We start from the raw sequence: 57671 nt of genomic DNA on the forward strand, positions 1-57671 counted from the left end.
TCAGTGTAAAATGTACTTGGGTCATGTAACGTCCTCCTGGGTATGTTTTTGTGGTTAAAAACATTGTACCGTAAAAGGGCTGTTACATGGCCTTTTATCTTTTACACAATTATATGGACTTTATCGAAGAATTTTTTTCAAAAAATTAAAACATATTCCTTAAAAACTAATTATTTCCTACATATTAAAATATAATACTTCCATTTCCAATAAAAATACATTTATAATAGGAAAGATAAACAGCTGAAAAGGGAGATTTCAAATGAAGAAAAAAACGTTCAAAAAACTAGTGTTTCTAGGGGGCACAGCTGCTCTTTTATTAAGCGGTACAAGTTATTACCTACATATCCATTCTCCAGAACATACAATGAACACTGCACAAAAAAGTTCAACACAAAAAACAAAAAAGACAAAAGAGAAAGCAGAAGTTTTACTAGATGTTCCATTAGAGAGCCAGTTTGATTCTCCTTCTTTAGAAAATGGCTGTGAAGTCACTTCGCTTTCTATGCTTTTATCTTTTTATGGTTATGAAACAACTAAAAACCAGTTAGCTGAGCAATTGGATTACATCCCTGTTTTCAATGCAGATGGGACTCATGGCGATCCTAATGAAGGATTTGTTGGTGATATCAGTGGCGGAGACTGGGCTATGGGCGTCTATGTTCCCCCAGTTGCCTCCCTTGCTCAGCAAATCGTCCAAACGGATTATCACACTTTTCCAAAAACCGATGCTCAACTCGATGATATCAAAAAAGCACTATCTAAAGGAAATCCTGTCTGGACTTCTGTGACTATCAATTTTGAAGTCCCAGATGAAACTGATTTTATGACTTGGACCACAAATAATGGAGAAGTAAGAGTCACTCCTCTTGTTCATGCTTGTGTAGTCACTGGATATGACAAAGAAAATATTTATGTCAACGATCCCTATGGTGTAAAAAATCGAGCAGTACCGATCAACGATTTTTCGGCGATTTTCACTGCAATGGGTGGACAGATGCTAACTTTGGAGAAAAGCTAGTAATTCAAACAAAAATCCCTTATACTCAAGATACCAAACCTTTGAAGGGAGCGTAGATAATGGAAAAATTCACACATAAAAAAATGGATCCAAATGAAATTCCGATTATTTTTGTCCGTGACTGCAAGGGAAATGTTCAAGGTAAAGTCTCTATTAATGAGTGGAACGAGCGTCGCAGACCTGCTACCCTCAATGAACTGGAAATCAAATTGTATCGTCAATCTCTTGTTTATTACGCAGATCAAGAGTACGAGAAAGCCACCGATTTATTGAAATTTCTGATTGCTCGAACAGAGTATACTCGCTTTGAATATATTGAACGTTTAGCAAACATTTATCATATTATGAATGAACCTGTCAAAGAATATCAGTTACTGGACACCGTCTTGTCAGTAGCAGAACTGATTGCCCTTCCTGCTGGATTAGAAAAGAAACTAGTACGCCGCCTTTTACGAGTAAAGCAACAACTATCCGATCAAGAAAAATAACTTGCGTTTTTTTAGGAAAGTGCTATGATTATTTTGTTGAATAAATGGGATGTAGCCAAACTGGTAAGGCACTTGACTCTGAATCAAGCAATTGTAGGTTCGAACCCTGCCATCCCAATTTGATGTGCTTGCTGAAAAAATGAACCCCCTGTAAAAGAACAATCTTTTTGCAGGGGGATTATTGTATTATTTTTACTACTTCTATTTAGTTTACATAATTAAATTATGAATAATAAAATCGGGCGTATTCTTAATACAAAAACTGATTTACCCAATAATTGCTAATGCTTTCTCCGGAACTTTTTCTCTAGGAACTTCCTCATACGTTTCTATGTGTGCTCCTTTATTGCTAATTTTCAAATAATGATTTTCTTTTAACACAGAAAGACCATTAAATTCAACCGTTCGTTCTTTCCCATTGGCATCAGCAGCTTTCTGCACATACCTTGCTGTACCATATTCATTTACTTCCTCTGGTTTTTGTGTCTTTACATAGACCTCTCCTTTTTCAACTAATGGATTTAGCTGATCAAGTATACCAGGGATTTCTCCATAACTTCCTTCAGTATAATATTTCAGTCCAAATAGCAAAATACCACTAATCGCCGCCAGTCCAATCAAATATTTAATCACTTTCATCTTTCTACCTCCTTGTTATATATTCAGTATATGGGTCAGTTAAAGAAATTCCATCCGTCCCAAGTTGGAGATTTTTCTCCTACTTTAGAAGCGAGAATCGAGTGTTTTTTTAGTAAAAATGATCGTTATTTGATATTATTGACGTGTGGATAAATCAGTTTTTCTCGTTTTGTCCATGTAAAAAATCATGTTGATAGCAAAGGATGTGTTCAAAATGAATCAAGAAGAATTATTTCAAAAAGTCAAGGAAATGATTAAGAACGGCAATTTCGATGGCGCAAAACGATTTATCGAAGAACATAAAGAACAATTAGGACCTTATAAAGAGAAAGCCCAAAATCTTTTAAAAGATGTAAATATCGACAGTGTCAAAAACAAATTTAAAAATCTATTCAAATAAGTAAAACTTTCACTTTTGTAAAATCAAAGGAGGATAATGCTGCTGCATCGTCCTCCTTTGGTTCTTTTCTGAATACTTCATACTAAAATAAACGTGTCGGATCGTAATGATAAGTCACATTGCCGTTCAGTGAGGCTTTTCCCACCACATATTTACGATTCTCCAACTTCAGCCACGCTTCTCGAAAAGCCATTAATTCTTCTCTTTTTACATCGATCTTTTCGATTTTTCCATCGATCAAATCTTGAATAAGTTGTTCATATGGATTCATTTTTTTCCTCCATCTGCTGTCAATCAATAAGTTGTAAAAATAGGTTCATATGCTTTTTTGGTATCTAGATCTTCTCTGACTTTGACTGTCGTATAAATAATTTTTTCTACTGGGATACTATAATAACTTCCTTCACCATTATTGAATCGGTGAACGTCTTTCTTTGCTAAAATACCATTTATTTTATTCGTCAGTACACGTTGTTCGACACTGTTACTTACAACATAGTAAATCACCCGAATATTATTGATTAAATGCAAATCGATTTCTAACACTACATGATCCATGAAAATCCCACTCCTTCTTTCACTTTGATTATAGCAAGTTTCTCCTCTAATTTCAAAATCGATACAGATTTTACCGGATAAATCCACAAAACTGCTTGCGCCATTTCGCACAAAGTGTTATTTTGTATCATGGACTTTATTTATTGGAGGCAATAGTATGATCGCGATCGGTCAATTTGTTTTTTATATTCCTTTTTTTATTATGATAAGCATTCTTTTCTATTACATAAAATGGACAAAAAAGAAGTTTTCAGTTTTACTGGCCTCTTTACCTGCTGTATATTTTACTTATCAAATTTTTTCTTTTAGGCATTGGGAAACAACGTCTGTATTAATAACACACATCATCGAATTGACGCTTTCAGTAATTTTTCTTATTATTTGGATCTATTTTTTATATAAGAATCAGAATTGAATCCCTCGCATGTTTAAAAAGAAAACGATTAAAGATGCAGCAAATTTCTGCCGATCTTTAATCGTTTTTTCTATTCTGTTATACCAAAAAAATGTTTGAATCGGTGAAGGATCGTTCCTTGTTTTAATTCTATAAATTCTTGTGCGATCGGGTACTTTTCTTCCAAATTTTCTTTGTTCTTTTCGATCAGGCTTTTCGCTTCTTCATATTTTTTATCTGCACATAGTGCTTTTACTTCCTGTAATACTTTTCCTGCTTCCATTTGCCTCACCCTCTTGCCATTTTATTGCTTTAAGTTTTATTTAAGTTATACGCATTATTCTAGTTTCATCCCAAATAACCTTTTTTCATTTTTACTCCTCGAACTAATCAGTTTTCTAAAGGCTGATTGGTTCGTCTTTTTTATTTTTCCTCCATTTCATTCTGCTCTTCTGTTAATTTATCTAATGCTTTGATTGATGCTGCGGCTCTTGCATAATCATAGCTGTATAATTCCATAAATTTATCAGGCAGAACAAACCACGCTGGATGATAACCGTTAGCTGTGACAGGGAATCCTTTATCTTTTTGGTTATCTCCATCCCATCTCAGAGCAACACCTTTTTTTCCTTTCCACTTTACTAAAGCGATCGAGTATCCCTTTTTTGTTTGTGTGCCGTCTTCAATAATTGCTAAAATTTCTATTTTTTCTTTTGGCGCACGGACTTCTTGAGGACGAACCATTTTCTATTCCTCCCTTATCTCATTACTTCACGACCAACACACTGCAAGGGGCATGTGATACGACATAAGAAGCGGTCGATCCAACTAATGCTTGTTGTATAGCACCTTTTCCTGTCGCTCCCATAACGATCAAATCAATATTTTCTTGTCCAGGGATGACATTGGCAATCAAATTTCTTGGATCTCCAGTTTCAACTATTGCGTGGATCTCAGCAATGCCGAACTCTTTGGCATCATTGATTTTTTTCAGCATGGCTACTTCTGTTCTTTGTTTTTCATCTGCATAGATTTTTGAAAAGGCATAGGCACTATGGGTCAGCTCAACTTTGTTGATGATTGACACGATAAATAAGTGGGCTTCATTGTCCTTTGCTAAGTCAAGGGCTTCAGCGAACGCTTTGATCGATTGTCTTGATCCGTCAACTGCTACCATGATGTTCTGGTATCTTTTACTCATTGGAACCGCCTCCTTTTTCTTTTATTGTAACATCTCAAGCAAAAATACAAAAAATATACGCAATATGTAAATAAAATGATGAACAAAAGCAATTTCTTTCGAGTTATTTATACATTTCTTTTCTCATCAGAACACCTGTTCTAATCCCATTATTACTGCATTATGTGAAATTCCTCATCATTTTTCACATCGAGCGAACATCATTCTGTTACAAAAAACGTGGATTTGTCATAAATTGTCATGCTTCTTTTACCTATGAAATATTTTCACGTGTTAAAGTATTCCTCGTTGAACACAACAAATAAAACTTTTTAACGAATAAAGGAGATTTTTCATGACATCACTTAAAACTTTACTTTTTGGAACAACTTTGGCTGCCGGCGCTGCATTCTTCATGGGAACGACTGCTCATGCGGACGAAGCTTATACCGTTCAATCAGGTGATACTCTATCAGCGATTTCTCAAAAATACGTTGGTGATAACTCCTTGATCAATGCCATTGCAGAATCAAATTCAATTTCTGATATTAACCTGATTTACTCAGGACAACAATTAACAATCCCAACAGAAGGCTCTGCACAAGCAGCCGTTCAAGAAGCACCAGTCCAAGCTGAACCTGTTCAAGCTGAACAACCTGTTGTACAAGAAACGGTTCAAACGGAAACACAAGCAGCGCCTGTTGCTGAAACACAAGCTGCTCCTGCTGTAACAGAAACTACTGCTACTCCAGCAAGCACAAGCTCTGCAAAAGAATGGATCGCACAAAAAGAATCAAGCGGTTCTTACACAGCAACGAACGGACGTTACATCGGCCGTTACCAACTAGATTCTTCTTACTTAAATGGTGACTACTCTGCTGCGAACCAAGAAAAAGTGGCAGAACAATATGTTGCTTCACGTTATGGTTCTTGGGAAGCGGCGAAAGCATTCTGGGAAGCAAACGGTTGGTACTAAGATTCATTATTTGAACGTTTAAACACATTCAAAACATAGTAAGAGGTCATGCGATTTATTCTTTCGCATGACCTCTTTTTGAGTTTAAGTTTAGTCTTTATTCCTTAACTATCGTTTGCCAGTATTTCTTGTATAAGAATCTATAAATCTACTATTTGAATCAATCTATTAGGTTTTAAACTGTCCCACCTTCACACAAATTTTTTTGATTTATTTGAATCTGGTTCCGTTGTTTAAAATTTTTCCTATATTCTTTTAGATAATATGTTATTTTCTTTCTCATCGCTCCAGGTGTACCTTCTCTTTATAAAAAAAGATATCAACAGAGAAACTCCGTCGATATCTTTTTTCCTTCTCAAAAAAACAAATTATGCGGCTAAGAAGACTCGAACTTCCACGAGGTCACCCTCACTAGCGCCTGAAGCTAGCGCGTCTGCCAATTCCGCCATAGCCGCATCACATCTTTTAGTTTAGGATTACATGTGTTTTTTGTCAAGAACATATTTTTGTTCTTTTTCATTTCTGTACGCCCTCCCTTATGCCATCTACACAAATAATTCATCCGAGCAACTCCATCATCTATTGAGGGTTGGTGAAAAAATCTGTTTTATCCATATGATCGATTTCAATGTTAAACGAACGACTCTGGGATTAGTAACTATTTTATTTTTTTTCTTCATTTCTTTTTTCCTCTTTTTCTCGATTCAGCTATCTTCTTTCATTTGGATATTGATTATTTCTTCTGTTGGTTACTATCCTTCTGGAATTCTAGACGCTGAAGTAATTCACGTTTTCTTTCTTCTAGAGATCATAAGTAACGAATAAACGAACTTCAAATAATTTTTTTATTGTAATTCATATTTGTATTGTTCGATGATTCTTAATACGATATGACACAATAAATAAAAATAGGCATGGCTATTTACAACAATAGTGCTATAGTAGAAAACAAATGAATAAGGTTACTTAAAGAGGTGAATACGATGAAACTGATCAAACTATGGGAAGCAGATTTAAAGAAAGCTTATCAGCTACAAACTAGCTTTGGACCAAATGAGAGTGGATTTATCAACAATGCTTATGGCTATACATTTGCTGAATTTTTAGATTATGTAAAAAAATGCGAAAAAACGTCTTTAGGAATCGATCTTCCTGAGAGTTACGTTCCCGCAACCGTCTTTATTTTAGAAAGTGATGAACATGAGTATGTAGGAATTTTTAATTTGCGCCATAAACTGAACGAAACATTAAGAAACGGCGCTGGCCATATTGGTTACGGCATCTCCCCTAATTATCGTAAAAAAGGATATGCCACACAAGGATTAGCATTAGTACTACAAGAGGCAAAAAAAATCGGCATTGATGAGGCACTTTTGTCTGTAAATAAAAAAAATCTTGGCAGTCTTAAAGCACAACAAAAAAATGGGGCTGCGATTTATCGTGAAGATGAGAAAGAATACTATACGAAAATCAAACTGATGTAAAAAAGAAGGATTCCAAAAGGAAAGGGATTTGAATGTCCTTTATCAATAGAACACATTTATTTAATTAACTTATAATATAGCAGACAAAATTTTATAAACAAAGAAACCTTTTATCTCTTTTCTTCTAGAAAGGATAAAAGGCTTTTTTGTTTTTCCTATTTGCTCCTCATAGCTAGTCAGCCAAGATTTCTATCGTATCCCCAACGCAATCCGTGCATAACGGCTCATCTTATCTGTCGTCCATGCTGGATACCAGACTAGTTTGACTTCTGCTTTCGTTACTTCTGGCACTTCTTTTAATGCGTCATGGATAGATTCTGTTAAAATATCTGCTAATGGACAGCCCATAGTTGTTAAAGTCATCTTAATGACTGTTTCTCCATTTTCAGGATTGAATTCTATATCATAAATCAAGCCTAAATTGACGATGTCGATTCCTAATTCAGGATCAATCACCATTTCCAAGGCAGCAAGAATACGTTCTTTGATTAGTTCTATTTCTTGTCCAGACCGTTCTTGGTTTGCTTCGCTCATCGTACGACACTCCTTAACACGATTTTTATTTATCATACTCTTTTTTTAGCTGCTTGTAAATGAGAATTTAGAAGGAAGATTCTCGTTTAAATTTATAAAAATGTTCTTATTAGATGTAATAGATTAAATTTATTCTAAAATAAACCTGATTCCTCATTTTTTTTGTGAACGATTTTTTATTTCTGGCAATACGCCAGTTGTTCGATACATTTTTTGTTCGTTTTCATTTGCAAACCGGCCAAATACTGAATGAGTTGGTAAAATATTGATAAATGCATCGTCGTCGATTTCATGAACGATCTGATCAAGATCATACATTTCGTAGCGGGTGATGACCATCATGATCATGTTCCCTTGCTTTTTTGAATAGCCACCGACAGACGGCAGTAATGTCATTCCACGTACCATCCGTTTTGCTAGTTCTTCTGTTACCTCTTCTGGCTTGACGGTAACGATCATTGCTGTTACTTTTTGATGACTCGTGTGGATGGCATCAATTACTTGAGTCATTGCATAAATGGAAATAATCGTATACAAGGCACTTTCCCAGTTAAAGAAGAAGCCTGCGATGACTACAATGATACCATTTAGAATCAGCATGTAATTTCCGACTGTTTTTCCAGTTGTTTGTGAAAGTACAAGAGAGATGATATCCATCCCACCAGTTGTAAAGCCCATTTTTAAAGATAATCCTACGCCAAGACCTAATAAAACACCGCCTACTAGGGCATTCATCAAAATATTATCAGTGATCTGTCCGACTGGAAGCAGCATCGTCATCACCGATACACATACAACATTCACAAAACTAAGGATCGTTGCTCGTTTTCCTACTTTGAGAAACCCTAATACAAACACAGGGATATTCAAAAGAAAAATAAATGTTCCTGTGTCTATCTTGATATGAAACCATTCATATAAAAGCGAGGAAATGATTTGAGCGATCCCATTCATCCCTGCAGAAAAGACATTGGCTGGAATCAAAAAATAATTTAAAGCGACCGCAGCGGTCAATCCGGTTATCAAAATAACCACTATTTTCTTTAATCTTTCATTTTTATGATACGCAGTCATAATTTTACTCACAAGCACCTCTCCCCTACTTTGGTATTCCAAATGTAAGAATAACAGTTTATCTATTAAAATAAAATACTTCGAACTCAAATGAGAAGAATTTTAGCAAACAGGTAAGAATCTGCCCTAATCCTATGATAAGATAGATGTATGGTAAATATTTATATGTATATCAGGAGGGTTCCTATGGCAAAAGATGCTAGCTTCGACATTGTATCAGAAGTCAATACAGAAGAAGTAAAAAATGCGATTCAGCAAACAACAAAAGAATTGTCCAATCGCTTTGACTTCAAGGATTCTACAGTAGAAATCAAATTAGAGAACAGCAATCTAGTTGTATTGAGCGATGATGATTTCAAAATCGAACAGATCAAAGATGTATTATTTGGTAAGCTGATCAAAAGAAATGTGCCAATCAAAAATATCCATTTTTCCGAATCAGAACACGCTCTAGGTGGCAAAGCTCGACAAACTGCCGATTTGGTCAACGGAATCGATCGTGAAAACGCGAAGAAAATCACTACAGCTATCAAAAATGAAAAACTGAAAGCAAAAGCACAAATCCAAGAAGATCAGATTAGAGTGACAGGTAAGAACCGTGATGATCTACAAGCTGTAATTGCTTTATTACGTAAACTTGACTTACCAATCGAGTTGCAATTCACTAACTATCGTTAATCAAAAAACGAGGCTGACGTCTGTCATTCCTCGTTTTTTTGATTTACTGCTTCTTTTGATAACCAAAAACGCTGTATTCCTTCTTCCAATTCCCCAACACTTCGTACTTCTCTTGCTGTTTGCCAATGTTGTGGGAATAAACGTCGATAAGAAAAACTAGAAAATCGTTGATCTGCCAATACAACAATTCCTTGATCCGCCATGCCACGAATCACTCGACCACCAGCTTGCAAGACTTTGTTCATTCCAGGAAGCTGATAAGCGTAAGCAAATCCAAGGTGTTCCTTCTCATCATAATATGATTTGATCAGTTCCTGCTCATGATTCATCTGCGGCAAACCTACACCTACGATCATACTGCCGATCAATCGGTCTCCTCTCAAATCGATTCCTTCTGAAAAAATCCCGCCAAGTACGCAAAATCCAATCAATGTTTCAGCGGGATTTGTTTGAAATTTTGTTAAAAATCGTTCGCGTTCTTCCTCATTCATGTCCGTTTCTTGGATTAGCACATTGCTGTCGGGATATTGCTGTCTGAATGCTTCCACCGCAAGATCTAAATATTGATAAGAAGGAAAGAAAACGAAATAACTCCCGACCTTTCCATCAGCAAAAGCATGAATCGTCTCTACTAATTTTGCCAGACTGTGTTCCCTTTTTCGATAAGTCGTCTCTAGGTAATTTGCGATGAAAACTTGCTGGTTTCCTTCTGGGAAAGGACTCGGCAGTTTGTAAGCCAGACTTTTTTGTCCCCCCAGTGTTTCCTGATAATAAGAGAGTGGTGAAAAACTAGCAGAAAAAAGAATACTGCTTTTTCCTTTATCCAACGACTGCTCAAGAAACAAGCTTGGATCAATACAAAACTCTTTTACTATCAGATCGCGATACGTTTTTTCGACTGTTGTTTCGTAGTGATCATCATAAAATTCACTGACCTTCAAAAAATGAAGCAAATCAAAATAATAAGGAAGCAATTGTTCTTGTGATGGGTGCTCAGGAAATTCTGCCAGCCATTCTTTAATTTTTTCGCTTAATTGATAACCTGCCTTTACTAAAGATTCAGCCGGTGCTTTTTGATGATGATAATCCCAATGATCTTCTTTTGCTATTTCTCGGATCGAATCAAATTCTTTTAATAGTTTGTTGAAACGGCGATGAAGTTTTTTGAATTCCTTTGGTATAGCTTCCTTACTTCGTTTCGTTTTTTCATAAGATAGTTCTGCCGAATACATCTCTCGGGAACGATTCACCAAATTATGTGCTTCGTCAATCAAAAACAGATAGTCCTCGTTTTTTTCATCTTCAAAAAAACGTCTTAAATAAACAGTTGGATCAAATAAATAATTGTAATCCCCAATGATTACGTCACACCAGATACTGACATCTAATGATAGTTCGAAAGGACAAAGTGTATGCTTTCTTGCATAAGTTTCGATGACTTCACGAGTGATCTGATTCTCATGATTCAAAAGATCCCATAAACCTTCATTAATCCGATTGTAATAACCATTGGCATATGGGCACTGATCTGGATTACAGGTCGTCTCATCTAAAAAGCAGATCTTGTCTTTCGCCGTCAAAGTGACACTTTTTACTTCAGCTCCTGTATCTTTTAATGCTGTCATAGCATCTTCAGCTACTTGTCTAGTTATTGTTTTAGCCGTTAGATAAAAGATCTTTTCTCCCTCTTCTTCCCCTACAGCTTTCAAAGCGGGGAATAACGTAGAGATTGTTTTTCCTGTTCCGGTAGGTGCTTCTACAAACAATTTCTGTTTCGTACGGATCGTTTTATAAGCAGCTACCGCTAGTTCACGCTGACCTTTCCTATACTCATCATGGGGGAATTTCAAAGCCATCAAAGAGGCATTGCGTACAGTGCGCCAGTTTTCTTGAAAAACAAGCCATTCTTTATAATCTTCAGTCAGCTTTTTAAAAAAAGTTTCTAACTGCTCTCTTGTCTGATGTTCAACCTTTCTCGTGATCACTTCTTCTGCCGTCTGAAAGTAAGTCAATTGCAGATTTATTTCTTGTAAATCATGTTCTTGACTATAGATATAGGCATACACCCTTGCTTGATGAAAGAAAAGTTCCACTTGTTCTGGTTCTAAATCTTCAAATCGTGGTTCGGAGGTTTTGATTTCATCTATATAATAAATACCGTCTCTTTTGAAAATACCGTCTGCACGGCCTTCAACGATCAGGTGATATTCATCTAATTGAACTGTTGTTTTTAAAAAGACTTCTTTTTCATAGTTTTCTCCCGCATCTTTTTGGAGCTTGCGGTGGATTCTCGCTCCTTCTAATGCAGTATGGTTACTTTTTTTACGATTGTCGATACTTCCACGTCGCAAAATAAATTCTACTAAGTGCCGCACAGATATTTTTGACTGTTTGATCATTTCCACCACCTCTTTCTCTCTAAGATTACCTGAAAAAACCTAGTTTAGCAAAAAGAGCTCTCTTTCCAAACATAAAAAAACACCCTGCTGATTAGGCAGGGATATAGGATATAGAATTTGGATTTTTGGATGAATCTAATGTAACAAGGACATATTAAAATGCTATGAAAACTTACTTTCCTTCTCTTTAGAATATCCAAATACTTTTCATATAGTCTGATAATTCAGATAAGTAAAGAGAAATAAGTACCTGTTTTTGTTTCCTAGCAATGAATGCGTTATACTAATGGATGAAAGAAGTTTTGGCTATCAAGGAGGAATGCACATGCATATCGAAAGATTAAAAACAGGAATGATTGAAGAAAACTGTTATTTGGTCTACAACGAAGAAGCACTTTTGATCATTGACCCTGGAGAAGATGCGGAACGAATCAAACAAGAAATCAAAAAAACAAACCAACAGCCGGTAGCGATTTTGCTTACCCATACCCACTACGATCATATCGGTGCAGTGGAACCTTTACGTGCGTATTATCAAATCCCAGTTTATGTCAGCCCACTAGAGCAAAAATGGCTAGGTGATCCGATTTTGAATCTTTCTGGACTCGGTAGACATGATGATATTGCTGATGTTATTGTCTCGCCTGCAGAATATGAATTTGAAATGAAAACTTATACTTTAGGAAACATGTCTTTTCGCGTCGTCCCTACCCCAGGGCACTCTATAGGAAGCGTCAGCTTTATTTTTGATGATTTTGTCGTTTCTGGCGACGCCCTGTTTAGAGGAAGTATCGGTAGAACCGATCTGTATACAGGGAATTTAGAACAATTACTTCATAGTATTTGGACCCAGCTGTTTGTATTACCTGATGAATTTGCAGTCTATCCAGGACATGGCGATGCAACGACGATTGAACAGGAAAAAAGGACAAATCCTTTTTTCAATCGTTAAAACGACTTAGGAGGAGAATAAAATGACAGAAACTACACTTTACATCGTACGACATGGAAAAACGATGTTCAATACAATTGAACGAGTGCAAGGCTGGTGTGATACACCCCTCACAAAGCAAGGACAAGAAGGCATTCATTATTTAGGTCTCGGGTTAAAAGATGTCGACTTTTCATTTGCTTATTCTAGTGACAGTGGTCGTGCGATCGAAACTGCCCGTATTATTTTAGGAGAACATTCTAAAGGAAAAGAAATTCCTTATTTTATTGAAAAAAGGATTAGAGAATGGTGTTTCGGGTCTCTTGAAGGTGGATATGACATGGAAATGTGGGGTGTGATCCCTCGTGTATTGAATTTTAAAACATATGATGAAATGTTTACCACAGAAGTTTCTTTTGAACAAATTGCTAATGCTGTATACAACTTAGATACCGCTGGGTGGGCGGAAACTTATGAAACATTGCGAGACCGTGTATGGACAGGATTTGAAGATATCGCCCATCACTGCGAAAAAAATGGTGGTGGAAATGTTTTAGTCGTATCTCATGGTTTGACGATCGCCTTTTTGCTTAATCTGATCGATCCTAAACAGCCTGTTCGTGCTGGGCTTTTAAATGGCAGCGTAACAAAGGTCACTTATGCAAACGGTCGATTTTCTATCCACGGCATCAATGATACGTCTTATATCGATAACGGGAAAACACATAGTCGCGACTCGTTTCTATAATGGGGATATTTTATTTTTTACCAGAGAATCATAAAAGGCAAAGTCTGAACGAGGGCTTTGTCTTCTTTTTTCTCTTCGTGTACTTATCTGCTTTATTTCTCAAGTTTTTCTTAATATTAAAAAACAGATTGGGTTTCTCAAAAAATAACGGTATACTATAAGATGTATCTTAATTGGGAAGGAAGGAATTTATGTTTTTTGCAAATATTATCAAAGCAGTGATTCTCGGTATTATTGAAGGAATAACGGAATGGCTGCCCATCAGTAGTACTGGTCATTTGATCCTAGCAGATGAATTCATCAAACTGGATGCCAGTTCACAATTTATGTCGATGTTCAATGTCGTTATCCAATTAGGGGCGATCTTGGCTGTCGTCGTTCTTTATTTTCACAAGTTAAACCCATTTTCTCCAAGTAAATCAACGGTAGAAAAAAAAGATACGTGGACACTTTGGTTTAAAGTGATCGTTGCTTGCATACCAGCCATCATCATTGGTTTGCCTTTGGATGATTGGTTAGAAGCAAATTTCCACAAGTTCTTACCAGTTGCCATTGTTTTGATCGTTTACGGTATTGCCTTTATTATTGTCGAAAAACGCAACAAAAACAAAACACCTCGTTGGACTTCTCTGAATGACTTTACGTACCAAGCAGCTCTTCTTGTTGGGTTATTCCAAGTCCTGGCACTTGTTCCCGGAACATCCCGTTCTGGCGCAACGATCCTAGGAGCTATCTTGATTGGTGCTTCGCGTTTTGTCGCTACAGAGTTTTCATTTTTCTTAGGGATTCCTGTCATGTTTGGCGCAAGCGGATTGAAGATCGTCAAATATTTAGCTGAAGGGAATTCATTCAAAATGGAAGAAACTGTTGTTCTTCTTGTAGGAACATTCGTATCTTTTGTGGTTTCCGTCTTAGCTATCAAATTCTTACTAAGCTATTTGAAGAAAAACGACTTTACCGCTTTTGGCTGGTATCGTATTATCCTTGGTATCATTTTGATTGGTTATTGGTTTATTGCAATGTAGAAAAAACCAGAACACTTCTCTTATTTGAGAAATGTTCTGGTTTTTTATTTTCTTTAATAACAATCATTATAAATAATAAAAACAACATCAAGCTTAATCACCAAATGATAACCATTATCGTTCTCATTTAGCTGTTATTATTATCAATTACATTTTTATTATGCTATCCTTGTTTTGACAAGGAGGTCTAATAACGATGACTAATCAGAAAAAAGCTTTTGCAGCAACAATCGGCTGCCTTTTATTTATGATCTTCGGTTTTATCTTCGACCGATTCTCTCTTACCATCACCCCACTTTTTTATATCAGTGCCATTATCATCGGTGGATACAAACAAACATCGGAAGGCTTGAAAGAATTGTGGAATGATCGGACACTGAATGTGGATTTATTGATGGCTTTAGCTGCTATTGGTGCCTGTTTGATCGGTAATTACTTTGAAGGAGCAATGTTGACATTCATCTTTTGTTTAAGCGGTGCATTAGAGGAATACACAACTAATAAAAGTCAAAAAGAAATTACTGCTTTGATGAATCTTCAACCACAAAAAGCCCAATTATTAAAAGAAAATGGACAAATGCAAGAAGTAGATGTTTCTCAACTAAAGGTGGATAACTTGGTATTTGTCGCTAAAGGAGCAGCTGTTCCGATAGATGGCTTTTTAGAAAGCACACAGGCAACGATCGATGAGTCTGCATTAAGCGGTGAATCTGTGCCTGTAGAAAAATATTTAGGCGATGAGATGTATGCAGGAACGCTGAATCAAGGAAATCCCATCACGATTCGAGTAACAAAAACGAGTTCCGAAACTGTCTTTGCTAAGATTATCCAATTAGTAGAAGAAGCGCAGAATACGCCAACTCAAACAGCTTCATTTATCGAACGAATCGAAAATAATTATGTAAAATTGATTTTGCTTGCTGTTCCTCTAATGATCCTTCTCCCCCACTTTTTCCTAGGTTGGAGTTGGGATGAAAGCTTTTATCGAGGAATGGTATTATTAGTTGTGGCTTCTCCTTGTGCGCTTGTCGCATCTGCTACACCAGCATCTCTAGCTGCTCTTTCAAATTCTGCAAAAAATGGGATTTTAATCAAAGGCGGTATCCATTTAGAAAAGCTTTCTGAATTAAAAGCGATTGCCTTTGATAAAACAGGAACGCTCACTAAAGGAAAACCAGTTGTAACTGACAGCTTTTTCTTTGATGAAAAGGATTTGGCACAACAACTTCTTGTTGCTATGGAACAAAAAACGACGCATCCACTTGCTCATGCGATTTTGCAATATTTCGATTGCACAATACCTGAAGAAATCCAATACTTACCAATAGAAGAAATTACTGGTTTTGGATTACAAACTACCTATTTAGGTGCGCAATGGAAAGTTGGCAAGCACGCATATGATCCTGAGACGATGATAATCAGCAAAGAGATTGCGGAAATGATCGAACGTTTGGAAAATCAAGGCAAAACCGTGATTTATCTTTCTAAAGATCAGCAGTTAATTGCTGTTTTAGGTCTGCTAGATATTCCAAAAGCAAATACCCAACAAGTAATTTCCTACTTTAAATCCCAAAACATCCATACAAGTATGATAACCGGCGACCATTCTGGCACAGCAAAGGCCATTGCTGAACAAGTAGGGATTGAACATTACTATGCAAGCTGTACTCCGGAAGAAAAAACACAACTAGTCAAAAAAGAGAATGAACTTTACCAAGTAAATGCGATGGTTGGTGATGGAGTCAATGATGCGCCTGCTTTAGCAGCCGCTTCTTTAGGTGTCGCTATGGGGCAAGGGACAGATGCCGCTATGGATATCGCAGACATCGTCTTAATGAAAAGCGACTTAAATAAATTTGTCTACAGTCATCGGCTATCTTTAAAAATGCGGCGGATCATCAAACAAAATATTATTTTTTCGATTCTTGTTATTCTCTTGTTGATTGCTTCTAACTTTCTGCAATTTTTAAATCTACCTCTTGGAGTTGTAGGACACGAAGGAAGCACAATATTGGTTATTCTGAATGGCTTGCGTTTACTAAGACCTTTACCTGATCTTTCTGATTCTTCAAAAAAATGTAAGTCTTGTCCACTATACAAAGCGCGGCTGTCTTCTGTCAAATAAGCAAAGTGTTTTTTTATGATTTTGTTTATTTTATGAAAAAACAGCTTATGAATAGGTCTTGAAGAATGAATTCCTACTTTTGCAACTTTCTAAAAACATGTTATGATTGTTTCGAAGAAAGTGAGGAATATATTTCATGGAAAGTTGGCTTTTTTTAGGAATTATTTTACTTGTAGCAATTTTAGCTAAGAATCAAAGTCTGATGATAGCGGCAGCTTTTGTTTTGATTATGAAGCTCATACCAGCCTCCCGTTCCTTTTTCCCTTGGCTACAAGGCAAAGGAATCAATATTGGGGTGACGATCATCACAGCGGCTATTCTAATCCCTATCGCAACAGGAGAAATCGGTCTACGTGATCTATTAGAAGCCTTTAAATCCCCTATTGGCTGGGTAGCTGTTTTTTGCGGTGGGCTAGTGGCTGTCTTATCTTCCAAGGGTGTAGGATTGATTGCTTCTGATCCACAAATCACTGTTGCACTTGTTTTCGGCACGATTTTAGGTGTTGTCTTCTTAAGAGGAATCGCCGCCGGACCGGTCATTGCTTCTGGTATCACTTACTGTATCTTACAAGTATTTGCTTTAGGAAAATAGAACAAATTTTGTCTATTTTAGGAGATTCTTAACACCCCCAATTTACTGATCCGTGATATACTGACAACGAGGTGATACAATGTTCGAAAAATTAAAGTATTTCATAGGAACAATCGGCTGGTTTCTTCTAGCGGTACTTTTGATTCTGGGCTTAGCTTATCTATTATTTCCTGATTTGATACAAAATGTGTTTGATACTGCTTTTTGATTGACCTATTAAAACGATATAGGGGATGCTCCTGCGATGCAGGGGCTTTTTTTAATCAATGTTTTGTAATAATTTAGGCCGTGCCAATGAGACTTCCTATAGAATTCGATGCTCTTTTTTCTTTTTGGCTCTTCTGCTCTTTTTTGTTATACTAGATTACAGTGGACAAAAGAAAGAATGATCGCATCCACTTCAACGAATATCAAAATGGAAGAATTAGTGCCTGTTTTCAGGTTACTTTGAAAAGAAAGGAAGACGCTTGTGGAAACTTTTGAAGGTCTTTTAATTGATACGTACGTTTTACAAGAACAGCCAATGATGCTGACTGGGATCAACTTGCAGCTTGAGGACCGTGTGATCAATGGCCTGCTTAAAGATCGCTATTTGGCAAAATATATCTTACGTTTGCCCCTAAATAAATATGTGCTGGAAGTAAGTGGCAAATGGAACCGTCGGAACCAGTTGGTCATAAAAAAAATGTTGATAAAAAATATCGATGAATACATTAAAATAATCGGTACACCAGAATAGCCTTTACTGATCAAAGGATACTGGTTATAAAATAACTGCAGTTTCTTAATAGAAAAACAAAGAACAACAGGGAATCGTATCCCTTTTCAAAAAAAACTTTGCAAACGGTTCTCTTTGTTATATAATAACTTAGTACCAAACATTCCCATTCAAACTTTGTTTAAATAGATAAATAAAAATCTAGTTTGGTTTGACGCTATTGCCTCCCACAATAGCGTCTTTTTGATTTTTTTCAGCTTGTACTATCCGTTTTTACTGAAAAAAAATCCTAATAAAAGACTGTTAAGGAAAAAAACTTGTCATGTTCATATTGCAAAGCACGCTGCCTTTAGGTATAATAATGAATGTTGAATTATGCGGTAACACGCGTAAGAACTTAAGTTATCGGAGGTGAAACTAATGCCAAACATTGAATCTGCAATCAAACGTGTTCGTACAAGCGAAAACGCTAATGTGAAAAATTCATCTCAAACAAGCGCTATGCGTACTGCAATCAAAAAATTTGAAGATGCTGTAGCTTCAGGTGCTGACAACGTAGATGCGTTATATAAAGAAGCTGTTAAAGCTATTGATATGGCTGAATCAAAAGGTCTAATCCACAAAAACAAAGCTAACCGCGACAAATCTCGTTTAAGCAAAAAGATCGCTAAATAAAAGAATCGGCTTCGGCCGATTTTTTTATTTGTCAAAAAAAGGACAAAAACAAACGACCTTCCCGCATGCTTTGCCCTCGTCTTTCTTCTTATCGATTTCTTAACAACTGCCCTGTGCGCAAAACGAATAGTTGAAAACTTAATTCTTTTTCGATTTGTCCCGTTTTGATTTGATAATCCATCTCAACTAATTGATCAAACAACTGTACCAGCAAATGTTCATCGAATTTTTTTACTTCCTGCATGGCAAGTTTTACACGATATGGATGGATTTTCAATGTTTCAGCAATATTTGCCTGCTGATAACCAATCTTTACAAGAAATTTTGTCTGTAAAAATAAACGTAATTGAGAAAGCAAAATCGCATTAATTTTGATTGTTTCTTCCCCTTGCATAACTAAATCTTCGTATAAACGCAAAGCTTGTTCCGTCTTCCCTTTTAAAATATATTGGGTCATGTCAAAAATATTATGTTCTAACGTTTTAGGAACTAATTCTTCTACTTCTCTTACCGTGATTTGCTGTTGATTTTGTCCATAAAGGACCAATTTCTGTAACTCTCTCATCATTTTGGATAAATCTAAGTCGGTCAACCTCAAGAATAAATCAATTGCACTTCGTTCCATTTTGATTGAGGAATTCTCTAAGGTATTCATCAGATATTGACGTACTTCTTTTTCATTCAACTGTTGGACATTGATGATGATTGCTGTTTTTTTCAATTGTTTCGTTACTTTTTTCCGTTCATCCAACTTTTCATATGGCGCAAAGAATACTAATACAGTCGATTCTAATGGTTCTTTCAAATAAGCCGTCAATAAATCAGTATTTTGTTCGATTCCATTGTTTACTTTTTCACCTGTTAAAAAATAAGGATTCTCTACGAATACTAACCGTTGATCTCCGAAAAACGGCAACGTCTCTGCTTCAGCTACTACCTCATCTAAACTTGCATTTTCCATGTCAAAACTTAAAAAATTTAAGTCATCTTCGCCCTCTAATTGGATTTTTTTGACAATTTCTGTCCGAACTTGATCTTGGAGAAACTTTTCTGTTCCTAAAATCAAGTAACAAGATGCAAGTTTTTCTTTACGTATTTTTTGTAACTCTGCTTGTATACTCAAATTACTCACCACTTTCAAAAATTATCCTACCATGAGCAGATGAGAATTACTAGTCTATCATTGTTTCCACTAGCCCATGAGGATGAAAAACTGGATGCCAGCGATAGGTGATCATTCCTTGTTGATCCGTTCGCCATGTTTTTATCTGATTTTCTTCTAGTGTCTCCAATACTTCGCTGTGCGGGTGACCATAACGATTATTTACGCCGCAGGATATAATCCCATGTTTTGCTTCAATATGGGAAAGAAAATCTGTGTTACTTGACGTACGGCTACCGTGATGACCTAATTTGACTACATCGGCTTTCAGATTAGGATAAATCAAAAGCAATTGTTTTTCCATTGCTTGATTCAAATCTCCTAAAAATAAAAAGCGCCTATTGTTATATTCCATCCATAGACCAATCGAATCTTCATTTCTTCCCTCTCCCTTTTCAAAAGGAGTCAATACATAAAGATCATAATAACCGCTGATCCTGTCCCCATGTTTGATTTCAATGATCTCAGTACCATTTTTTTGAGCTTCAGATAAATGCCTTTGTAATGGCTCATTTCGTCCAGCGCCCCAACCGATATAAATTTTTTTGATAGTAAAATGCTGAGATAACGTGGGTAATTCTCCCACATGATCCGTATCGTCATGTGTCAAGATGAGTTTATCGATTACACTTATCCCCTGACCTTTTAGATATGGAACGATATTTCTTTCAGCAGGAGGACGTATCATACCTTGCGCCCACTTTTCTCTTTCAAAGTGTAACTGACCTCCAGTATCGATCAAAATCGTTTCTTTTCGAAAAGGACTTTGCAAAAAGATACTGTCTCCTTGACCGACATCGATAAAAGCGATCGTTGAAGAAAAGCGTAAAAATGGCAAAGTCAAAAAAATAAAAGAAAAAAGACCAACATAAAACAAGTGTTTCACAGGTTGTTCTTTCAACCTATCCGTACAAATCAGTAATCCGAAAATATACATCCCAGATAGTACAAGGGGCAAACGTCCTATAATGAGAGACGACCCTGAAGAAAAATCGATTATTCGCTCAAATAAGATTAATCCCTCTTCTATCAGCAAAAGTAAAGTTTCCGGCAGCCAGCGATTGAAGAGTGTGAGAAATAACACACCAGGAAGAAAAAGAAACTTGAATACCGGTGCAATCAGTAATGTAAAAAGACTACCTAAAATAGGCCACTCATAAAAATGCCATACAATCAACGGCATCGTGATCATAGTAAACAGGACGTGAGAGGCCGTTTTTTTCAACCAATCTCCATCAAAAGAAATCAGGATAAACAAAAAACTCATGAAAAAACTAAGCTGTCCACCCGCATGAAAAAGAAATCGAGGATCAAATAGTAAAAGAAGCCAAAAGACAACTGCAAATAAGTCCATGGTGGAATAATGCTTATTCAGCAATTTGACTAGCAATCGCAATAAAAACAGCAAACTAGCACGCAAAACAGAAATAGAACTTCCTGCAATAGAAACATAACAGATAGTTAGTAGACTCAACGGAATAATACTGACGTGTAGTGGCCATCCGATACGTCGAAATAAATAATACAGCCACCCTAAATAAAATTGGATGTGTAGACCCGATAGACTGAACAGATGCAGCAAACCACTCTCCCTAAAAATTTCTTCTGATTCTCTGAATCCTGCATCTTTATAGCCCCATAATAAAGAATTAATATATACACTTGTTTTTTGCGGAAATTCAGATTGGACAAAGGAGATAAAAGATCCTCTTTTTCTCTGAAGCCAGTTTCGCCAGTGATTTTGCATGGTGATCTGTTCAATCTTTTGAATTTGGAACCGTCCAGAGATTCTATGGTTCCTGAAGTAAGCTTCTTGGTCAAAATTATAAAGATTCCGCTTTTTTGCTGGAAAAATGAACTCGCCTTCAGCAGTCAATTCTATTCCCTTTCCTCGGAAGTTAAGCCATGTTTTCAATTCTGCTTCTGTGTTTACTTGATAAGAAAGCTGGAGCTTTTGTTTATTCTCTGATAACCTTCCTTCCATTGTCAAAAAATTACCATTTGCACGAATCGTATCTGTAAATACAGTAATTTGCGCAGATGTTGTTTTTTCCTCTAAAAATGAATACTCTTGTAGCCTATAAGAAATGGATACCGTTATGCTACACAAAATACACAAGTACGCGATAAAACGTCCTTCTTTTAGCGAAAACCATAAAAAAATTCCGGCAAGAAGCAAACGATAACCCCAATTGTCAGTGTAATACAACAAACAGATAATCATCGACGTAATTGCCGGAAAAATCAACCGATTTCGAACATGCCTTTCTAAAACGCTAGACATGTTTTCCTGTTAATTCATTTTGAAGTTTTGAAAAATGCTGTGAGTCTAAAGCAACTTGGTGTACAGATACACCTAATTGTTCGATCAACGCTTGGGCATAAGGATCATTTCGATAGTCATGGAGATAATTGATCCCTTTCACACCAGCTTGCAACAAAGCCTTTGTACAGGCCAAACATGGAAAATGTGTGACATAGATTTCTGAACCTTCCGTCGGGATACCAAGTTTTGCACACTGTAGGAGTGCATTCATCTCTGCATGGATCGTTCGCAAGCAGTGTCCATCCACGACGTAACACCCTTCATCTATGCAGTGGACATCTCCACTGACTGCTCCATTATAGCCGCCAGCAATGATCCTTTTTTCTCGAACGAGTGTCGCTCCTACTTCTAAACGTGTACACGTACTACGTAAAGATAACAGTACTGCCTGAGCCATAAAGTACTGGTCCCAAGGAATGCGTTCATTATGTGACTTATCAGTAACTTTTTCTTTATTCGTATCGCATGCTTTTGAAGATTTTTCTAACATGTTTTATATTCCTCCGTTTTTTCAAGTTGATTAAAAAGTACTCATTGCTTAAACAAAATATTCTTTAAATATAACGAATCATCCTGTCTGACAAAAGATCCTACCCTTCACTGCCGAAATGAAGTCCGTCATCCATTAGCCCATTATAAAAATTCTTCGAATCCATTTGTTCAAGAAATTCCGTATAAAAATCGATACTTCACAATCATGGCGTTTTGCTACTTCTGTGAGAACAGAGATATATTCTTTGATCAACTTGTTATTCCGATATTTTTGTTTTGTCTCATCGACTGCTGGTGGCGTGATAAAGAAAGCATGATCAGAACTATAGTCTTTTTTCAGCTGAACTATCATCCACTGCAGATTTTTTGGTACGTTTCTTTAGAAAGTTGTTTATGCTCTGCTAGATCATTCGTCCCAATGAGAATAAATACTTTATCTGCTGTATAGCTAAGTACATCTTTGGCAAAGCGTTCTCGTAGAGCTTGACTGTTATTGCCGCTGACAGCCGTATTCATAATATGAATCCCAGATATTTTATTTTGGAGATAGACATTCAGCATTGGTTTTTTAATGTTTCTTTGCGAACAATCAAGCTATTTCCTATCCAAAAATACTACCTCCTCGTCCTGCCAAGCTCTTAGAATTGGATTATTCTTAGTATCCATTAGCGTCCATTTATTGCTCGTGCCAGTCGATTTTGAGTCATTCTATTTAATTGTAACGAAGTTTTTTAGTTTTTCAACTGTCTTTTCACCGATACCAGAAATCTCCTGCAGGTCTTCCACTTTCTGGAAGGATCCGTTTTCTTCTCTAAATCGAATGATTTCTTGCGCTTTGACTGATCCGATCCCAGGAATCTGCTGAAGTTCTGATGGAGTGGCTGTATTGATATTTATTTTGGGAGGCTCGGAATCTGCTGTAGGCTGTTTTCCTTCCGAGGATGCCAACTGATCAAGATGTTCTGGCAGCTCTTCACCTACAGCAGGGATATATAGGACTTGCTGATCTTCTATCTTCGCAGAAAAGTTGATTCGATCGCTATCCGCTTCTTCTAATAATCCACCTGCACGCTTTAGTACATCATAGACCCGTTCTTCTGAAGAAAAGGAATAGATACCAGGCTCCTTCACACTTCCTTTGATATCAGTGTACATGACCTTTGGACGAGCATCCTCTTCTACATCGTTTCCTTCAGCTGATGGATCTTCTCCACTGGAACTAAACGAAGAAAGTATTTCTTTTGCAGCAGTCTCTTCTGGTTCTCTATAAAATAGCAAATTTGATAATAAAAAACCACTTGCGATACAAAAGATAAGAACTATCATAGACATCCAAATGATCAATTTGGGTGAAGCTAGTATTTTCTTGCTGATTTTTTCTATCATTGTTCTTTTTCCAAAGAATGACCAGTAAAAATCATTCATTACTCCTTTCATTTAAAATTGAAGAAACAGTGAGCTCTGGCAAAATCGTCCCTTCAACATCTAATTACGTCAATTTTTTCTTTTGTTTTTATTTTTATCGTGAAGATTTTTGACGAAAAAGAGGGGGGTGTGACAGAACTCGTGTCACACCCCCTCTTTAATTATTTAGTTTCATTTCATTTTCTCTAGATAGTCAAGCGCTTCTTGTACTGTTTTTACTGGTACGATTTTCATTGAGGAATTCAATTTTTTAGCGGCAGCTTTTGCTTCTTCGTAGTTGGTTTTTATTTCAGGATATTCTTTCTTAACATCGTCTGAAATCGTATCATCTGGTGCAAAGAAAATCTCTACGCCAGCTTTATCCGCACTTGCCACTTTTTTATCGATTCCTCCGATTCGGCCAACTTCTCCTTCACTGTTGATCGTTCCAGTTCCTGCAATTTGCTTACCATGTCGCAAGTTTTTACCAGTGACTTGTTCATAGATTTCTAAAGTGAACATCAATCCCGCTGATGGCCCACCGATAGAGCCAGAATTAATACGAACATCTGTATCTGATTCGATCTCGGTATGGTCAGTAAGCGTGATACCTATTCCTGCCTTTTTATCTGTTGGTAACTCGATCAGATCACCAGAAGCTGTTTTTTCTTCACCATTATGCAAATAACTGATTTCGATTGTTTGTCCAACTTTTTGGCTTTTTACATAATCCATAAATGCTTCTGTACTTTGAAAGCTTTTCCCGTCTACTTTTGTTACTGTATCTCCAACTGAAAGCTTGCCAAAGAAATTCGATGTTTTCTCTACACTCATGACATATACGCCTTTGAATTCCATTTTATAAGGCTTGTCTGCAAGTTTTAACGCTTGTTCGATTGCTGCATTTTGGGAAGAATCCATATAATACTGTTGCATTTGATTATATTCTTCATCTGTCGCCCCACCAGTCAATTCTTCTTCACTGATCAATTCTTCAAAAGGGATCATTTTAGCTTTTAAAGCTAAGAAACCTGTAGCTTGCCTGATACCAACAGAGGTAAGAGAGAAAGACCCAGAACCTTTATCTTCCTTATCATTGACCGTAATTAGTTCTTTCAGATCGATCGTGGCTCCCGGTGATTCTACATAATACGGCAAGGGAACTACTACAAATCCAATGATCAACATTCCAAATATGATAATTAGTACTGTTTTCAACCATTGTTTAGCTTTCATTTGATTCACGCTTTCCAGCTAAAGCTTCGTTGATCACTGGCGGTAAGTAGCTGCTCACATCTCCGCCAAAGTGCAGTACTTCTTTTAAAATACTGGAACTCACGTGACTATATTCTGGTTTTGCTAATAAGAAGACAGTTTCCAATCCATCATATAGATGATGATTCATCTGAGCAATCTCTCGTTCATATTCAAAGTCTTTGATACTTCGTATGCCTCTGATCAACGCATCTGCACCAATCTCTTTTGCTGTTTCTACCGTCAATTGATTTTCTTGATGCATGACTTTTACATTAGGAAGATGAGAAACAGCTTTTGTGATCAATGTCATTCTTTCTTCTGGGGGAAACAAACTTTTCTTTGAAGTATTGATAAAAACACCAATTACTACCTCATCGAATAATTTAGCCGCACGTTCCACCGTATCTAAGTGACCTTTTGTAAAAGGATCAAAACTTCCTGGGAATAATGCACGTTTCATTGATTTCCCTCTTTTCTATAGATAGTTACGGCCGTTATGCCATAAATCTGTTTTCTTATTTGATGGAATCCAGCCACAGTTTCTGGCAATTCGACTGTTTTATCCGTTTCGCATACGATAACTGCGGTTTTAGAAAAAAGTCCCAGTTCTTCCATTTTATGGATTTGATCGATTATTTTTTGTTTTGCATATGGCGGATCAAGAAACAAGTAGTCGAATTGTTGTTTCTCCGCTGCTAGCCGTTCGATTGCTTTGTCCGCATCAAGTTTTATTGTGGTAAATTTCTCTGGTTCTTTCGTAATTTCGATGTTTTCTTTGATGATTTTTAGCGCTTGGTAATTTTTGTCTACGCATACCGCATGACTGCAGCCTCTAGATACTGCTTCGATAGCTAAACCACCGCTTCCTGCAAACAGATCCAATACTGTCTCTCCATCAAAATATGGTCCAATCATATTGAATATGGATTCTTTTACTTTATCTGTAGTTGGTCTGGTGTTCGCCCCTGCTAAACTTTTTAAACGGCGCCCGCCATAATTTCCTGATATTATCCGCATCTACTCACTCCTTAGAAATGGTACTGGTACTAGTATACCAAAAAAAAGACAAAAAAATACTTGGACAATGATCAAAAATCGATCGTTATCCAAGTTATTTTTTATTTAAAAACTGCTCATAAGAGATTTTTAAAGATGTTCAGCTAATCGGATTTCTGTATTTAGCTCTTCGATTTCGAAACCTTCGTCTTTTAATACTGTTTTGTTTCCTATTTTTTCGGCAAAATTCATTTCGATATCCGGTCGGTAAGAACGTTCTACGTTTCGAACAAAATGTAATTTACGGATTCGTTCTTCTGTTTCTTCAAATGTCTCTTCATTTAAGTAAAGCACGACATATTTCATTCTTCTTGAGACATAATGCAACAAGCCGAACTTTTTCAGATTCTTTAATTGTTTTAAGCTGTAGACCCATACGATCAGCCCGCGTCGTTTTGTTATTTCAAATTCACTATTGTCTAATTGCATGACAATTACCTCCGCATCCAAAGTGTTTTTTCGTTTCAAAAAACGGGCTACCTGCATCTACTTTGATTTCATTAGAAACTTCTTCGGCAAGTACTTGGACAATTTGATCCAACAGACTTTGCAGCTGTGTTTCACTATATCGGAAAGCTGCAACATGCTCATCCATATCAAGCTGTCTTTTTGCTTTTCGAACAGCTCGTTTTTTTTCACGATAATCAGGTGCATACTCACCATATGCCGCTACATTTTCAAATGCTTCTTTCTTAGACAAGAACGCTTCTTTCAACTGGCAAACTTTTGCAGATTCTTCCATTGACTGTTTATGTTCAAGATAAGAAGCCATCGTTTTACTCTTTTTTATCATTTCAGCGACTTGGAGGCATTGATCCTCCAGTTGAAACAGCTCTTCGTTAACGATCACTGCTATCACTACTTTCTCCGTTTTCTTCTTGCAATAAGACTAACATATTTTCTTTAGAAAAAGCAATGCCTACAGAATCCGTTCCCGGGTCCATGAAACGATCATGGTTGTAAGGATCGCTGTACCAATATAAAAACGAAAAAGTAGCGTCAATCGCCGGATGAATAAATAGCCCACTAGTATTTTCTAATTTTTGTTTACTGATTAACTTCTCCAATTCATCATTCGTCAGTGAGAATTTCACTGTCGTTTGAGCACTGCCTAGCGATTTTTGCCAATCAGCCATACGTTCCTCTGACAATATTTCCTCAGGCCTTGTCAAAAAATCATGTAGTAGCAGCTGACTGTGGTTTTGAAAGGCAAGTGTTTGATTGTATATGGGAAGTTCGTCTTCTCTTCTAAGCATATTTAATAAAGTCGTACTTTTTCGTTCTTTAACGCGATTGATTGATTCCCAATCAGCCGATTTATCTGCTTGATAATGTGGAAGGCCTTCACCAAACACTTGATATGGCAATAGTTTCAAAAGACTATCTTTATCTAAATACACAACTGAAAATAGGCCGTTTGTTGTTTGATCAAAAAATAAAATAGCAAAAGTGTCGTTATCAAAAGCAATTAGCGGACGGTAATTCATATCCTCTTCCATTAGTTCGATTCCAACTTCTGTATCATGGTACTCAAAAGTGAAATTAGTATAGATAGTAGTGATTTTCGTAAGATCTTGCATCGTCATCCCTAAATAAAACGGCGCGATATCAGCAGGCCCTGTTTGCAGTACTTTAACAGTTGTGACTCTGCTGTCTTGGATGTTCGCTTCAAATGTGAGATGACTAGCTTTATTTTCATAATATCTTGTTTCAAAACCAAATCCGCTAGTTAATCGATCATAGGCTTGGCCAAAATCCTTTTCCAGCTGATCGATCGGTTTTCCGATATAAGTAGAAAAACCAGTTGCTTTAAGCTCCTGGTATTTCCACGTTGTCATTTGGTTTGATATTTGTTGATCAGAGTTTTCCTTCACTTCAAGTTTTGGCGGAAACAAGACTGGTTCCATGTAGAATGCCACAATAACTAATAGCAGAATCAGCCAAAACAAACCCAGTCTTTTCATGTTTCCCCACCTTTCGCTTATTATTTCTCAGTCACTTCAATCAAAAGGTCACCAGACGAAATAGTGTCTCCTGAAGACACATATACATGTGCGACTTCTCCGTCAAAACGTGCTTCGATGGCCGTTTCCATTTTCATCGCTTCAGTAATCATCAACGTATCACCTTTTTTAACGTTATCGCCTTTTTTCACTAATACATCCAAAACAGAACCAGACATCGTTGCTCCAATTTGTTCTCGGTTTGTCGGTTCAGCTTTCAATCGGGTTTGGACCGTACTGATGATCGAATTATCTTTGATAGTGATTTCACGTCTTTGTCCATTCAAATTGAAGAACAGTACGCGATTCCCTTCGATATCGGGTTCTCCGATTTCATCTAAACGAATGATAAGCGTTTTTCCGCGTTCGATTTGTACATTGATTGTTTCACCCAAACGTATACCTTGGAAAAATGTTGGTGTGTCCAGTAATGTAACATCGCCAAATTGATTATATGCTTTTTGATAGTCCAAAAAGACTTGCGGATACATCAAATAGCTTAATACTTCGTCTTGTTTTGGTTCATAGCCGATTTTTTCTGCCAATTCTTTTTTTACTTCGTTGAAGTCGACTGATTCAGCCAAAAGACCTGGACGTTCATTCAATGCAGGTCTGCCTTTAAGAATAATCTTTTGCAATTTTTTAGGAAATCCGCCAACGGGTTGCCCTAGTTCTCCTTGGAAGAAAGTCACAACAGATTCAGGGAAACTTAGTGTTTCGCCTTTTTCATAAATATCTTCTTCTGTAAGATCATTTTGGACCATAAATAGTGCCATATCTCCAACTACTTTAGATGATGGAGTTACTTTAACGATATCGCCAAACATCAAGTTGACAGTATGATACATTTGTTTGATTTCATCCCAGCGATGACCTAATCCGACAGCTTTTGCCTGTTGCTGTAGATTCGAATACTGTCCTCCTGGCATTTCATGCATATATACTTCTGTTTCAGGAGCATTCAAGCCGTTTTCAAACGGTTTGTAATACATGCGCACATCTTCCCAATAATGGTTTAATTTCTGTGCATTTTCAATCGTGATTTCTGGCAGCCGTGGACCATTGACCAGTGCATAATACAAGCTGCTCATGCTAGGCTGACTAGTATTCCCACTCATTGCACTCATTGCCACATCAACGATGTCTACTCCTGCTTTTGAAGCAGCAGAATAAGTGATGATTCCATTCCCGCTGGTGTCATGAGTATGCAGATGGATTGGCAGATCTGTCGTTTCTTTCAATTCACTAATCAAACGATAAGCTGCCTGCGGTTTAAGCAGCCCAGCCATATCTTTGATTGCAATGATATGCGCACCCAGTTGTTCTAGTTCCTTTGCCATGTCTTTATAATACTGAACAGTGTATTTTGCCCGACTTGGATCGTTGATATCGCCAGTATAGCAAATAGCTGCCTCTGCGATTTTACCAGTATCCCGTACAGCTTGGATACTTTTTTCCATTTGTGGAGTCCAGTTCAAACTATCAAAGATTCGAAATACATCGATTCCTTGCGCTGCTGCTTCTTTGACAAATTCCACCAATACATTGTCAGGATAATTAGAATACCCAACGGCATTTGAACCTCTGAAAAGCATTTGCAGCAACGTATTAGGCATTAAAGAACGAATTTTTCTCAACCGTTGCCAAGGATCTTCATTCAAAAAGCGGTAAGCCACATCAAATGTTGCTCCCCCCCACATCTCACTTGAAAAGAGTTCAGGAAGACCTTCTCCAGTCAAACGTGCAATCTGCTTGAAATCCTTTGTCCGAACACGAGTTGCTAGCAGACTTTGATGGGCGTCTCTAAATGTCGTATCCGTCAACAACAAATTTTCCTGTCCTTTGATCCATTCGACCAAAGCATCGGCACCCTTCGCATCTAATACATTCTTAGCCGTTACGTAATCAGTTCTTGTGATTAGATCTTTAGGCATACGTGGTTCTTCATAAAATGGTTTTTCGCCACTTTCGATACCTGGAAAACCATTCACAGTAATTTCACCGATATATTTCATCGTTTTGTTTCCGCGGTCTCGTAGTCGAGGAAATTCAAATAATGTTGCTGTACTATCAATGAAGGTTGTTTTTGCATTTCCTGATTGGAATTCAGGATGTGTGATGACATTGAGCATAAATGGAATGTTTGTTTTCACTCCACGGATTCTAAATTCTTTCAAGCAACGTTCCATTTTCTGAATGGCTGTTTCAAAAGTAGCACCATGCGTACATACTTTTACTAGCAATGAATCAAAATACGGTGTCACTACATAGCCCGCGTAAGCATTTCCGACATCCAGACGTACGCCAAAACCACCAGGTGAACGATACGTATCGATTTTCCCTGTGTCTGGTAAAAAGTTATTCAACGGGTCTTCTGTAGTGATTCGGCATTGAATGGCTGAACCATTTAATTTAATTCCTTCTTGCTGAGGCAATCCGATTTCTTTATGCAGATCCAAACCTTGAGCAATCAACAGTTGCGTTGTTACGATATCAATATCTGTAATCATTTCTGTGATCGTATGTTCCACTTGGACGCGAGGGTTGACTTCGATAAAGTAAAAATCATCTCCTTCAACAAGAAATTCTACTGTACCTGCGTTGACATACCCGACATATTTCATCAATTGGACAGCTGCCTGGCAGATTTTTTGACGTTGCTGTTCATTCATAGAGACACAAGGCGCTACTTCTACTACTTTTTGGTGACGGCGCTGAACAGAACAATCTCTTTCAAAAAGATGGATGACGTTTCCATGCGTATCCCCGAGAATCTGTACTTCGATATGTTTAGGATTAGCGATGTATTTTTCAACATACACTTCATCACTACCAAAGGCTGCTTTTGCTTCGCTTTTCGCACGTTCGTAGCCCTCTCTTGCACTCTTTTCATCGTGAGCTACACGCATGCCGCGTCCGCCGCCGCCTAGAGCTGCCTTGATCATAATCGGATAACCGTATTGTTTCGCAAACTCCAAGGCATCGTCTATAGAAGCGATTGGTCCATCTGTGCCTGGAATCGAAGCAATCCCCGCTTCGATAGCTGCAGCTTTTGCTTTGATTTTATCTCCAAAAATATCTAAATGATGCAGTTTGGGTCCAACAAAAATGATGCCTTCTTCTTCGCACCGTTGCGCAAAATTCAAGTTTTCCGACAAAAGACCGTAACCCGGATGAATAGCGTCAGCTCCGCATTCTTTCGCGATAGAAATGATCCCTTCAATATCTAGATACGCATCAATCGGTTTTTTTCCTTGTCCTACTAAATATGCTTCATCCGCTTTGAAACGGTGTACGGAATATTCATCTTCTTCTGCATAGATTCCAACAGTTTTAATTCCTAATTCTGTACAAGCACGAAATACACGTACAGCGATTTCACCCCTGTTAGCAACTAAAACTTTTTTCATCGAACCACTCCTACATCTTTTTTTATTATAAACCTAAGCTCTTGCGTTTTTCATCCGCACTGATGTTGAGGACAAAGCCGACACAAATCGAAAGCATCAGCAAACTGGAGCCTCCTTGACTTAAAAATGGGAACGTGATCCCTGTCAAAGGAATAACACCAGTAATTCCTCCAAGATTGACAAATACTTGGATCAAAAACATTGCGCCGATCCCAATGCACAAAAGCGAATTGAACGGATCTTTTGAACGGATACCTACAAGGACAATGCGCACAATCATAAAGAATAGCAACGCTAATATCAAAATCCCCATAATCACTCCCAGTTCTTCCACTACGATTGCATAAATAAAATCGGTTTGTGCTTCTTGTAAAAATCCTTTTTTCTGGATACTGTTACCTAATCCCCTGCCAAATAGTCCTCCGTTGAACATGGCATAGTAGCCGTTGACTAGTTGATGCCCTTTATTTAATTCGTCTGAGAAAGGATTTTGGTAAATAGCAAATCGATTATAGATATACTGTAAACGTCCAGGTAAGATCTTTCCGTTTGTGATATTGATCAGCCAGATCGTAAAAGTACTTAGACAAAAGCCTCCTACTCCTACAATCAAAGTATACACATAATTGACTCCGCTGGCTAAAAGCAGAACCAAAATAATCAAAAAGATAACTGCCGCATTACCAAAATCGGGAAGAATAGCGACTAATGCAGTAAGTCCGATAACCATTGCAAGTGGACGTTTCACAGTCCCAAGAAAATCTTTTTGTACACTGTTTTGTCTTTTAGATAAAGTCAGAGACAGGTACCAGATAGAAATGATTTTTAGGTATTCGGCAGGTTGGATCGAGAATCCTGCAATTTGCAGCCAACCTTTCGCCCCATTGATCTCCTTACCAAAAAACACAACAATCAGCAGCAAAATCGTCAAAACTGCGATGGCTGCCATGATCAAACGCTGGTTTTTCAAAACATCTGTTTTCATTTTATAAAGTAGTGCGATAGCAATCAAGCTAAGCACCCAAAAAATACTCTGGTTAATGACTGATGCGGACGGATTTTGTCCGTTTTCTAATAATAGATACGACGTAGAACTATATACCATGATCAATCCCAATACACATAAAATTAAATAGGGAATCAAGATGCTATAGTCTAATAGATGCCTTTTTTTCACTTTCTTAGGCAAGTCTATTCCTCCTTGCCAACTTCTTTTTTATCATAATTTTCTTGGTAAACCTCACTATATAACTGATTCAATTCTCGTTCTAGCTCACTTAACATCAGCTGGCCCTCGTTCTTTCCGATTACTCCTATACGGACAGCAAAACCGACTTGCCGGGAAAAGCCGTACATCTGTGTATCTACCACTTCTTCGAAGGCTTTGCATTGTGAGATACAGAGACTGTTGTTTTGATTTCGGATTAATCGTTTGATCCGTTCTGCTTCATCATTTAATACTTGGATCGCAAGTTTTTTCGACAAAGAATCCATCTGTGCTTACCTCCCATTCTAATTCCTTAATTATAACATATTTGATTTTCATAAGGAGCAAAAAAAACAGATTTAACCAGTTGTTTTTATTCATTTTTACGTATTCGTTCTTTCTACTTATCCAGAACGTTAGAGTCCGCATTTTTTATCCGAGATAAAAAGGCTTCGCCATATTTATCAAGCTTGCTTTGGCCAACTCCTTTTATCTGAAGCATCTCCAATCTGCTTGATGGACGTATTCGGCTCATTTCTTTCAATGTGGAATCTGAAAATACGACATACGGGGGAATGCCTGCTTCTGATGCTAGATCCGTTCGCAGTTCCCGCAGCACCTCAAATAGTATATCGGTTTCTTCATCCGATAGCTGCTGGACTTTCTTGGGTTCCTTTCGATAAACAGATTCTTGTCCTTTCAATACTTGTATCCCTCTTTCTGTTACTTTCAAAACAGGATACTCACCATTGATGGTCAGAAGATAGCCATTCGATATCAGATATTCAATTAACTGCATCGTTTCTTTTTGCGATTGGTTTTTCATCAGTCCATAGGTAGATAAATGTCCAAAACCTAAAGCTTGCAGCTTTTGTTCTTTCGATCCTGCTAAGACTTTCATCAACATTTGTTTACCATAGTTCTCACCCATACGTTTTAAGCAAGAAAGAACCATCTGTGCTTCTGTCGTTACTTCTACTATTTCTCTGTCATCTAAACAGTTACCACAACGGTTGCACGGACTGCTTGTCTCGCCAAAATAGTTTAGGATGTATTGCTGAAGACAGGACTCAATATACACGTATTCTGTCATCGCTTTTAATTTTTCATATTCTTTTTGCTTTTGCTCTTCTTCTCTTTGGGACTGCTGGATAAAAAACTTTTGGACTTGGATATCTTGAGGAGAGAAAAGCAGGATGGCTTCACTGGAAAGACCATCTCTTCCCGCCCGACCAGCTTCCTGATAGTATGCTTCTAGAGAGCCAGGAATTTGATAATGGATAACAAAACGGACATTGCTTTTATTTATACCCATACCAAATGCATTTGTCGCTACAATCAGTTGCAAGCGATCGTATAAAAAGGCTTCTTGCATTTCTGTTCGCTCATTCTCATTTAGACCACCATGATATCTACCCACGGAAAAATCGAATTTTTTAAGCAAATGATAGAGACGGTCTACTTCTTTTCTCGTTGCTGCATAAATGATACCAGATTGATTTTTGTTGATCTTTAAATATTCGATTAGATATTGTTCTTTTTTTTGATCTTTAATTACTTGAAATCGTAGATTTTCTCGTTCAAAACCAGTCTGAATATGGTTGTTTTCTGGAATTTTTAAAAGTCTTTTTATGTCAGCAGCTACTTGCACAGTCGCTGTAGCTGTCAAAGCAACAATTACAGGACGATTTGGCAGTTGATCTAGCTGGTTCGCCATCTGTAAATAACTTGGGCGGAAATCATGCCCCCACTGAGAGATACAATGTGCCTCGTCAATAGCGATCATACGGACGTTCCATCGCTTCATTGCTTGGATAAAATCTGGCATGATAAAACGTTCAGGAGCGATATAAAGTAAACGGTACTGCTGTCTATCGATTTCTTGGAAGCGTCTAGCTGTTTCGTAACCATCTAACGAGCTATTGATAAAAGTGGCGGGTATACCTAATTGATTCGCCGCGTCCACCTGATCCTTCATCAAAGAGATTAAAGGGGACACAACCACAGTAAGCCCATCTAATAGTAAAGCTGGAAGCTGGTAACAGATTGATTTCCCACTTCCGGTAGGCATGATTCCTAATACATTTTCCTGATCAATGACTTTCTGGATAATTTCTTTTTGACCAGGTCTAAACTCATCATAGCCAAAGTATTGTTTTAATAAGTCGTTCATCTTCCCGCTCCTTTCTCTTGCCATTTTACTTCGATTTTCTTCGAAGGACAAGTTGATCTCCTTTCGTGAAACATTATCTTATTATGAAACAAAAACTCTCTAGAAATAAGTTTTTTAAAAGTCTTTTAAACGTCTTTTGGCGTATTTTCTGAATTTATGTCCATTGACAAAGATGACTTCTCCACAGAAAAGAGTTGGACAAAAAAAGAAACCAGCTATTTTTTATAACAAGCTGGTTTCTCTCTTCATCCTTTTACAGATTATTTTTTCTTTTTAGATGCTTTTTCACGAGCATTTTTCTCTAAAATTTGTTTTCTCAAGCGAATGCTTTCTGGTGTTACTTCGCAATATTCATCATCATTCAAGAATTCCAAAGATTCTTCCAACGTCAATTGTTTTGGTTTTTTGATGACAGATGTTTGGTCTTTAGTAGCAGACCGTACGTTTGTCATTTGTTTTGCTTTCGTGATGTTGACAGTCAAATCATTATCACGGCTGTTTTCCCCGATAATCATTCCTTCATATACTTCTGTACCTGGTTCTACGAAGACTGTACCGCGTTCTTCGATACTCATGATAGAATAAGTCGTTGCTTTTCCTGTATCGATCGAAACAAGCGCCCCTTGGTGACGTCCGCCAATTTGACCAGGAAGCATTGGCAGATATTGGTCAAAAGTATGGTTCATGATTCCGTAACCACGTGTCATTGAAAGGAATTCAGTTGAATAACCAATCAAACCGCGGGCAGGTGTTAAGAATGTCAAACGGATTTGTCCGTTTCCTGTATGGACCATATCTTGCATTTCACCTTTACGTAAGCTCAAGGACTCGATAACACTACCCATATATTCTTCTGGTGTATCGATTTGCACGCGTTCAAACGGTTCGCATTTTACACCGTCGATTTCTTTTTCAATAACTTCTGGACGAGATACTTGCAATTCGTATCCCTCACGGCGCATGTTTTCAATCAAGATAGACAAATGCAATTCTCCACGACCAGAAACTGTCCATGCATCTGGAGAGTTTGTTGGTTCAACTCGTAAAGATACATCTGTTTGAAGTTCTGCCATCAAACGTTCTTCAATCTTACGAGCGGTTACGAATTTACCTTCTCGACCGGCAAATGGTGAATTATTAACTAAGAAAGTCATTTGCAATGTTGGTTCGTCAATGTGAAGGATAGGTAACGCATCTTGATGATCCACAGGAGTAACTGTTTCACCGACAAAGATATCTTCCATACCTGAGACAGCAATCAAGTCTCCAGCTTTTGCTTCTTGAATCTCTAGACGTTTTAGTCCAAAGAAACCAAATAATTTCGTTACACGGAATTTCTTAACTGTTCCGTCTAATTTAATTAATGCTACTTGGTCTCCTACTTTGATTGTTCCTCTAAATACACGTCCGATTCCGATACGACCTACATAATCGTTGTAGTCAAGTAATGAAACTTGGAATTGTAATGGTTCGTCGCTGTTATCGACAGGAGCAGGGATTTTTTCAATAATTGTATCAAAAATAGGTGCCATGGTTGGTTCTTGATCTGCTGGATCATCTGACAAGCTTGACGTACCATTTAGCGCAGATGCATAAATCACAGGAAAGTCTAACTGATCATCATCTGCTCCTAATTCGATGAATAGTTCAAGAACTTCATCTACGACATGCTCAGGACGAGCAGAAGGTTTGTCAATCTTGTTTACGACAACGATTGGTGTGATATGTTGTTCCAGTGCTTTTTTCAATACAAAACGTGTTTGAGGCATTGTTCCTTCATACGCATCTACGACCAACACAACGCCGTCAACCATTTTCATGATCCGTTCTACTTCGCCACCGAAGTCCGCGTGTCCTGGAGTATCCATGATGTTTACGCGAATTCCTTTATAGTCTACAGCTGTGTTTTTGGCTAAAATCGTGATACCACGTTCTTTTTCTAGCGCATTTGAGTCCATCGCACGTTCTTGCAATTGCGTATGTGCGTCTAATGTATCTGATTGTTTTAATAGTTCATCAACTAATGTTGTTTTTCCGTGGTCAACGTGGGCAATAATTGCAACGTTACGGATATCGTTTCTATAATTCAATGTAACTAACTCCTTTTTTATTGGTTCTTTATGACAGGGCAAATTTTACTCGACTGCTAATTATAGCAGACTTTTTTCATGAAATATAGTAAAATGTTTTCATTTTTTCGAGAAAATTAATCTTTTGCCCGTTTTTATCATTTTTGTGAATGATTTCTACCTTTTTTTCAGCCTTCTTTTTTCAAAAGGTCTGCGATTTCTGCATATGCACAAGAAGTCCCTGCTAAATAGTATTCCCTTTTTTCAAATGTCAAAGGAGTACCAAAAAGACCGCTTGTTACCATACCAAACTCTTCCAATAAGACATTTCCCGCTGCATAATCCCAAGGGCTAAGGTTTGAAATATAAGCAATGTGGTTTCCTTTCAAGATTGCCACTAGTTCAAGACCAGCGCATCCGTACATACGTGTCCCCATGCTGCTTTCCGCAATTTCTCGGATTCCATATTTATTATGACCGAAAAGATAACTATTCACACCAAGTAAGCCTTCCGATAAGGATTTATTTGCTGGTCTAGGCAATGGCTCATCATTTTTATACACGCCTATTCCTTTTCCACCCCAAAAAAGTTCATTTCTCATCACGTCATAAATGAAACCAAGCTTTCCAACGCCGGATTCATAAACAGCGAGCATAATACAAAAATTTTCCCCTTCAATCACAAAATTCAAGGTGCCATCAATAGGATCGATGATAAAGACTCTTCCATCGAGATCCGATAATTGATTACACCCTTCTTCTTCTGCCAATATTTTTGCCTCTGGATCAAAGGAATGGATTTTTTCGATTAGAAAATTCTGGATGTTTCGATCGACATTTGTCACTAGATCCGTTCGATTTGATTTTTGCGAGATAGTTAATGTTTGTTGAGAAGATTTGATTTTCTCACCAGCTTCTTCAAGCCAGGACTTGATATGATCAATCATCTGTTCCATTTATCTCACCCGTTCATTCTCAAAGTTTTGTTTGGATTTTTTTTTGCTTGCTGCACTGTACGATATAAAGAATAACCGGAAGCTTTTTCAAATTCCCGTCCCAATCGCTTTTCCTCACCAATGGATTTGACAACAGTTTTAAACTGCTGATAAGTCTTCAAAAAAGCTTCATTGTTTATCCCTTTTTCATTCGCACGTTCCAGATCTTCCCACATCTTCATTACAATGACCATTTCGTCTGTTGTCCAATCTAAATCAAGTGGATACTGATATTCTTGCATCTTCAACTCTCCTATTTCATATTCCTCTTCAGTGTAGCATAGGAAGTGGTAATAAACCAAGAAGTTGTCATATTTTTAAGTTTACATAATAATATTATTGATAATTCTAAAAAACAAAACGCAACTGATTTTTCAGTTGCGTTTCGCCTGTATTATTCAAATCAAATATGGATTGGTAAACCTAATGCTAATTCCGAAGCATCCATGACGATTTCGCCAAGAGATGGATGAGGATGAATCGTCAAGGCGATATCTTCAGCATTCATTCCTGATTCGATTGCTAAAGCTAATTCAGAGACCATATCACTTGCGCCGACTCCACCGATTTGCGCGCCAATAAGCACGTTATCTTCGATCGTCGTGACTAAACGGATGAATCCTTCCGTTTTACCTAGCGATAATGCTCGACCGTTCCCTGAGAATGGAAATTTATATGCTTTCGCTTCGATACCTGCGTCTTTTGCTTCTTTGATTGTCATACCTACAGAAGCCAATTCCGGATCAGTAAAGGCAACTGCTGGCATTGCTTTATAATCTACAGCTACTTTTTTGCCAGAGATTGCTTCAGCAGCGATTTTTGCTTCGTAACTAGCTTTATGCGCTAATGCCGCCCCTGGAACGATATCACCGATGGCATAGATATTAGGTACGTTCGTACGTCCTTGTTTATCTACTGTGATCAATCCACGTTCTCCTACTTCGACACCCGCTTGTTCTAAGCCCATATCATCCGTATTTGGACGACGTCCTACAGTGACCATCACATAGTCAGCAATAACAGATTCTTCTTTCCCGTCCACTGCATATTTCACTGTCACACTGTCACCGTTATCGACTGCTTCTTTTGCCATCGCATTCGTTACGACTGTTACACCTTTTTTCTTGAAATCATCTTCTACTAATTTTACGAGATCTTTTTCGTAAGTTGGTAAAATTTGTGGTGAGCCTTCAAGAATCGTTACTTCTGCTCCTAAGTTTGCGTACGCTCCGCCCAATTCGGCACCAATCACACCGCCACCGATGATCACAAATTTCTTAGGTACTTCTTTCAATGCTAATCCGCCAGTAGAATCTAACACACGTCCGCCGAATTTAAATCCTGGAATCTCGATTGGACGGGAACCTGTTGCGATGATTGCGTTATTGAACGAATAAGTTTGAGCTGAATCTGGATGAATGACGCGTAGTGTGTGATCATCTACGAAGAACGCTTCGCCTTCGATTGTTTCAACCTTATGTTTTTTTAATAGAAAACCAACACCAGAAGTCAACGTATGGACAACTTTGTTTTCTTTCCATTCTTGTGTTTTCGCAAAATCTAGTTTGACATTTTCGCTAGTTACTCCAAACATTTCGGAATCTAGTGACTCTTGATAATGGTGTCCCGCAGCTATCAATGCTTTTGAAGGAATACAGCCGACGTTCAAACAAACACCGCCAATATACTCTCTTTCAATGATTGCTACTTTTTGTCCCATTTCAGCAGCACGGATGGCAGCTACATAGCCGCCAGGTCCCGCACCGATTACAACTGTATCTAATTCTACAGCAAAATCTCCAACTACCATTTGTTTATCATCCTTCCATCATTAATAGCTCTGGATCAGCTAAAAGACGTTTGATATTGTTCATTGCTTGTTGCGCAGTTGCTCCATCTACGATACGGTGATCAAAACTTAGTGATAGTTTCATCACACGACCGACAACGATTTCGCCTTCAGCGTTTACGATTGGTTGTTGCGCAATCGTTCCTACACCTAAAATAGCTACTTCTGGATAGTTGATGACTGGTGTAAACCAACCGCCACCTACAGATCCGATATTGCTGATCGTAATTGTTCCATTGCGCATATCTTCTGCAGATAGTTTGCCGTCATGAGCTAATTTTGCTTTCTCATTGATTTCGTCTGCAATAGCAAACATTCCTTTGCGGTCTGCATCTTTTACATTTGGTACATATAATCCGTGATCCGTATCTGTTGCAATACCGATATTGTAGTAATGTTTATAAACGATTTCTTGATTTGCATCGTCAATAGATGCATTTAATACTGGGTATTTCTTAACAGTCGCTGTTAAAGCTTTCACGACATATGGCAAGAAAGTAAGTTTCGTACCATTTGCAGCAGCTACTTCTTTGAATCGTTTCCGATTATCCCATAGTTTAGACACTTCTACTTCATCATGCAATGTCACGTGTGGAGCTGTATGCTTACTATTGACCATTGCTTTAGCAATAGCTTTACGTGTTGGTGTCATTGCTACACGCTCTTCCAAATCTCCTAAGGTGGACTTGAATGGTTTTGCTGGTTCAGCGGGTTTGCTTTCTGCTGCAGGAGCTGCTTCTTTCGGAGTTGCCACTTCTGGCGCTTCTGATTTCGCTGGTGCGCTGCTTGGAGCTCCTGCCAAGAAGTTTTCGATGTCCTCTTTTGTTACTCTGCCACCTTTTCCAGTTGCAGTTACTTGTGAGATATCTACATCTTTTTCGCGGGCAAATTGACGAACAGATGGCATAGCCAATACACGTTTATTTGGATCGGCAGCTTCAACGACACTTGCTGAACCTGATGTTTCCACTTTTTCTTTTGGTGCTTCAGCTGATGGCGCACTAGTTGACGGTGCACTATTGTGTCCAGGAGCATCGATTTCTACTAATACATCCCCAACATTTGCTACAGTGCCTTCTGGAACAATCACGTTTTTAACTGTCCCTGTGACAGGTGACGGAATTTCTTCTACTGATTTGTCATTTTGAACTTCTAGTAATGTATCATCTTCATTGATCGTATCTCCTGGTTTGACGAACCATTTGACGATTTCACCTTCTGCGATTCCTTCACCGATATCCGGTAACTTAAATTGGAAGACTCCTTCGCTTGACGATCCAGCTGATTCTGTATCAACAGTGGGTTCAGCAGCCGGTTTAGCTGGAGTTTGGGATTCTGCGGCTACACCACTGTCCCCTTCATTGTCTTCGTGTCCTGGTGCATCGATTTCTACTAATACATCCCCAACATTTGCTACGGTACCTTCTGGAACAATCACATTTTTAACCGTTCCTGTAACAGGTGACGGGATTTCTTCTACTGATTTGTCATTTTGAACTTCTAGTAATGTATCATCTTCATTGATCGTATCTCCTGGTTTGACGAACCATTTGACGATTTCACCTTCTGCGATTCCTTCACCGATATCCGGCAATTTAAATTGATAAGCCATGACTTTGTTTCGTCCCTTCTTTTCTTAAAATTCCGCGATTTCTTTTACTTTGTCTTCGATATCTTTTGCATTTGGCAACCAGACATTTTCTGCTTGTCCAAATGGGAAGACTGTATCAGGTGCAGAAACTCGTCCGATTGGGGCTTCTAATGAAAGGATAGCGCGTTCTGAGATCTCAGAAACTACTTGCGCGGCAACGCCCGCTTGTCGTTGTGCTTCTTGGACAACAACTACGCGACCAGTTTTTTCCACGGATTGAATGATCGTTTCTACATCTAATGGCGCAACAGTACGAAGATCAATGATTTCAACAGAGATATTTTCTTTTGCAAGATTGTCTGCTGCTTTGATTGCTTCACGCACCATTGCTCCGTATGTGATAATAGATACATCTGTTCCCTCACGAGTAACTGCTGCTTTATCCAAAGGAACTTCGTAAGCTTCATCCGGCACTTCTTCTCGGAATGAGCGATATAGTTTCATGTGTTCTAGGAAAACAACCGGATCGTTACTTCTAATAGAAGAAATCAATAGTCCTTTTGCATCATAAGGGTTGGAAGGAATCACTACTCGAATACCAGGAGACTGAGCGATCAAACCTTCTAAATTATCCGAATGCAATTCTGGTGTATGAACACCGCCACCAAATGGTGAACGAATCGTGATTGGTAGATTTCTAGTGCCGCTCATTCGATATCTTGTACGAGCCATTTGAGCTACTACTTCGTCCATTGCTTCGAAAATAAAACCAAAGAATTGGATTTCAGGAACTGGACGAAATCCTTCTAACGCAAGACCGAAACTCAATCCTGCGATTCCAGATTCAGCTAAAGGAGTATCGAATACTCGGTCTTCTCCGAACTTTTCCTGCAATCCTTCAGTTGCCCGGAAAACTCCTCCGTTTTTCCCAACATCTTCACCAAAAACAACGACATTCTCGTCATTTTCTAGTTCAAGTGCTAAGGCATCTGTGATTGCTTGGATCATTGTTTTTTGTGCCATGATTATTTCGACTCCTTCGCTTCATAAATTGCAATTTGTTCTTTGATTGATTGTGGAGATACTTCGAACATGTTTTTCAAGAAATCTGAAACCTTTTGTTTTGGTACTTTGTCGGCTTCAGCAATAGCTGCTTTGATTTCTTCTTTAGTTGCTTCGATGACTTGTTCTTCTTTTTCTTCAGACCAAAGTCCTTTTTCCGTCAAATATTTACGGAAGCGGATCAATGGATCTTTTTTCTGCCAATCGTCATCTGTGTCTTTTGTACGGTAGCGGGTTGGATCGTCACCAGATAGTGTATGTGGTCCATAACGATAAGTCAGTGTTTCGATTAGGACTGGTCCATTTCCACTGATCGCCCATTCCCGTGCCATTTTAGATACAGTATATACTGCAAGCGGATCCATTCCATCGACTTGAATACCAGGAATCCCAGCTGCGACAGCTTTTTGTGCAAGTGTTTTTGCTGCAGTTTGTTTTTCACGAGGTGTAGAGATCGCATACCCGTTGTTTTGGATATAAAATACGGCATTTGCATGGTAAGCGCCAGCGAAATTGATTGCTTCGTAAAAATCACCTTGTGATGAACCGCCATCACCAGTATAAGTGAAGACGACATTTTTCTTGTTTCGTTTCTTCAAACCTAATGCAACACCGGCTGCTTGTACATATTGTGCACCGATGATGATTTGTGGTGGTAGAGCTTTCAATTCTTCCGGATAAGAATTACCTGCAGCATGTCCTCTAGACCATAAAAAAGCTTGAGATAAAGGTAAACCATGTTTTACTAGTTGAGGTACATCCCGATAACCTGGAAGAAGAACATCTTCTTTATCAAATGCGTAAGCACTAGCCAGCTGACTTGCCTCTTGTCCAGCAGTTGGTGCGAAAAAGCCTAGGCGTCCTTGGCGGTTCAGCGCTGTTGAACGTTGGTCTAATACACGAGACCATACCATATGAGTCATTAATTCAACGAGTTCATCATCGGATAAATCAGGTACTAAATCTTTGTTAACTACGTTTCCATCTTGATCAAGTGCTTGATATACTGGGAAATCTGCATTGACTTCATCTAGCAGTGCTTGGAAGTCGATCGGTGCTTTTTTGTTTGCCATTTGTCACACATTCCTCTCTCATCTATAAGAAAATCTCTTCATTCTGCGATTGAAACAGTGAATAAAACTGTATCACTATTTAACCGTCTTCATTAATAAATTATCATGGATTTATGAGAAATACAAGCTAAAAGCACAAATTTTCACGATGAAAGGAAATTATGCCAATCCGCATATTAACAGCATTAGTGAATAAAATCACAATAAGGAAAGCGTTTTATATTTCATCTGCATTTTTTCTATTTTCTAATCAAACTTACAACCATCTGTTTCTATTTAGAAACGTTGGTGTTATACAGTTTTGTTGCAAATATTTATTTTATTTACACATCGTGAACGGACGTACAAATAATGGTTTTTTCTTAGTTTCTTTATATCGTATTCTTTTTCCGAAAAAAAAGAAACAGCTTGAAATTTAAATCCAAGCTGTTATATTCTTTAATCTATTTACTTTGTGAAATTATTCTGTTAACCACTTTTCTAGAATTTTCATCTTTGAATAAAACAACGGTATTTGGTTTTCATCCAGCCTACTGTAATTGATTCTGATTCCATTTATATCTTGCCCAAAAAGTAGACTTGGTGCAATTCCAAGACCCATATCTACTACTTTTTCTGCTAGTTCGGGGTCTAGTTTTTTCCCATCCCAAGTAATCCAGGCATAGTAACCACCTAAAATTGAATGAAGCTTGAAAAACGATTGTGAATCTCCCCAAGCGCTTATCAGTCGGCTTTTTTCTTTCAACTTTTTTCTTACATCTTGCATTTTCAAATCAATTGCTTCATTAAATACATTAGCCACTGTGATTTGTGTAAGGATATTCATCGAAAACTCCATCATTTCTTGCGCTTGAGCTAGTTGCGAGATAAAAGTCTCAGGTCCTATCACCCAACCGATTTTCGTTGTTTTTCCTAAAACCCTAGATAACGAACCGACGTATAACACATTATCCGGATCAATCGTTCGTATAGGAAGGACTTCTTCTTGGTTTAGAAATGAAAGATCCGTAAATACATCGTCTTCAATAATTGGAAGCCGATACTGTCGACACAATTCTACTAGCTTTTCTCGTCGTTTTTGACTCATCACTTTTCCTGTAGGGTTTTGAAAATTCGGGTTGATAAGCACTGCTTTCAATTTATTTTTATGGATCGATTCTTTCAGTTTTTCTAAGTCGATCCCTTCTTCATCCATCGGTATCCCAAATAAACGCGTTCCTGAAGCTTTGAAAAGAGGTAATCGGTAAAAAAAAGAAGGTGACTCTACAGCTATCCCCTCTCCAGCTGAAAGAATCGTTTGTAAAATCAAAAAGATTGCTTGCTGACCGCCACCAGTCACAAGAAGCTGGTTGGGGGAAAATGCCAATTCAAATTTACTTTCCAAATACCGTTTGATTTTGTTACGTAACGGAGTATAGCCTAAAAGATCCATTTCTTTTTCTTCCGCTAAGATTTCTTCAAGAGAATAAGAAGGAAACTCAAAATTCGGCAAAAGCTCATCTGGCATCTCGCTAGCGTATAAATCAAGAAACGATGTTTTTTGGATCTGCTTTGCTTCTCTTATTTTTTGCTCATACCAGTCCGTCTGCTCATAACGAGGAGAGATCATTTGCCGCCAATCGATTCTTGGAACAGCGAATTTCCCCCATTCAGTCTGATTAACAAACCATCCGCTGCCACGTTTGCTCGTTAGTACCCCAAGCTCCCTAAGCTCTTCCAATGCATGAACAACGGTGGAACGATTCACACCAAAAAGTTGCCCTAGTTTTCGTTCTGATTCAAGTTGACTTCCAGGATTGATCCTTCCGTTTTCGATTTCTCTCATAATCTGTTCCATGATTTGACGATAAATCGGTCCTTGTTTTTTCTCTACTTTTTCCCACATAAGCTTCTCTTTTCTATTGTCTATTTTTTCTTTTGATTTTACCGAATTTACGAGAAAAAAGAAAAACTTTTTTTGCAAAACATAAGGGACTGTGACAAAAGTCTTATCACAGTCCCTTATTCTGAATAATGATGTTCAAAAGCTTGTATCTGCGATAATAAGTCCAGCCAAACAAAACATATAAAGAACTATTTTTGTTTGGCTGTTCTTATTACTTAATGCAGGACAACTTTTTCACAACATCCTAATATTTTATTTATTTTTTAGATTGTGTCTCCATTAAAAATCGAATTTTTCACGATGACATAGTCAACTTTTCGAATGGCTTTCAGATCTCTTCCTCCAGCATAAGAAATAGATGATTGAAGGTCTTGTTGCATTTCCACTAGTGTATCTTTCAAAGATCCTTTATGCTGGATCCAGATTTTCTTTCCTTCAACATTTCGTTTTTCGCCTTTTTGGAATTCTGAAGCAGAACCAAAGTATTCTTTATACACGATTCCATTTTCGACTTTTGTTTCGCCAGGAGATTCCTCGTGACCGGCAAACAATGAACCAATCATGACCATTGTCGCACCAAAACGGACAGATTTTGCAATATCGCCATGTGTTCTGATCCCACCGTCAGCGATGATCGGCTTGCGAGCTGCTTTCGCACACCATCTAAGAGCTGCCAGTTGCCAGCCTCCAGTCCCAAAGCCTGTCTTGATTTTTGTAATACATACTTTTCCTGGACCAATCCCTACTTTTGTTGCATCTGCGCCCGCATTTTCCAATTCACGGACGGCTTCCGGTGTACCAACATTACCGGCAATCACAAAAGTTTCAGGCAAATATTTTTTAATATGCTGAATCATATCAATAACTGAGTTAGCATGTCCATGTGCGATGTCGATAGTGATATAATCAGGATTTAGCGATTCTTCTGCCAACTTCTCTATAAAGGAATATTCCTCTTTCTTGACGCCAACACTGATTGAGGTAATCAATCCACGCTTTTTCATTTTTTTGATAAACGGAATTCGAGTTGCTTCATCAAACCGATGCATGATATAGAAATAACCATTTTCCGCTAAGAATTCTGCGATTGTTTCATCAATAATCGTCTGCATGTTGGCAGGCACTACTGGCATTTTGAATGTATGTTTACCTAATGTGACCGTTGTATCACATTCAGAACGGCTATTTACGATACATTTATTAGGAATTAATTGAATATCTTCGTAATCAAATACTTTCATTACATTATCCTCCTGATGTTCACATCCAGCAAAACACGAACATTATTAATTTAATCAAGGCTTTTTTTAGCGCCCTATGTAATTTAACTCAATTAAGCGAAAAAATCAAGAGAAAAAAAGACAAATTACACGAATAATAAAAAAACAAATATTATTTTTAACTTACTTTAACAAAGTGACAAATGTTCGCTTTTAGCGAAAAAAAGACTGTGACAAATATCTTGTCACAGTCTTTTTTCTGAATAACCGACGTTCTCCTACGTTGTTCGTTTTTTCTTATTATACAAGTCTAACACAACGGCTAAAAGCAAGATCAATCCTTTGATTGCCTGCTGCCAGTCTACCCCGACGCCTAAAATCGACATGCCATTGTTCAATACACCCATGACCAAGCCACCGACAATCGCACCCATGATTGTTCCAATGCCGCCGGAAGTCGAAGCACCACCAAAATATACTGCCGCCATTGCATCCAGTTCCATCGATGTACCTGCTTGAGGTGTTGCCGCATTCAATCGAGCAGCTAAAACTAATCCAGCTAAAGCTGCCATGACTCCCATGTTGACGAAGACCCAGAACGTGATTCGCTTTGTTTTGATCCCTGATAGTTCAGCCGCTTTTCGATTTCCGCCCGTCGCATAAATCTGTCGACCTGCTACTGTTTTATTTGTCAAAAACCCATATGCTGCAACGATCAAACCAAGAATGATCAAAATAATCGGATACCCTTGATAAGAGGCAAAGATATAAGTTATTCCTAGTACAACGACTGCTGTAAATACCGCCTTTACCAAGAAAGCTGCTGGAGATTCCACTTCAAATAAATGATTTTTCCGACGATTTCTTGTTCGCCATTGTCCAACAACTAACACGATGGTGATGATCATTCCTAAAATCAATGTCAAGAAGTGAAGGTTGCTTCCTTTGCTTAAGTCTGGTAAATAACCCGTAGACATTTTTTGAAAAACAGCTGGAAAAGGTGCTAGAGATTGACCGCCTAGAACAACTTGTGTCAGTCCACGAAACATCAGCAATCCTGCTAAAGTCACGATAAACGCCGGTATCCCAGCATAAGCTACCCAAAAACCTTGCCATGCGCCGATCAGCCCGCCTACTGCAAGACAAGCGATGACTGTCACCCACGGGTTCATTTGGCGATTGACCATCATCATGCCCGCAATTGCACCAACAAACGCCATCACTGACCCTACCGACAAATCCACATGACCTAAGAGCACAACTAATAACATCCCTGCAGCTAGTACTAATATATGACTATTTTGCAAAACAAGGTTAGTTATATTCAACGGACGCCAGAAAATACCATTCGTCATCAATTGAAACGCAATAAGTAGTCCCGCTAAAATGATCACCATGCTGTAGCGACCAAAAAGATCAGCTGCTCTACTTTTCAAATTTAGTTTTTTCTCTTTTTTATCCGTAAGATTTTTTGCTTGTTCCAACTTAACCCACCTCTTCTTTCGTCATTAATTTCATCAAGACTTCCTGATCTGCCTCTTCTCGCGAGACTTCTCCTGTAATACGTCCTTCGTTCATCGTATAGATTCGATCACACATCCCTAATATTTCAGGAAGTTCAGAAGAGATAAGACAGACAGCTTTGCCATTTGCTGCCATTTCTTCGATAATCGTGTAGATCTCATATTTTGCCCCAACATCTATCCCACGGGTTGGCTCATCCAAAAAAAGAATATCGGGTTGTGTCATCAGCCACTTGGATAAAACGACTTTTTGTTGATTCCCACCACTAAGACTACTGACAATTTGATGGATGGAGTTTGTTTTTATACGCATCTTTTTCCGGAAATTTTCTGCCTCAGTTACTTCTTTTTCTTTATCTAATACTCCTTTTTGACTTATTTTATCCAAACTGCTCAGCGTCACGTTTTCCCGAATATCCATCAGCAGATTCAGTCCTAAAGATTTTCGGTCCTCCGAGACATAAGCGAGTCCGTTTGCAATGGCTGAAGGAACGGTCTTAACTGATATCTCTGCCCCTTCCTTTAATATACGTCCGGATATCTTGCTTCCATAAGAATGTCCAAATAGACTCATAGCGAATTCAGTTCTGCCCGCTCCCATCAGTCCAGCTATTCCTACAATCTCTCCTTTTTTCAAATGCAAGTTGATGTGGTCATTTATGATTCGCTCATGATCAAGAGGGTGATAGACCGTCCAGTCTTCTACTTTAAAATAAACTTCTCCAATATCCGGTTTTCTTTCAGGATAACGATCAACTAAATCTCTGCCCACCATCCCGCGAATAATATGCTCTTCGCTGATCATTTCATTTTCTAGTGTCTCAATCGTCTGTCCATCCCGTAAAATGGTGATTCGATCTGCGATATCCACGATTTCATTCAGCTTATGTGAAATAATGATGGAGGTTACACCTTGCTCTTTCAACTCTCGGATCAATCTCAGCAAATTCGCGCTTTCTTCTTCATTCAATGCAGCAGTAGGCTCATCCAAAATCAACAGACGGACGGATTTTGATAATGCTTTAGCTATTTCAACTAATTGCTGTTGCCCTACGCCAATCTGGGATACTAGAAGATTCGGGTCGATAGACAAACCGACTTTATTCAGCAGTTCATACGTTTTCTTTTCTGTCAGTTCCCAATCAATCACGCCTCTTTCTGCTTGTTCATTTCCGAGAAAAATATTCTCTTTTATTGAAAGATAAGGACTTAGTGCTAATTCTTGATGAATGATGACGATGCCTTTTTCTTCACTATCTTTCAAATCTTTGAATTGACACAGCTTTCCATCATAAAAGATTTCCCCGTCATAGGAGCCATATGGATACAAGCCGCTCAAGACATTCATCAATGTTGATTTTCCCGCTCCGTTTTCTCCGCACAATGCATGGATTTCCCCACGTTCAATCATCAGATTCACGCAATCTAACGCTCGGATTCCAGAAAATTTTTTGGTGATATCTGCCATTTTTAAAATACAATCCGCCATAATTTTTATCCTCTCTCTGACTTAGATCTCTTTAGTTCCTTGTTTGGTTCCTCTTAATTTTTCAGATCGGATTCTTTATAATAATCGGTGTCGATCAGCTCTGCTTGATAATTATCTTTATCGACAGATACTGTATTTGCTAAATACGCAGGGACAGTTTTCACCCCATTATCATAAGTTTCAGTATCATTGACCGGAACCTCTTCTCCATCACTGATTGCTTTGATCATTTCAATCGTATTTTTTGCTAAGATACGTGTGTCTTTAAAGATCGTTTGTGTTTGTTCCCCGGCAATGATCGATTTAACGCCAGCAACTGTCGCATCTTGTCCAGTAATCACAGGTAAAGGTTTACTTTCACTCCCATACCCCACGCCTTTTAATGACGAAATGATCCCTAAACTTATTGGATCATATGGCGACAAAACAGCATCCAATGTTTGGTCAGTATAATTTGCGCTTAACAGATTATCCATCCTTGCTTGCGCCGTAGAACCATCCCAGCGAAGCGTAGCGATTTGACTGAAACTCGTCTGTCCAGATGGCACGACCAACTGACCGTTGTCCATATATGGTTGTAAAACAGACATCACTCCGTTGTAATTAATTAGTGCATTGTTGTCGTCAGGCGAGCCACCAAATAATTCAATCGTGAATGGTCCTTTTCCTTCTTTCAATCCTAAGTGCTCTTCAATATAAGCTGCTTGCGATACACCTACTCCAAAATTATCAAAAGTCGCGTAATAATCGACATTTTCTGAATTCATCAGTAAACGATCATAGGCGATCACCTTGATATCTGCTTCTTTTGCTTTAGCTAACACATCAGTTAAAGCCGAACCATCGATAGAAGCAATCACAAGTGTATCTACCCCTTTTGTAATCATATTTTCGATTTGTGCTACTTGATTTTCTACTTTATCTTCTCCATATTGAAGATCTGTTTTATAACCCAGTTTTTCTAATTCCGAGACCATGTTGTTCCCATCAGCGATCCATCTTTCTGCTGATTTGGTCGGCATAGCGATTCCTACATACCCCGTACTATCATCTGCAGATCCTGAATTGCCACACGCACTTAATAGAATGCTTGCGGTCAAAATAGCGATACTCCCAAGAATCTTTCTAAATTTGTTTTTCATTTTTTATCCCCCATTCCGATTGATACACCGAGTATAGCTAATAAAGAAAGCGTTAACATTGATTTTTTTATGGGATTTACTTTAAATTTTTTAGGTGTACTTTTTTTGTCTTGGATTTTTTTAAGTTTCTTGGATTTTTTTCGATTGATTCCTTTTGACTTTGATTTTCCCTTTTATCTGATAAGATAGTACTAACAAATCCAGATGGAGTGATCTAAAGTGAAACGTGTTTTATTTTTTTTAGCCCTTATTGTAATCGCTTACCAAATGATAGGGTGTACACCTAGTACAAAGGAAGCACCTGACCCACTAGTCGTTGGTTTTTCGCAATCAGGAACGGAGAGTAGCTGGCGGAAAAAGCATACTGAATCAATTATCACTGCGCTTGAAAAAGAAGATTACCAAGTTCTCTACCGAAATGGTTACATGAATCAGGAACGGCAAATCCAAGATATACGGACGTTCATTGCCTATAAAGTAGATATGATCATTTTTACTCCTTTGCAAGAATCCGGGTGGGACTCTGTATTAAAAGAAGCCAAGCGAGCAGGGATCCCTGTCATACTTGTCGACAGACATATTCAAACGAATGATCCCGAGCTTTTCGTCACCCACATCGGTCCCAGTTTCAAAGCAGAAGGAAATCGGGCGGGTTTATTTGTCAGCAATCACTTCACAAATTCAAAGAAACAGGAAATCAGAATCCTAGAACTTGCTGGTTCAGAGAACTCCACACCGACCAAGCTACGCTCCGAAGGATTTTTGGAATCAATCAATCGTAAACCAACCCTAAAAAAAGATGGAACCATCGACCATAAACCTCCGATGACTATTGTTCACCGAATTGTCGGTGATTTTATTCGGATGAAAGGAAAAGACCAGATGAAACGATATTTAGAAACAAATGATTTATCCGAAATCGATGTATTATACAGCCATAGTGATGAAATGACTCACGGTGCTTTAGCTGCGATAAAAGAAACATCAATCAAACCTGGAGAAGATTTGATCATTGTAACGATTGATGGACAAGAAGATATGATCGAGAAGCTACGCTCAGGAATCGTCAATTGCGTAGTCGAGTGTAAACCTGATGTCGGCTGGTATGTAGCCAATACCGTTACTCGTTATTTTGGAAATCTTCAAACAGGAAAAACATTACCTAAAGATATTTTTATTTCCGAGACTGTCTTTTCCCAACAGAATATGACTAATATTCCAACCAGAAATTATTGACTGGAGAAGTATCATGACGAAAAGTTTAAGCATAAAACAGATTTTTGCCCAAGCAAACAAAGCCATGCTTCTATTTGCTGTTATCCCTTTGCTACTGAGCATATTGTTATATTCGCAACAGCTTTTGATTTATCAACAGACGATCGCAAATATTCAAAAAGCGGATGCAATTGCTTTAAAGGTTGACCAGAGAGTTTTGGAAAGTATGTGGGACCTGATTTCTGGCCAAGTAAGCGTGGATGAGTTTAAAAAAGAAAATATCCTAGAAGAACTTAGAAATGATATTCGACAGATCAAAAGTAATACGAATACGCTTAAAGAAATCAGTACGTTAGATGTGTCTTTGCGTACGATCGATACACTGGAAGATTATCAAAACGAGCTGATCAATAATATCTTGGCAAAAGATTTTATGGATACCAATGAAGAGATCATCAATCAGGTAGATTCTGTCACTCAACTGCTGTCAGATATCTTACAAGATTTTGTTCGTGTGGAGATCGACTTAGCAAGCAAAAAAAATACGACACTTGTCCGCTCGCTCATTCTATTAACAATAGTGGAACTTGGAGTTCTTAGTACCATTTTTTTCTATGCGAAAAAGAATCGTCGCTTTTTAGAGAGAAAGGTCCAAGAACCGATCAATCAGCTGATCGAGATGTCAGAACAACTTTCTTCAGGGAACCTTGGCTTTCGTTTAACCCTGCCGGAAACACTGGAATTACAAACACTTACCGCTAGCATGAATAAAATGGCGGAAGATCTAAACCAGTCTTTACGGGAGAACGCTTTGAAACAATACCATTTAGCACAAAGTGAAGTTCGTGTATTGCAAGCTCAGATTACTCCCCATTTTATTTATAACAGTTTGGATGCCATTATTTCTTTGATCGAACAAGACTGCTTTGAAGAAGCTCTGACTATGACCCATGCACTTTCCGGCTTTTTTCGTACGTCTTTAAGCAAAGGACAAGACTGGATTCCTCTTGAAAAAGAAATTAGCCATATCAATGATTATCTAGTCATCTTAAAAATAAGATACGGCCATATGCTTGACTATAAGATCGATATACCAGAAACACTTTTTCCTGTTTCTATTTTAAAAATGATCTTGCAGCCATTGATTGAAAATGCTGTATACCATGGAACGAAGTACGTCCGTCACAAAGGATTTATTCGTATTACCGCATGCAAAATTGATGAGATGATCCAATTCAAAGTTATAGACAACGGGATTGGCATCCCTGCAGAAAAACTGGCAGAAATACGTAAAGAGTTAGCCAAAGGGATCGATTCAGATTTCAGTATCGGCTACGGACTTTACAACGTAAACAAGCGTCTCCTTCTTTATTACGGAAATGATCAAAAACCTATCACGATTGACAGCAAATACCGAGAAGGAACAACTGTCACACTGATGATCCCTCTATCTCCCAAAACAATTGGAGGAAACAAACATGTATAAAGTTTTTATCATCGAAGACGAATACCTCATTCGCAATAACTTGCGGGAACAAATAACTGTCCTTGGTTCTTATTATCCAATCACTTATGTCGGGGAAGCTGGAGATGGTGAGATGGCACTGTCTTCGATTATCGACTTACAGCCCGATATCATTCTGACTGATATCCAAATGCCATTCATGGACGGTTTGACTTTTTCAAAAGAAGCAAGGAAACTGCTTCCTTGGACTCGCCTCATATTTATTAGCGGATTCGACGATTTCGATTATATGAAAGGAGCAATCCAGGTACAGGCAGATGATTATCTGCTTAAACCGATTAAAAGTAACGAATTGAAACAAGCAATAGAAAAAGCAGTAACTGCTTTAGATTTGCAGCAAAAAGAAACGCACACTTCTTCTGATCTTGTTTTCGAATTGAAAAAAAATCATTTCTTGAACGGTTTGTTCAAAGGCTCACTTACGATCAGTGAAACATTGAAACTTGCTGAATCTTTCAATCGCTCTTTAGCAGGGAAAAAAATGACCGTATTATTAGCAGCAAACCAAGTCAGTACAGACTTTGAAGATTACGCTCATCTCAGTGATTATTTGAAGTTTTTATTTAGGGAGAATCAACAAGTGATCTTCTCTGCTGTTTCCTCTCGATTCATCAAATATTTAATAGTTGATTCTCTTGAAGAAAATGTGATCGAGACCAGTTATCAGGTAGCCCAAACGTTGGTCCATGAATTAGAAAAGGGACAAAAAAATAATTTTTCTGTCGCCATTGGTCCTGTCGCAGAAAGAATCAGCGAATTACCTGCATCTTTTGAGATCACGCAGATGATACTTGAAACCGCCAGTTCCATTAAAGATCAAATTATCAGCTATGAGGATTTGATTCAAGAAGCGAAACTTCCAGTTGATTCTGTCTTTTACTTTGATCTCTCACTTGATTTGTCTTCATTATCGAAAAACGAAGTATCCAAGTACATCGAACACTTGACGAAACCACAAGGCACACCAACTCGAACACGATTATATCGTTTATTTGTCTTGACTAAGCTACTCCAGCATGTCTGCCTGAAAGAAAAGGAAATCCCGCAAGAAATGGTTCACTGCACATCCACCAGTCAACGCTTAGCAATCAGCGCCGACGACTCGCTTTACCGTTCGACAGTTTATATGTTCATTTCTTTCTTAACTGCTCTGCCCTCACAGCCTTCAAGGAACAAATATCAGCCAATTTTGAACCATGCATTGGATTTTATCAAAGAAAATTTTACCGATCCAGATATGTCCTTAACTTGGGTCGCTCAACAAGTTGCATTAAGTCCCTCTCATTTCAGTACGATTTTTTCTCAATCGTTTAACCAAACATTCATCGATTATCTGACAGAACAAAGAATCGAATTAGCAAAAAAATTATTGCAGCAATCAGACTATCGTATCTCAGATATTGCTTTTGAAATTGGTTATAATGACCCTAACTATTTCAGTTATTTATTTAAGAAAAAACAAGGGATTTCTCCAAAAGAATATCGGACACAGCTTTTCCTTAAAAACAAAAATAACTAATAAACGAAATCCGTACAATGATACTCTTTCCATTTGCAATTAAAAAAGACAGAATATCTCGAAGCTGAAAACAGCTTTCAAGTTATTCTGTCTTTTTAATTTATAGCCCTTTTGACCTGCTTATGACAATCTTTAAGGTAAAATGTTTCCAGCAGCACGGTACAATTCGTACCAATCTTCCCGAGACATATTAATTTCTGAAGCTTGAGCGATTTCCTTGATTCGCCCTACGTTCATCGTACCGGCGATCACTTGCATATTGGCTGGATGGCGTAAAATCCAAGCAGAAGCCAAGCCAGTTGGTGTCGTTTGATATTTAGCTGCTAGTTCTTCTAATGTTTGGTTTAATTCAGGGAATTTTTCGTTCCCGATAAATACACCTTCAAAAAATCCATACTGGTATGGTGACCATGCTTGGATCGTCATATCATACAATCGGGAATAATCAAGTACACTACCGTCATGATCGATACTTGCTTCATCTGTCATATTGACATGAATCCCTTGATCGATCATTCCAGTATGTTTCAAGCCAAATTGCAGCTGATTAGCTACTAATGGTTGACGAACATATTTTTTCAGCAATTCGATTTGCATTGGTTTTTGATTGCTGACGCCAAAATAACGAACTTTTCCTGACCGTTCCAATTCATCAAACGCTTCAGCTACTTCCTCTGGTTCTACCAATGTATCTGGACGATGAAGAAGTAAAGCATCCACATAATCCATTTTCAGACGGGTCAAACTTTTTTCCACAGATTCAATGATATGTTTTTTAGAAAAATCAAACATCACACCTGGAACGATTCCACATTTTGTTTGAATAAAAAGATCTTCTCGTTTGATTGATGTTTTTGCTAGAGCATCTGCAAAGATTTCTTCACATTCATCGTTTCCATAAATATCTGCATGGTCAAAAAAATCAATGCCGTTTTCATAAGCTGTCTCAATCACTTTTACTGGATCTTCCGCATTGTTGATACGCATACAGCCTAAGATCACTGCAGCTACTTTCTGATCAGAAGTACCTAATTGAATTTTTTTCATCTGAACTCCTCCTTATTTATATACACAACAAAAGTGTACCACACTCTTTATGAAAAGGCTTCACTAAAATCGGCGCTTCCGACTATATTTGTTGTATTTTTTTATAAATGGAAGCAGCTGATTTACTTCACGACCAGTTCGCTATTGGCAGCTTTTTCTCCAATATCTGTACGATAAAATGTTCCATCTGTCGTTTTATCCATTAACGCGGTGTAGATTTTTTCCTGTGCTTCTTTGATCGTCTCACCGTATGCTTCTACTAAATAAAGACGTCCTCCTGCTCCAACTAATTTGCCGTTATTTGAGGAAACTCCAGCATAGTAAACAGAAAGCTCTTCTTCCGGAAAATCTGGTAGAACCATTCCTGTCTCATATTCTTCGGGGTAACCGGCAGCTGCAACCACAACGCCTACATTGTATCCTTCTTGCTGCCACTTTAACTCTACTGCACGATTCTCTAATAAATCATCGATTACTTGCGCAAAGTCACTCTTCAACCGAGAAAGAACGACTTGCGTTTCAGGATCACCGAAACGCGCATTGAATTCGATCACTTTTGGTCCTTCCTTCGTAGCAATCAAACCCGCATATAAAACACCCGTGAAAGAGCGTCCTAGTTCTTTCATTCCCAAAGCCGCTGGTTTTAAAACTTCTTCCACAGCTTTTTCAATCATCTTTTTTGGAATTTGCGGTACTGGTGAATAAGCACCCATTCCGCCTGTATTTGGCCCTTTATCGTTATCAAATGCCCGCTTATGATCTTGCGAAATGACCATCGGATACACCTTGGTATCACGGACAAACGCCAAAAGGGAGAATTCTTCTCCTGCCAAAAACTCTTCTACGACGATTTTTTTGCTGCTATCCCCAAATCGATGCTGGTTCAACATTTGTTCTGCCGCATCCAGCGCTTCCTTCACTGTGGTAGCCACGACTACACCTTTCCCAGCTGCTAAACCGTCCGCTTTCACTACGATTGGCGCACCATTTTCTTTGATATACGCTGCTGCTTTTTCGTAACATTCAAAACTTCTGGATTTAGCTGTCGGGATTTGATAAGTATCCATTAATTGTTTAGCAAAACTTTTCGAACCTTCGATCAGAGCTGCTGCTTTTGTCGGACCGAAGATTTTCAATCCTTCCGCCATAAAATCATCGACGATCCCATTTAACAAAGGAACTTCAGGACCAACGATACTCCAATCAATAGCCTCTTTCTTAACAAAATGGATTAACGCTGAATGATCTTGTTCACTGATAGCGACACAATTGATGCCATCCTTTGCCATTCCAGGATTTCCTGGCGCACAATACACCGTATCCACCTTCGGACTGGCT

The 57671-nt window shown here is 38.1% G+C and carries 57 protein-coding genes, 2 tRNA genes and 1 pseudogene (1 of these 60 running past the window's edge); 20 read left to right on the forward strand and 40 right to left on the reverse strand.

What is annotated here, in order from left to right:
• The first annotated feature begins 262 nt into the window (after window positions 1-262).
• The 3 genes from OZ002_RS09680 to OZ002_RS09690 all read left to right on the forward strand — a co-directional run bounded on the left by OZ002_RS09680 (window position 263) and on the right by OZ002_RS09690 (window position 1627).
• Entirely contained in the window at window positions 263-1021 is a 759-nt protein-coding gene (locus OZ002_RS09680; RefSeq protein WP_156249021.1) for a C39 family peptidase, read from the forward strand.
• Window positions 1022-1080: 59 nt separating this feature from the next.
• Window positions 1081-1509: a hypothetical protein gene (locus OZ002_RS09685; protein ID WP_002295776.1), complete on the forward strand. Its 429-nt coding sequence runs from the start codon at window positions 1081-1083 to the stop codon at window positions 1507-1509.
• Between the two features lie 45 nt (window positions 1510-1554).
• Window positions 1555-1627 (forward strand) — tRNA-Gln (locus OZ002_RS09690).
• Window positions 1628-1776: 149 nt separating this feature from the next.
• Here OZ002_RS09690 and OZ002_RS09695 read toward each other — a convergent pair.
• Complete coding sequence (locus OZ002_RS09695; RefSeq protein WP_002288062.1) at window positions 1777-2148, reverse strand: YxeA family protein; 372 nt, start codon at window positions 2146-2148, stop codon at window positions 1777-1779.
• 214 nt (window positions 2149-2362) lie between these two features.
• On the opposite strand from OZ002_RS09695, the gene OZ002_RS09700 reads away from it, so the two are divergent.
• Window positions 2363-2548 (forward strand): hypothetical protein, encoded by a 186-nt coding sequence (locus OZ002_RS09700; protein ID WP_002288064.1) that lies wholly within the window; start codon window positions 2363-2365, stop codon window positions 2546-2548.
• Between the two features lie 82 nt (window positions 2549-2630).
• Here OZ002_RS09700 and OZ002_RS09705 read toward each other — a convergent pair whose 3' ends face one another.
• Both OZ002_RS09705 and OZ002_RS09710 read right to left on the reverse strand, forming a co-directional pair.
• A complete protein-coding gene (locus OZ002_RS09705; protein ID WP_002288067.1) occupies window positions 2631-2819 on the reverse strand; it encodes a hypothetical protein in 189 nt (62 codons plus the stop codon).
• Window positions 2820-2842: 23 nt separating this feature from the next.
• Window positions 2843-3106 carry a hypothetical protein gene (locus OZ002_RS09710; protein WP_002292935.1) on the reverse strand — a complete coding sequence of 88 codons (264 nt, stop codon included), beginning with the start codon at window positions 3104-3106 and terminating at the stop codon, window positions 2843-2845.
• A gap of 157 nt (window positions 3107-3263) precedes the next feature.
• Here OZ002_RS09710 and OZ002_RS09715 point away from each other — a divergent pair, with 157 nt between their 5' ends.
• A complete protein-coding gene (locus tag OZ002_RS09715; RefSeq protein WP_002321369.1) occupies window positions 3264-3521 on the forward strand; it encodes a glucose uptake protein in 258 nt (85 codons plus the stop codon).
• Window positions 3522-3591: 70 nt separating this feature from the next.
• Here the strand turns inward: OZ002_RS09715 and OZ002_RS09720 are convergent, their stop codons facing one another.
• The 3 genes from OZ002_RS09720 to OZ002_RS09730 all read right to left on the reverse strand — a co-directional run bounded on the left by OZ002_RS09720 (window position 3592) and on the right by OZ002_RS09730 (window position 4701).
• Entirely contained in the window at window positions 3592-3783 is a 192-nt protein-coding gene (locus tag OZ002_RS09720) for a hypothetical protein (protein WP_002296424.1), read from the reverse strand.
• 140 nt (window positions 3784-3923) lie between these two features.
• The gene (locus OZ002_RS09725) at window positions 3924-4244 is read right to left on the reverse strand and encodes a hypothetical protein (protein WP_123839954.1); all 321 of its coding nucleotides are present in this window, start codon (window positions 4242-4244) and stop codon (window positions 3924-3926) included.
• Between the two features lie 22 nt (window positions 4245-4266).
• The gene (locus tag OZ002_RS09730) at window positions 4267-4701 is read right to left on the reverse strand and encodes a universal stress protein (RefSeq protein ID WP_002292929.1); all 435 of its coding nucleotides are present in this window, start codon (window positions 4699-4701) and stop codon (window positions 4267-4269) included.
• A 334-nt stretch (window positions 4702-5035) separates the two neighbouring features.
• On the opposite strand from OZ002_RS09730, the gene OZ002_RS09735 reads away from it, so the two are divergent.
• Entirely contained in the window at window positions 5036-5656 is a 621-nt protein-coding gene (locus tag OZ002_RS09735) for a LysM peptidoglycan-binding domain-containing protein (protein WP_156249022.1), read from the forward strand.
• Window positions 5657-6027: 371 nt separating this feature from the next.
• On the opposite strand, the gene OZ002_RS09740 is transcribed toward OZ002_RS09735, so the two are convergent.
• A tRNA-Leu gene (locus tag OZ002_RS09740) sits at window positions 6028-6111 on the reverse strand.
• Between the two features lie 528 nt (window positions 6112-6639).
• Between OZ002_RS09740 and OZ002_RS09745 the strand changes: the two genes are divergently transcribed.
• Complete coding sequence (locus OZ002_RS09745; RefSeq protein WP_002297227.1) at window positions 6640-7140, forward strand: GNAT family N-acetyltransferase; 501 nt, start codon at window positions 6640-6642, stop codon at window positions 7138-7140.
• A gap of 189 nt (window positions 7141-7329) precedes the next feature.
• Here OZ002_RS09745 and OZ002_RS09750 read toward each other — a convergent pair whose 3' ends face one another.
• Both OZ002_RS09750 and OZ002_RS09755 read right to left on the reverse strand, forming a co-directional pair.
• A complete protein-coding gene (locus OZ002_RS09750; protein WP_002289113.1) occupies window positions 7330-7674 on the reverse strand; it encodes a metal-sulfur cluster assembly factor in 345 nt (114 codons plus the stop codon).
• 153 nt (window positions 7675-7827) lie between these two features.
• On the reverse strand, window positions 7828-8748 hold the full coding sequence (locus OZ002_RS09755) for a YitT family protein (RefSeq protein WP_002289114.1): 921 nt from the start codon (window positions 8746-8748) through the stop codon (window positions 7828-7830).
• 186 nt (window positions 8749-8934) lie between these two features.
• Between OZ002_RS09755 and OZ002_RS09760 the strand changes: the two genes are divergently transcribed.
• Window positions 8935-9426, forward strand: coding sequence for a YajQ family cyclic di-GMP-binding protein (locus OZ002_RS09760; protein WP_325083203.1), 492 nt, complete (start codon window positions 8935-8937; stop codon window positions 9424-9426).
• 23 nt (window positions 9427-9449) lie between these two features.
• Here the strand turns inward: OZ002_RS09760 and OZ002_RS09765 are convergent, their stop codons facing one another.
• The gene (locus OZ002_RS09765) at window positions 9450-11825 is read right to left on the reverse strand and encodes an ATP-dependent DNA helicase (protein WP_325083205.1); all 2376 of its coding nucleotides are present in this window, start codon (window positions 11823-11825) and stop codon (window positions 9450-9452) included.
• A 325-nt stretch (window positions 11826-12150) separates the two neighbouring features.
• Here OZ002_RS09765 and OZ002_RS09770 point away from each other — a divergent pair, with 325 nt between their 5' ends.
• The 8 genes from OZ002_RS09770 to rpsT all read left to right on the forward strand — a co-directional run bounded on the left by OZ002_RS09770 (window position 12151) and on the right by rpsT (window position 18639).
• Window positions 12151-12777: an MBL fold metallo-hydrolase gene (locus tag OZ002_RS09770; protein WP_123849842.1), complete on the forward strand. Its 627-nt coding sequence runs from the start codon at window positions 12151-12153 to the stop codon at window positions 12775-12777.
• Window positions 12778-12799: 22 nt separating this feature from the next.
• Complete coding sequence (locus OZ002_RS09775; protein ID WP_123849843.1) at window positions 12800-13504, forward strand: histidine phosphatase family protein; 705 nt, start codon at window positions 12800-12802, stop codon at window positions 13502-13504.
• Window positions 13505-13695: 191 nt separating this feature from the next.
• Window positions 13696-14529 (forward strand): undecaprenyl-diphosphate phosphatase, encoded by an 834-nt coding sequence (locus OZ002_RS09780; protein WP_002298973.1) that lies wholly within the window; start codon window positions 13696-13698, stop codon window positions 14527-14529.
• Between the two features lie 196 nt (window positions 14530-14725).
• Window positions 14726-16654 (forward strand): heavy metal translocating P-type ATPase, encoded by a 1929-nt coding sequence (locus OZ002_RS09785; RefSeq protein WP_002289122.1) that lies wholly within the window; start codon window positions 14726-14728, stop codon window positions 16652-16654.
• Between the two features lie 136 nt (window positions 16655-16790).
• A complete protein-coding gene (locus OZ002_RS09790; protein WP_002289123.1) occupies window positions 16791-17246 on the forward strand; it encodes a DUF441 domain-containing protein in 456 nt (151 codons plus the stop codon).
• 79 nt (window positions 17247-17325) lie between these two features.
• Entirely contained in the window at window positions 17326-17454 is a 129-nt protein-coding gene (locus OZ002_RS09795) for a hypothetical protein (protein WP_002295511.1), read from the forward strand.
• A gap of 261 nt (window positions 17455-17715) precedes the next feature.
• Window positions 17716-17985 (forward strand): hypothetical protein, encoded by a 270-nt coding sequence (locus tag OZ002_RS09800; protein WP_002289125.1) that lies wholly within the window; start codon window positions 17716-17718, stop codon window positions 17983-17985.
• A 399-nt stretch (window positions 17986-18384) separates the two neighbouring features.
• Window positions 18385-18639, forward strand: coding sequence for a 30S ribosomal protein S20 (gene rpsT / locus OZ002_RS09805; RefSeq protein ID WP_002292188.1), 255 nt, complete (start codon window positions 18385-18387; stop codon window positions 18637-18639).
• Between the two features lie 88 nt (window positions 18640-18727).
• On the opposite strand, the gene holA is transcribed toward rpsT, so the two are convergent.
• The 23 genes and pseudogenes from holA to pdhA form a co-directional block, all read right to left on the reverse strand.
• A complete protein-coding gene (holA, locus tag OZ002_RS09810; protein WP_002320835.1) occupies window positions 18728-19774 on the reverse strand; it encodes a DNA polymerase III subunit delta in 1047 nt (348 codons plus the stop codon).
• Between the two features lie 37 nt (window positions 19775-19811).
• Window positions 19812-22085, reverse strand: a complete 2274-nt coding sequence (locus OZ002_RS09815; protein WP_156249023.1) for a DNA internalization-related competence protein ComEC/Rec2 — start codon at window positions 22083-22085, stop codon at window positions 19812-19814.
• Window positions 22078-22617, reverse strand: coding sequence for a ComE operon protein 2 (locus OZ002_RS09820; RefSeq protein ID WP_002295503.1), 540 nt, complete (start codon window positions 22615-22617; stop codon window positions 22078-22080). Before OZ002_RS09820 ends, OZ002_RS09815 begins: the two co-directional genes overlap by 8 nt.
• Before the next feature lie 135 nt (window positions 22618-22752).
• Entirely contained in the window at window positions 22753-22971 is a 219-nt protein-coding gene (locus OZ002_RS09825) for an esterase (RefSeq protein WP_002295502.1), read from the reverse strand.
• Window positions 22968-23212 (reverse strand): annotated as a pseudogene (locus OZ002_RS09830) (SGNH/GDSL hydrolase family protein). The gene OZ002_RS09825 and the pseudogene OZ002_RS09830 overlap by 4 nt, the downstream one beginning before the upstream one ends.
• Before the next feature lie 115 nt (window positions 23213-23327).
• Window positions 23328-24056: a helix-hairpin-helix domain-containing protein gene (locus tag OZ002_RS09835; protein WP_016925838.1), complete on the reverse strand. Its 729-nt coding sequence runs from the start codon at window positions 24054-24056 to the stop codon at window positions 23328-23330.
• A 159-nt stretch (window positions 24057-24215) separates the two neighbouring features.
• Complete coding sequence (locus tag OZ002_RS09840) at window positions 24216-25259, reverse strand: SepM family pheromone-processing serine protease (protein WP_325083246.1); 1044 nt, start codon at window positions 25257-25259, stop codon at window positions 24216-24218.
• The gene (coaD, locus tag OZ002_RS09845) at window positions 25249-25740 is read right to left on the reverse strand and encodes a pantetheine-phosphate adenylyltransferase (protein WP_104859007.1); all 492 of its coding nucleotides are present in this window, start codon (window positions 25738-25740) and stop codon (window positions 25249-25251) included. The genes OZ002_RS09840 and coaD overlap by 11 nt, the downstream gene beginning before the upstream one ends.
• Window positions 25737-26297 (reverse strand): 16S rRNA (guanine(966)-N(2))-methyltransferase RsmD, encoded by a 561-nt coding sequence (gene rsmD / locus OZ002_RS09850; protein WP_002295491.1) that lies wholly within the window; start codon window positions 26295-26297, stop codon window positions 25737-25739. The genes coaD and rsmD overlap by 4 nt, the downstream gene beginning before the upstream one ends.
• 129 nt (window positions 26298-26426) lie before the next feature.
• Window positions 26427-26765, reverse strand: a complete 339-nt coding sequence (locus tag OZ002_RS09855) for a YlbG family protein (protein ID WP_002295490.1) — start codon at window positions 26763-26765, stop codon at window positions 26427-26429.
• Entirely contained in the window at window positions 26749-27195 is a 447-nt protein-coding gene (locus tag OZ002_RS09860; protein ID WP_002295488.1) for a YlbF family regulator, read from the reverse strand. The genes OZ002_RS09855 and OZ002_RS09860 overlap by 17 nt, the downstream gene beginning before the upstream one ends.
• Window positions 27176-28300, reverse strand: coding sequence for a CAP-associated domain-containing protein (locus tag OZ002_RS09865; RefSeq protein WP_002295486.1), 1125 nt, complete (start codon window positions 28298-28300; stop codon window positions 27176-27178). The genes OZ002_RS09860 and OZ002_RS09865 overlap by 20 nt, the downstream gene beginning before the upstream one ends.
• Before the next feature lie 20 nt (window positions 28301-28320).
• Complete coding sequence (locus OZ002_RS09870) at window positions 28321-31749, reverse strand: pyruvate carboxylase (RefSeq protein WP_049142113.1); 3429 nt, start codon at window positions 31747-31749, stop codon at window positions 28321-28323.
• A gap of 25 nt (window positions 31750-31774) precedes the next feature.
• Window positions 31775-32938: an FtsW/RodA/SpoVE family cell cycle protein gene (locus OZ002_RS09875; protein ID WP_002288740.1), complete on the reverse strand. Its 1164-nt coding sequence runs from the start codon at window positions 32936-32938 to the stop codon at window positions 31775-31777.
• 2 nt (window positions 32939-32940) lie between these two features.
• The gene (locus OZ002_RS09880; RefSeq protein WP_002298990.1) at window positions 32941-33243 is read right to left on the reverse strand and encodes a YlaN family protein; all 303 of its coding nucleotides are present in this window, start codon (window positions 33241-33243) and stop codon (window positions 32941-32943) included.
• Between the two features lie 113 nt (window positions 33244-33356).
• The gene (gene recQ, locus OZ002_RS09885; RefSeq protein WP_049142121.1) at window positions 33357-35129 is read right to left on the reverse strand and encodes a DNA helicase RecQ; all 1773 of its coding nucleotides are present in this window, start codon (window positions 35127-35129) and stop codon (window positions 33357-33359) included.
• 260 nt (window positions 35130-35389) lie between these two features.
• The gene (gene typA, locus OZ002_RS09890) at window positions 35390-37219 is read right to left on the reverse strand and encodes a translational GTPase TypA (RefSeq protein WP_002288735.1); all 1830 of its coding nucleotides are present in this window, start codon (window positions 37217-37219) and stop codon (window positions 35390-35392) included.
• Between the two features lie 167 nt (window positions 37220-37386).
• The gene (locus OZ002_RS09895; RefSeq protein WP_002295483.1) at window positions 37387-38154 is read right to left on the reverse strand and encodes an inositol monophosphatase family protein; all 768 of its coding nucleotides are present in this window, start codon (window positions 38152-38154) and stop codon (window positions 37387-37389) included.
• Window positions 38155-38159: 5 nt separating this feature from the next.
• Window positions 38160-38435, reverse strand: a complete 276-nt coding sequence (locus OZ002_RS09900) for a UPF0223 family protein (protein WP_002292206.1) — start codon at window positions 38433-38435, stop codon at window positions 38160-38162.
• 161 nt (window positions 38436-38596) lie between these two features.
• Window positions 38597-40003, reverse strand: a complete 1407-nt coding sequence (gene lpdA, locus OZ002_RS09905; RefSeq protein WP_104876037.1) for a dihydrolipoyl dehydrogenase — start codon at window positions 40001-40003, stop codon at window positions 38597-38599.
• Between the two features lie 7 nt (window positions 40004-40010).
• A complete protein-coding gene (locus OZ002_RS09910; protein ID WP_325083218.1) occupies window positions 40011-41654 on the reverse strand; it encodes a dihydrolipoyllysine-residue acetyltransferase in 1644 nt (547 codons plus the stop codon).
• A 24-nt stretch (window positions 41655-41678) separates the two neighbouring features.
• Complete coding sequence (locus tag OZ002_RS09915; protein WP_002289688.1) at window positions 41679-42656, reverse strand: alpha-ketoacid dehydrogenase subunit beta; 978 nt, start codon at window positions 42654-42656, stop codon at window positions 41679-41681.
• 2 nt (window positions 42657-42658) lie between these two features.
• Window positions 42659-43768, reverse strand: coding sequence for a pyruvate dehydrogenase (acetyl-transferring) E1 component subunit alpha (gene pdhA, locus OZ002_RS09920; RefSeq protein ID WP_002289692.1), 1110 nt, complete (start codon window positions 43766-43768; stop codon window positions 42659-42661).
• 161 nt (window positions 43769-43929) lie between these two features.
• Here pdhA and OZ002_RS09925 point away from each other — a divergent pair, with 161 nt between their 5' ends.
• Window positions 43930-44187: a hypothetical protein gene (locus OZ002_RS09925; RefSeq protein ID WP_016628355.1), complete on the forward strand. Its 258-nt coding sequence runs from the start codon at window positions 43930-43932 to the stop codon at window positions 44185-44187.
• A gap of 41 nt (window positions 44188-44228) precedes the next feature.
• Here OZ002_RS09925 and OZ002_RS09930 read toward each other — a convergent pair whose 3' ends face one another.
• The 5 genes from OZ002_RS09930 to chvE all read right to left on the reverse strand — a co-directional run bounded on the left by OZ002_RS09930 (window position 44229) and on the right by chvE (window position 51027).
• Window positions 44229-45653, reverse strand: a complete 1425-nt coding sequence (locus tag OZ002_RS09930) for an aminotransferase-like domain-containing protein (RefSeq protein ID WP_002297114.1) — start codon at window positions 45651-45653, stop codon at window positions 44229-44231.
• Between the two features lie 263 nt (window positions 45654-45916).
• Entirely contained in the window at window positions 45917-46894 is a 978-nt protein-coding gene (guaC, locus tag OZ002_RS09935; protein WP_325083223.1) for a GMP reductase, read from the reverse strand.
• Between the two features lie 257 nt (window positions 46895-47151).
• Entirely contained in the window at window positions 47152-48357 is a 1206-nt protein-coding gene (mmsB, locus tag OZ002_RS09940) for a multiple monosaccharide ABC transporter permease (protein ID WP_049142395.1), read from the reverse strand.
• 1 nt (window position 48358) lies between these two features.
• Window positions 48359-49885: a multiple monosaccharide ABC transporter ATP-binding protein gene (mmsA, locus tag OZ002_RS09945; RefSeq protein ID WP_002306850.1), complete on the reverse strand. Its 1527-nt coding sequence runs from the start codon at window positions 49883-49885 to the stop codon at window positions 48359-48361.
• A gap of 53 nt (window positions 49886-49938) precedes the next feature.
• A complete protein-coding gene (chvE, locus tag OZ002_RS09950) occupies window positions 49939-51027 on the reverse strand; it encodes a multiple monosaccharide ABC transporter substrate-binding protein (RefSeq protein ID WP_125179066.1) in 1089 nt (362 codons plus the stop codon).
• A gap of 219 nt (window positions 51028-51246) precedes the next feature.
• On the opposite strand from chvE, the gene OZ002_RS09955 reads away from it, so the two are divergent.
• The 3 genes from OZ002_RS09955 to OZ002_RS09965 are packed head-to-tail and all read left to right on the forward strand — an operon-like array spanning window position 51247 to window position 55286.
• Window positions 51247-52263, forward strand: coding sequence for an ABC transporter substrate-binding protein (locus OZ002_RS09955; RefSeq protein ID WP_061605212.1), 1017 nt, complete (start codon window positions 51247-51249; stop codon window positions 52261-52263).
• Window positions 52264-52276: 13 nt separating this feature from the next.
• On the forward strand, window positions 52277-53728 hold the full coding sequence (locus tag OZ002_RS09960) for a sensor histidine kinase (protein WP_156249028.1): 1452 nt from the start codon (window positions 52277-52279) through the stop codon (window positions 53726-53728).
• Window positions 53721-55286, forward strand: coding sequence for a response regulator transcription factor (locus tag OZ002_RS09965; RefSeq protein ID WP_049142393.1), 1566 nt, complete (start codon window positions 53721-53723; stop codon window positions 55284-55286). Before OZ002_RS09960 ends, OZ002_RS09965 begins: the two co-directional genes overlap by 8 nt.
• 132 nt (window positions 55287-55418) lie before the next feature.
• On the opposite strand, the gene OZ002_RS09970 is transcribed toward OZ002_RS09965, so the two are convergent.
• The gene (locus OZ002_RS09970; RefSeq protein ID WP_325083229.1) at window positions 55419-56333 is read right to left on the reverse strand and encodes an aldo/keto reductase; all 915 of its coding nucleotides are present in this window, start codon (window positions 56331-56333) and stop codon (window positions 55419-55421) included.
• Window positions 56334-56455: 122 nt separating this feature from the next.
• Window positions 56456-57671 carry the 3' portion of a phosphoribosylamine--glycine ligase gene (gene purD / locus OZ002_RS09975; protein ID WP_125179069.1) on the reverse strand. It continues 59 nt past the right edge of the window, so only the last 1216 of its 1275 coding nucleotides appear in the window; the start codon falls outside the window, past its right edge — the gene reads right to left on this strand; the stop codon is at window positions 56456-56458.

Source organism: Enterococcus sp. E4-150 (assembly GCF_035726465.1).
Lineage (GTDB): Bacteria > Bacillota > Bacilli > Lactobacillales > Enterococcaceae > Enterococcus_B > Enterococcus_B faecium.

Bases quoted from the DNA above. Each gene is read 5' to 3' on its own strand.
- OZ002_RS09900 (WP_002292206.1), bottom strand. From the start codon at position 38,435: ATGCAAGAATATCAGTATCCACTTGATTTAGATTGGACAACAGACGAA.
- OZ002_RS09730 (WP_002292929.1), bottom strand. From the start codon at position 4,701: ATGAGTAAAAGATACCAGAACATCATGGTAGCAGTTGACGGATCAAGA.
- OZ002_RS09865 (WP_002295486.1), bottom strand. From the start codon at position 28,300: ATGAAAAGACTGGGTTTGTTTTGGCTGATTCTGCTATTAGTTATTGTG.
- coaD (WP_104859007.1), bottom strand. From the start codon at position 25,740: ATGAAACGTGCATTATTCCCAGGAAGTTTTGATCCTTTTACAAAAGGT.
- mmsA (WP_002306850.1), bottom strand. From the start codon at position 49,885: ATGGCGGATTGTATTTTAAAAATGGCAGATATCACCAAAAAATTTTCT.
- OZ002_RS09820 (WP_002295503.1), bottom strand. From the start codon at position 22,617: ATGTTAGAAAAATCTTCAAAAGCATGCGATACGAATAAAGAAAAAGTT.
- OZ002_RS09685 (WP_002295776.1), top strand. From the start codon at position 1,081: ATGGAAAAATTCACACATAAAAAAATGGATCCAAATGAAATTCCGATT.
- OZ002_RS09725 (WP_123839954.1), bottom strand. From the start codon at position 4,244: ATGGTTCGTCCTCAAGAAGTCCGTGCGCCAAAAGAAAAAATAGAAATT.
- guaC (WP_325083223.1), bottom strand. From the start codon at position 46,894: ATGAAAGTATTTGATTACGAAGATATTCAATTAATTCCTAATAAATGT.
- OZ002_RS09815 (WP_156249023.1), bottom strand. From the start codon at position 22,085: ATGTCTAGCGTTTTAGAAAGGCATGTTCGAAATCGGTTGATTTTTCCG.
- OZ002_RS09930 (WP_002297114.1), bottom strand. From the start codon at position 45,653: ATGTGGGAAAAAGTAGAGAAAAAACAAGGACCGATTTATCGTCAAATC.
- pdhA (WP_002289692.1), bottom strand. From the start codon at position 43,768: ATGGCAAACAAAAAAGCACCGATCGACTTCCAAGCACTGCTAGATGAA.
- OZ002_RS09880 (WP_002298990.1), bottom strand. From the start codon at position 33,243: ATGGATTCTTTGTCGAAAAAACTTGCGATCCAAGTATTAAATGATGAA.
- OZ002_RS09710 (WP_002292935.1), bottom strand. From the start codon at position 3,106: ATGGATCATGTAGTGTTAGAAATCGATTTGCATTTAATCAATAATATT.
- OZ002_RS09825 (WP_002295502.1), bottom strand. From the start codon at position 22,971: ATGATAGTTCAGCTGAAAAAAGACTATAGTTCTGATCATGCTTTCTTT.
- OZ002_RS09785 (WP_002289122.1), top strand. From the start codon at position 14,726: ATGACTAATCAGAAAAAAGCTTTTGCAGCAACAATCGGCTGCCTTTTA.
- OZ002_RS09840 (WP_325083246.1), bottom strand. From the start codon at position 25,259: ATGAAAGCTAAACAATGGTTGAAAACAGTACTAATTATCATATTTGGA.
- recQ (WP_049142121.1), bottom strand. From the start codon at position 35,129: ATGAACGACTTATTAAAACAATACTTTGGCTATGATGAGTTTAGACCT.
- lpdA (WP_104876037.1), bottom strand. From the start codon at position 40,003: ATGGTAGTTGGAGATTTTGCTGTAGAATTAGATACAGTTGTAATCGGT.
- OZ002_RS09915 (WP_002289688.1), bottom strand. From the start codon at position 42,656: ATGGCACAAAAAACAATGATCCAAGCAATCACAGATGCCTTAGCACTT.
- chvE (WP_125179066.1), bottom strand. From the start codon at position 51,027: ATGAAAAACAAATTTAGAAAGATTCTTGGGAGTATCGCTATTTTGACC.
- OZ002_RS09770 (WP_123849842.1), top strand. From the start codon at position 12,151: ATGCATATCGAAAGATTAAAAACAGGAATGATTGAAGAAAACTGTTAT.
- rsmD (WP_002295491.1), bottom strand. From the start codon at position 26,297: ATGCGGATAATATCAGGAAATTATGGCGGGCGCCGTTTAAAAAGTTTA.
- OZ002_RS09735 (WP_156249022.1), top strand. From the start codon at position 5,036: ATGACATCACTTAAAACTTTACTTTTTGGAACAACTTTGGCTGCCGGC.
- OZ002_RS09720 (WP_002296424.1), bottom strand. From the start codon at position 3,783: ATGGAAGCAGGAAAAGTATTACAGGAAGTAAAAGCACTATGTGCAGAT.
- OZ002_RS09775 (WP_123849843.1), top strand. From the start codon at position 12,800: ATGACAGAAACTACACTTTACATCGTACGACATGGAAAAACGATGTTC.
- OZ002_RS09925 (WP_016628355.1), top strand. From the start codon at position 43,930: ATGCCAATCCGCATATTAACAGCATTAGTGAATAAAATCACAATAAGG.
- OZ002_RS09705 (WP_002288067.1), bottom strand. From the start codon at position 2,819: ATGAATCCATATGAACAACTTATTCAAGATTTGATCGATGGAAAAATC.
- OZ002_RS09835 (WP_016925838.1), bottom strand. From the start codon at position 24,056: ATGAAAGGAGTAATGAATGATTTTTACTGGTCATTCTTTGGAAAAAGA.
- OZ002_RS09700 (WP_002288064.1), top strand. From the start codon at position 2,363: ATGAATCAAGAAGAATTATTTCAAAAAGTCAAGGAAATGATTAAGAAC.
- OZ002_RS09870 (WP_049142113.1), bottom strand. From the start codon at position 31,749: ATGAAAAAAGTTTTAGTTGCTAACAGGGGTGAAATCGCTGTACGTGTA.
- OZ002_RS09970 (WP_325083229.1), bottom strand. From the start codon at position 56,333: ATGAAAAAAATTCAATTAGGTACTTCTGATCAGAAAGTAGCTGCAGTG.
- OZ002_RS09760 (WP_325083203.1), top strand. From the start codon at position 8,935: ATGGCAAAAGATGCTAGCTTCGACATTGTATCAGAAGTCAATACAGAA.
- rpsT (WP_002292188.1), top strand. From the start codon at position 18,385: ATGCCAAACATTGAATCTGCAATCAAACGTGTTCGTACAAGCGAAAAC.
- OZ002_RS09780 (WP_002298973.1), top strand. From the start codon at position 13,696: ATGTTTTTTGCAAATATTATCAAAGCAGTGATTCTCGGTATTATTGAA.
- OZ002_RS09795 (WP_002295511.1), top strand. From the start codon at position 17,326: ATGTTCGAAAAATTAAAGTATTTCATAGGAACAATCGGCTGGTTTCTT.
- OZ002_RS09910 (WP_325083218.1), bottom strand. From the start codon at position 41,654: ATGGCTTATCAATTTAAATTGCCGGATATCGGTGAAGGAATCGCAGAA.
- OZ002_RS09745 (WP_002297227.1), top strand. From the start codon at position 6,640: ATGAAACTGATCAAACTATGGGAAGCAGATTTAAAGAAAGCTTATCAG.
- OZ002_RS09750 (WP_002289113.1), bottom strand. From the start codon at position 7,674: ATGAGCGAAGCAAACCAAGAACGGTCTGGACAAGAAATAGAACTAATC.
- OZ002_RS09790 (WP_002289123.1), top strand. From the start codon at position 16,791: ATGGAAAGTTGGCTTTTTTTAGGAATTATTTTACTTGTAGCAATTTTA.
- OZ002_RS09855 (WP_002295490.1), bottom strand. From the start codon at position 26,765: ATGCAATTAGACAATAGTGAATTTGAAATAACAAAACGACGCGGGCTG.
- OZ002_RS09680 (WP_156249021.1), top strand. From the start codon at position 263: ATGAAGAAAAAAACGTTCAAAAAACTAGTGTTTCTAGGGGGCACAGCT.
- OZ002_RS09965 (WP_049142393.1), top strand. From the start codon at position 53,721: ATGTATAAAGTTTTTATCATCGAAGACGAATACCTCATTCGCAATAAC.
- OZ002_RS09960 (WP_156249028.1), top strand. From the start codon at position 52,277: ATGACGAAAAGTTTAAGCATAAAACAGATTTTTGCCCAAGCAAACAAA.
- OZ002_RS09765 (WP_325083205.1), bottom strand. From the start codon at position 11,825: ATGATCAAACAGTCAAAAATATCTGTGCGGCACTTAGTAGAATTTATT.
- OZ002_RS09715 (WP_002321369.1), top strand. From the start codon at position 3,264: ATGATCGCGATCGGTCAATTTGTTTTTTATATTCCTTTTTTTATTATG.
- OZ002_RS09755 (WP_002289114.1), bottom strand. From the start codon at position 8,748: ATGACTGCGTATCATAAAAATGAAAGATTAAAGAAAATAGTGGTTATT.
- OZ002_RS09895 (WP_002295483.1), bottom strand. From the start codon at position 38,154: ATGGAACAGATGATTGATCATATCAAGTCCTGGCTTGAAGAAGCTGGT.
- OZ002_RS09695 (WP_002288062.1), bottom strand. From the start codon at position 2,148: ATGAAAGTGATTAAATATTTGATTGGACTGGCGGCGATTAGTGGTATT.